Genomic DNA, 48,973 nt, shown 5'->3' on the forward strand with positions numbered 1-48,973 from the left:
AACACCCGGAATTATCAAAAAAAAATGACTAATGTCAGTTTTTACAAATTAATCTTTGGCGATGTATAATTGTTTCAACCAAAAGATCATGCGTTTTAGTGATAATCACTTTTTATTAAATGCCATCGCGAATAAACATAATTGGCTGTCATTATGGTTTTTCCCAGCATGCCTTTAGCCCGTCCTAAAAAGGAAATGCTTCCTAATTGCGTGATTATTATGTCGTTTAGTGCTATCTACGGGATTTGATCTAATACCATTTTTTTTTGCGTTAGGGACCGCGGCGGCATCCCCGCAGCGCAGCAAGGGATATAGCCAAGGGCCCGCCCGACGAAGGAGGGAACGCCCAAATAATTTTTAAACAAATTATACAATCTTAAAGTTATCCAACCTCTTATAATGACATTCTACCACTTTTAAACTAGAACTGACATGCTTTCTGAGAAGTACTCCGGAACTTATGAGAGAACCAAATTATTTTTGTGTCAAAAGAAAATAAGGTGAACCGCCAGGGTGTTGTTAATTTGATTCCCGAGCAAAACATTTATAAATTTTTATAAACGAGGAGCCGCTTTCATCTAAAAATGGGACAAGGCAATCTTTGAGAAAAATAATACGTATTTTTGCTGAACACTAAATTAATTGTCAATGTTTTCCAAGGCCTGCGAATACGGTATTAAAGCCACTATTTTTATTGCTGTTAAATCTTTACATGACCAACGCGTGAGTCTAAAGGAAATTGCCGAAGAAATAGATTCGCCAGTAGCTTTTACTGCCAAAATTCTACAATTATTGGCAAAAAGCGGCATTGTAGATTCTCATAAAGGCCCTACAGGTGGGTTTCAGATGGATAGGACCGGTATAGACAATGTAAAAGTATATGATATTGTTTGTGCCATTGATGGAGACAAGATCTTTAATGGCTGCGGGCTTGGATTAAAACAGTGCGATGCTGAACACCCCTGTCCCGTGCATGATAAATTTATAGGTATTAGGGAAAACCTCACTACTATGTTGCAAAAAACGAGTATGTTTGAACTGGCCACAGGGCTAGATATTGGTCTTACCCAATTAAAAAGGTAAACCTTGGCAAATATCTATCCAAGCATAAAAGCATAAAAAGGATACCATCTAAGCTATACCTCAAAAATACGAGTGGGTACTACGCTATTCTATTGGCGCTTTCTTGTATCTTGACCTATACAGGCTTACTATACTTGGGAGACTCTCCATTGGATGCGAAAAACCATGCCATTCCCCTTCTCTTCGAAATTGGTTTGACCAATGCCCTTATACCACCACAAGCTTCTCTTTGTACTGGAACAACTTTTAAATTTTTGAGTGCTTCAACAACCTGTTCGAAAAAGTTTAATACAAAATAGCTCAATTTACCCCTCTCCTTATTACTTAAAGCCAAAGGTATCCTTGACTATAAAAAATGTTGCTGCTTTTATTTCGGATATTTTTGTCTTAAATAAAAATAATGTATACTTTTGTCATAAGTAAATCATTTCAATGCATTTAAAGGCATCCAAACATTGTTCGGGAACCTTATAATAAGCCCCTAGACAATGTTCTTTTAAGGAACATTTTACCTAAGAAGTATAGGATGATGGAAATTTTTAGGGTATTATTTTTTAATGTATAGGGTTTTCATACAATCCAATAAAGGATATTTAGGTCTTTTTATCATTTAATAGCAATGAATAAAATACATATACCCTATAGATAAAAAACAAATTTAGGAAACAACCTTTAATCACAGGTATTATGGAAGTAATTAACAATCCCGAACTAACGCATTTGCATATAGGGAGTGCCTTAAAAGTTTTAAAAATAAACGCTACTGCCGGAATGGGAATGCCGCTTCATCACAGCACTAAGGAAGGCGTAATTATAGTTCAACAAGGTGAGGCACGGCTAAAGTCTAAGAATAACATTTTTTTCTTACAAAAGGGCAGCTCTTTTTTAATCCCTGCCGGCTTAGAGCATAGCCTTACAATACTAAAAGATTTTAAAGCGGTTGTCGTAATGGCGATTGATTCAAATATAAATTTTAAAAATTGAATAACATGGAGAATTTAATGACCAAAAACATTGGGGAAATAGTAGCTGAAAACTATAGAACCGCACAAATTTTCAAAAATCATAAAATAGATTTTTGTTGTAAGGGAAATAGAAGTATCCAAGAGGTTGCTGAATCCAACAAATTAGATGCTAACATCCTATTGCAGGAAATAGGAAGGGTAACACAAAAAAGCACGGACGATTCTATTGATTTTAAGGAATGGCCGTTAGATCTTTTAGCCGATTATATTGAGAAAAAACACCACCGGTATGTAGAGGCACAAATCCCGGTATTGAAGCAATACTTAAGTAAACTCTGTAGGGTTCATGGGGAGCGTCATCCTGAATTACTTAAAATCACTGAACATTTTAACAAATGTGCAGGAGAACTGACCATGCATATGAAGAAGGAAGAATTAATCATTTTTCCGGCCATAAGCAATTTACTAAAAGCTCAAAAAGCAAGAACCAAACTAACCCCTGATAAATTTGGAACGATAGACACTCCCATCCAAATAATGATGGAAGAACATGAGAATGAAGGAGGTCGATTTAGGTTAATCGATAGTTTGAGCAATCATTACACTCCTCCTGCCGATAGCTGTAACACCTATAGGGTAGTTTTTTCCTTGCTTCAAGAATTTGAAGAGGATTTGCATCGTCATATTCATTTAGAGAATAACATCTTATTCCCTAAGGCTCTTGCTTTGGAGAAGCTTATAAATGCTTAAGGCTTTCATTCAATCGATAGTAGTCAGATCTGGACAACTTTAGCTGCAGGAGGTCATTTAGAAGTACACTTTGAATAATCTCTTACTTGTCCCCTTACAGCTATTGCTCCTTTACACAATAATGAATGCCTATAAAATAGCGATCAATTGGCCTCAAAAAAATCAAAAAAGCAAATCAGTTCCATAACGAAAATAAGACCGATGAAAACAAAACCTATTAAAAGACATATTTCTTTGCAACCTATAAGCCACGATCATCATCACAGTTTATTATTATGCTGGAAAATTAGGACCGGAATATCTAAAGGTATGGACCCATTACGAATAAAACGATATGCCGATTGGTTTTTTGAACATCATATACAACCTCACTTTATATTGGAAGAAAACCTGATTTTTCCCATTCTGGGGGACCAACATGTCCTAATAAAAAAAGCGCTGCACGATCACAAAAGACTACGATCTCTATTTAAAAATACTGGTGATATGGGAACAACGATTCGTTCTATTGAAAAGGTGCTAACAAGCCATATAAGGTTTGAAGAACGCATTTTATTTTATGAAATACAAAACTTGGCTACGGAAGAACAACTACAATGGATATCTATGGCGCATACAGCAGAAAAATTTCGAGAAAACACGGCAGATACATTTTGGGAATAACTCTTAGGCCTAGGTAAGAGCTGCTATCCTAGAGTCCAGATTAAATGAAATAAGGCGAGCAGAAAAGACAAATTTTCAAAACAAAAATTAAAACAATAAAATGAGCATACGCGAAAAACTGGTCGCAAAGACAAATTCAGCTATGCGAATAAGATGCTTGTACTGGGCACAGCCGAAGTATGACCGTTAAAAAACAATAAATAAAACACCTATGAAACTATATCAAAATTTACTGAGTGAATTTAAACGAGAACAAACCGGATATGCTACTACCGGTATCATTGCGCAAAGCTGTATTGGATCTATTGCGGCAATGCTTCAACTGATGAGTGAAGTACCTGCCCTTTCAAAGTTTGTTCTTCTGTTTATTGTCACTATTTTATGCATGGCCTACAACGGGGCTGTTTTGGCGCAATTAAATTCAAAGACTACCTTTAATTTATTAATTGCAAGTATATTATTTAGCATTATGACCATAGTTATAAATCTGATATAAGCCAGCAGGCATATGGGGAAGCAGGAAAAATTTCAATTTACATATTACAAGGAATTTGCCGAAAGCCGTGTGGCCAAATTTAGCACTAATGAGTATCACAGTTTAATGGAACTCCTTTTTGATAAATATTTAGAGGAGTGGGGCGAATGTAAAGGTAGGGCCTGGTGTGGTACATGCCATATTCAGGTTATTGAAGGATGTCTACCTCTAAAAATGGATGACCAGGAAAGCCACACGCTCTCCAATGTGGATGGTACCACTGAAACAAGTCGCTTAGCGTGCCAAATCCCCTTAAATATTGAATTAAACAATATTGTTTTTAAAATTATTTCAGACAATACGTACTGATTAATTTTGTAAGTTTAAAGGTTTAGATCTTTCTTTAAAAGGTCCTTTATTTTAATAATAGCAGTAACAGAGGTACCCCAAATGATTACAAAAACGGAAATAAAAAATAGAAAAGATGTCAACTTATTAGTCATTACTTTTTATGGCAAGATCAGACAACACCCTATTTTAGGACCAATATTTAACAGTATTATCCCGGATTGGGAATCGCACTTAGAATTATTGACCGATTTTTGGGAAAGTCAACTCCTACTACAACGAAAATATGTTGGGAACCCCATAGTCGCCCACCAAGAGGTTGATGCAAAAATGAACCAAAGCATTACACCTGAGCACTTTGGTCTTTGGCTCAACGAATGGTATGCCACCATTGATGAGCTTTTTGAAGGTGACATTGCCCATATTGCTAAAAACAGGGCTCAAAAAATGTCGACAATGTTATACATGCACATGTATCAGCACAGACATAAAGACTAGTCCTCCGATAGAACCTTTAGTTTTTAAAAAAATATTAAAAGGAAGCCTTTAACGCGCCCTTAATTATTTGGTTGTCATATATTTATGTTCCCTATCATTCTTGGCCATAAAAATTTAGCTTTAAACTTCACCTATTGTACTGTAGGCAACGATTAAAGTTATATTGTTCCTTCCAAAGTTTTATAAGGTTACAGCCTCTTATTTTTCCATAATATAAGGATCAAGCTTAAGGGTATTAAAAAGCTTAATAAAGCCAATATTTCCATATACCCATCAAAAAGCGACCACTTTTGCCATATTACGAGTCCCTTGTAAAAAATAAGGGACTCCGTAGCTATAAACCCTAAAAAATAAAGTAAATACGCCCTCTTCGTTATATCTATCAACCTAAAAAAATCTATAAAAAACAAAATACCTATGGTGATCACCCCTAAGAAAGTCCAGTGCAAATATCCTATGTTAAAATCGATAATGGATGCGGCCAAATTGGCGAAATAAGGTATCGCCGTAAGCCATTGTAAACTCAACTTTACACCTAAAAGTAAGGCAAGAACAACTATAATACCTCCTTGAAACTTAGATAGAACAGTATGTAGACGCGGTTTATTTTCATACCAAAGAGACAGCAATGTACCAAAACCAAATACCTGTAGGCTTGCCCCTATTCCCCCTAATACGTAAAAAGAAACAGTCGGTTTTGTCCATAAGGTGGATAAAAAAAAGCTCAAAATCGTTCCAATGGACATACTCCAAAAAAACAGCCTAAACCTTTTTTGTGGAATTGATATTTGTACTTGTTCCAACATATAGAACAACAGCCCTAGTAAGGCAAACAACATCCAACCGTTGTATTGAAAATGGAGGTAAAAATAAATAGCCAGCCGGTACCATATAGATTCTGGCCCCAACACGGTCATTATACCTCCTAAGGCCCATGGCCCTATACTAGATAAGACCAAGAACCATAAAGCTATACGAATACACCGATAAGAACAGGTGCTTTTAAAAGCCTCAGGAATGTTTCTTATAAAGAAATAAGTAAACCAGTAGGATGCAAAAAGGAACAGGGTAGAAAAAATAATAGAAAGGACGGCATACCCTTGCCAAGGGAAACTTGCCAGCATTCCAAGCAGGGTACATTGCGTAAACCAAAAAATAAATCGATACTGTTTATGTCGACCCTGTTCTTTTAAAAAGAAATGGTACAAAACGCTAGTAAGTGCTACATAAACCCATCCTAAAAGAGCTATATGGGAATGGGTATGTACAATAAATCGATAGTTCACAGACAACGGAACCACCACAAAACTTCGCAACAACACTCCTAATAAAGCTGCCAACAAAAAATATGTCAAGGCAATTTTGAGATGTAGTTTTGTATTGATAGCGGTGGAACTGCCCATGTAGAAAACCCTAAATTAAAAATCTTTCCTTTTTGCCTTAAAACTCAAACGCAATATTGGAATCAAAGTCCAAAATCCCAGCATAACAAAAGAGATGACAACCCCTATATAGGTTCCAAAGAACTGCTTAAAAACAGCACCTGTATATCCTAAAAGTGCAGAAATATCTAATTTTAATAATATTAGGGTTCTAGAAAGGTCTATAGGATTAAACATTGTTGCCGCCAAGGAAAAACTATCCAAGGGATATTGTTCAAAAACAATCAAGGACATCAAGAACAAGCCATCATAAATTACTGCTAAAAACAGCCACATTAAAACGGCATACCCAAACCCTTTTATCTTATTTTCGTTAGATAAGGCAATATTGAATGACAGGGCGGTAAATATCAATGTCAAAAAAGCTCCTGTAATCAATAGCAAAGAGAAATCCCAAATGGCGTTACTTTCAAAAAGCCCGTAAATAACAAAAGGTATTCCAAGTCCCAGAACTAAGCTCATGCTCAGAGAACCAGCCACCCCAAGGTATTGTCCGATAAAAATTGATGATCTCTTTATAGGTTGTGCCAATAAAAGCTCTGTAAATTCTTTGGAATTATAAAAATACATTACTCCAAATATAGTACCTATAAGGGGTACCAAAACTATGATTACATTCATCAAAGTTATGACCGCCTTGGACAGATCGTTATTTAAAAACAATAACACAAACCCCAGTAGGAGATAAAATAAAAAGTATACATAGCTCCAACGGCTACGCATTAAATCGTAAAAACTATATTTTAGTATTTTTATCATGGCTTTAATTGGATGATATTGCCGCGATGGCATGTTCAAAATTTGTTTGTTCGGTTTTAGTTTTCAAGGCTTCTATACTCCCCTTAAAATATATTTTACCCTCCAACAAAAACACAATTTCATCGGCTACATCTTCTACAAACTGCATTATATGGGAAGTAATCAAAAAAGTTTTACCGTTTGCCTTTTCTTCTTTTATCAGGTTTTTCAACTTGATATGGGTTGCCGGATCTAATCCGTTGGTAGGTTCGTCCAAAATAATCAAAGGACTATTGAACATAAAAGTAAGGACCAGGTTTACCTTTTGTTTGGTTCCTCCGGAGAGAGTACTTAACTTTTTGTCCATAAAAGGCTCTAGACCAAATAAGGCAATCAGTTTGTCTTCCTCGGAAGGCTTTTGCCTTAGGTCCTTGATCATGGCTATAAGTTCCTTGACCTTTAAGTTTCCAGGGAAATTGGCAATTTGCGGCAAATAGTTAATCTTTTGTCGATACTTCCATCCGCTTTTAATAGGTTTATTTAAAACGGAAATACTCCCTTTGTTGGGCACTACCATTCCTAGAATACTCTTGATGAGGGTAGTCTTTCCTGAACCGTTAGGTCCTAGGACAGCAAATATACCCCCACCTTCAATTTTTAGGTCTAAGGCAGAAAGCACTTGGTTTTTGCCAAATTTCTTATGTAAGTTGTATACTTGTATCATCACTTTTTTACTATTTTAGTTTCTCTTACTACGGGTCTCATTAAGGGGTGTGAATCTACCAAATCGTCCGGAGTAAAAACAGGGGATACTTTTTCAGAAAAATCAATAATATCCATAAACAGGCTTCGCAATAGAATAATAGTTTCTGGCGTTCTATTGACGATATAGGAAAATAATTTCACAGGCCTATAGGGAATATCCCCAAATCCGTTTTTATCTAAATCGTAGCCTGTATAATTGCTCCAGTAATTCTCCTTAAATATATTATCGTTTAAATTACTATTATAGGCAATATCAAAGGAGTTGTACATAAAATTATTATGTATAAACGCATTGGTATAACATGCTCCACGAACTTTAATGGCCCATCCGTTTTTAATGAAATTATTGTCATTATAGTTAATACGGTTAGATCCTTCTATATTAATTCCAATAGTGTTTTCCTCAAAGGTATTCCCAGAAATATCGGCATCGTTTATCTCCTTTAACAATAACCCAAAAGAGGCGGTACCCCAATTTCTCTTAAAGGTATTGTTTCGCATTATTATTTTTTTTGAAAACATCACTGCTACACCAGCACCATTATTTTCAAAGGTATTGCCTTCATACAGATCATCATTAGAGAACATAAAATGAAGGCCATACCTAAGGTTATTGGAGCTTATGTTATTTATGATGCCAATGTTGTCCGAGAATTCTAGATAAATACCATCCCTTACTTGTTGTACGGTATTTTCTTCAACCACTATATTTTTAGAGTACCATAGTTGGATACCGTTTCCAGAATTGTATTCATCTACGGCATCGCCTACAATTTTATTGGCATATATTTTTCCGTTATTGGACTTTTCCAAGTAGATACCAAAAAAGAGCTTCTCCAACACCAAGTTCTGAATTAGGAAATCGGCACTTTTAACTACTCTTACCGCCGCATAATCTGCGGTATAGCTTGTCCCTACATTGACTATAACTAATCCGTCTAGGGTAACGTTATCTGAAACTATGGTTATAATTTCGCCTTTTTCCTGGCCATCTATTACCGGATTATTTTCTCCTAAAAGGGTTAGCGGCTTATCTATTCTGATATTATATTCCTTATAAGTACCTTTTTTGATCAGTAAGGTATCAAAATCTGAGGCAATTCTAACCCCCTCTTTTATGGAGGTGACCTCACAAGAAGCACATACTATAATAGTATTGGCTTTTAGGGAGTTTCCTAAAAAAGGTAGGGCACAAAAAAGTAACAATAGAGTTCGCATACTTACAGACTATCTTATGATCAAAAATTTAGAGTTTTCCTTGGCTTTTACCCAATGGGTGATTTCTTTTTGAAAATTGAAATGTTGGTGTTTTTTTAATTGATATGATTCTCCATTAATATGAAAAATAATATTGCCTTCCAGCATTATTAATTCTGAATTTTTAGGGGAAGTATGTTCGGGAAACGTGGCCCCTTTTTCTAAAGAAACGGACAAAATTTCCAATTGTTCTGTTTCACATATCTTTTTGATCTGCAATCCCTTATATTCCTGCACAAGGATACTATCGTCTATTTCGTACATATTTACATTGATTTAAAATACTGAAGTAATTCTTTCCAGCTGTACCATACCCCATCGTATGCTTTGATGTGATCTTTGGATTCTCCAGCTCGGCTAAAGGCCGATAAATTAGCGCCCATAGGACTAGATATTTCCTTACTGATTAAAAAATGCCCTATTCTGGCATCGATCAATTCTCCTGGCTTTCCATAATCATTCACCAAAAAAAGAGCCACTTCCTTTTGATCTATTTCTTTTAAATGATTGAGCATGCATTCTATGGCATCAAACTTAAAAGCTTTCCCTTTTTTCGTTACAATTTGGGCCGCATGTTGTCTGTCCACAATGGTCATACTACAAAAATAGCACCCGTCACTGCCGTAATCTATGGGTTGAGGAGCTATTTTACACGACGTAAGCATTAGTAAAACAGCACTTAAGATAAAATAACACGGTTTCATAGCCTGGGGTATTATTTATTATTTCCTTTATTCTTACTCACAACGCTTTCTTTTTTCCCTAAAAAAAAGGCTATCACTGTAAGAAGCATCCCAAAAAACATCATATATGCCCCAGTACTAGGCAGGGATGTCACATCAAAATTCAGCATTTTTTGAAATCCTAAAAGTGGTGGCTTATAGGTCATAGGCGTCCCATCGGGTAAAGTAATTTTCATGATCGCATGGGGGTCTAGATCATTTCCATAGGAAGTGAGCCATGCATTAAAATCGTACATCCCCATAATTCCTAAAACTGCCATTACGATAAACCAGCCCAAAAACCATTTGTAACTAATTTTACCCATAAATCTCAAAACTCCTAGAAGCAATCCGATAGCCGCCATTGCGCCTATAACCAAAGGGAACACTCGAAATTCCCACATTTCTTCGGGTTTTGGAATCGTTTTCATTCCTATATAGTGATTTAATCCATCTATATTCTGTATATCAAATTCTTCTACGCCCTGGATACCATCGATATAAATATTCATGCCCAACGGAATAGGATATTGCGGTGCACCCAACATGATATTCCAAAGCGGAAAAGCAAACAAGCCCAATAAAAGCAAAGAGCCGATACACATTATTATTCCTGACTTTTTCATCCCTATGATTTTATGTTAACACAACTACATGGTTGTTGTTTTGCTATTTGGTTTAGTAGTTATAAAAAAAGCGGGAAACCTTTTTGGTTTTACGTCCCGCCTTTTTTTATTTTAATGATCAATACACTATTCTCCCAAGGTTCCAGATAGTTCTATATCAGAATCTGCTGGGGACACCCTAACATAACCTTGCATTTCTTGGTGAAGGGCAGAGCAGAAATCTGGACAATAAAATGGCCATACACCCACTTGTTTTGGTTCCCATACAAAGGTTTCTGTTTGTCCAGGCATAATTAACAGCTCGGAGGTTTGGGCTCCAATCATACTAATACCATGGGGTACATCATAATCTTGCTCTAGATTGGTGACATGGAAGTACACCTTGTCTCCTACCTTAACCCCTTCAATATTATCGGGGTTAAAATGGCTTCGGATCATGGTCATATAAATATGGACTTCTTTTCCATTGCGTTCTATTCTAACCTCGCTATCGTTTAAGGTAGCGTGTGGATGTTTGTTTTCGCTTAGTTTAAAAATTTTCTTCGAATTCTTTTTAACGATATCTGCAGGGATTCCAGCTGCATAATGCGGTTCACCAATGGTTGGAAAATCTAACAGCAACTCCATTTTTTCACCAGATATATCGTATAACTGGGCAGATTGAGTTACCTCTGGTCCTGTTGGCAAATAACGGTCTTTGGTAATCTTATTCATGGCCATTACATATTTTCCGAATGGTTTTCTTGAGTTTCCTCCAGGGATCATCAAATGTCCAACTGAATAGTAACAAGGTTGTCTGTCTACCACTTCCCAAGTTTCCAATTTCCATTTTACAACTTCAGAAGATATAAAGAAAGTCGTATAGGCATTTCCCTTTCCATCAAACTCGGTATGCAAGGGTCCAAGACCACCACTATTTACGGTTCCTGCCAATACATCTTCGAATTTAAGAATAGGAATTCCATAGGCCTCCCCGTCAAATTTTTTCTTCTCGATAGCGTCTAACATTTTGGTAAAGGAATGCACCGTTAAATCGGCAGATAGTTTTCCATTTCCAATAATATACTCTCCCGAAGGATCGACATCACAACCATGAGGAGATTTTGGGGTTGGCAAGAAGTATACGGCTCCTGGGACTTTTAATGGATCTACGACCAAAACTTCTTTTTTCATAGTAGAAGTCGCACTATGAGTATGCTCATCATAAACATTGTGCGCATAATTGGCCGGCATTTTTGTTCCACCCCCATTATTCACATATTCTTCGATTACCTTCCAGTTAACGGCAGCAATAAAATCTTTGTCGTTTTGTGAGGCATTTACCTCTAACAGGGAATTTGCCTCCTCGGTATTATAGGTGGTAAAGAAAAACCAACCATGAGACTTCCCTCTTCCGGGGTGTGATAGGTCATAATCGAATCCGGGCATCATCAACTGGAATTTAATATCCATTCGTCCGTCTTCGGGGTCTACACTAAGAAAGGATAATGCCCCTTTAAAATTACCTTTATATTCATTGATCGGCATATCGCGTTGTGGTACAGGTACGGAAAAACGGGTTCCTGCCACCACATACTCGGTATTTTCCGTTACAAAGGAAGAACTGTGGTTCCCCGCACTATTGGGAATTTCAATAATTTCGGTTGTTTCAAAGGTAGTCAAATCTATTTTTGCTATTCTGGGGGTATTGTTCCCATTGATAAAAACAAATCGTCCGTCTAATTCTCCATTGGTCTGAGAAATGTCCGGATGGTGAGCATCATCCCAAGGAATAAAACCATGGGAAGTATTCAGCATCGGTTTTGTTTCCTCATTATACCCATACGCTTTTTCAGGGTCTTGGGAAAAAACAGGTATCACTTTAAAAAGTCTACCGGAAGGCAAGCCATATACCGACAACTGTCCACTAAAACCACCAGAAACAAAGGCATAAAAATCATCATGTGTCCCTGGTTTCACATACACCTTCTCGGCTGCGTTCGATGCCAGAGCACCGCTTGACGCGGATTTTTCTCCCTTTGCGCAACTGTTTAACAATGCGGCAAAGCCTAGGGCTGCGAGTGCTATAAAACTATATTTTCTCATGTATTTTAATTTATTATTTGGTTTACAATTATTCGTTTGGCGGTAATATTACTTTGTCTACCACATGTACAATTCCGTTTCCTCCTGGAATGCTGGCGATAATTTTTGCGCCACCTACATATACATTTTCACCCTTCACCTCTACCGATGTATTTTGGTTATTGGCCTGTCCCAGTTTTTTGAATTTCTTTAAAAATTCTTTGCTATAGTTCCCAGGCGTTACATGGTGTTTTAAGATATTGGCCAAGGTTTCTTTATTTTCTGGCTTGAGCAAATCTTCCACGGTACCTGAAGGTAATGCCGCAAAGGCTTCATTGGTCGGAGCAAACACCATTAAGGGTCCGGCATTAACAAGCACGTTTTCCAATTCAGCTGCTTGTACAGCCGCCACTAGAGTGGTATGGTCAGGAGAGCCAATGGCTATTTGCAAAACATTGGGCGTAGACCCATCGTCTTTAATAAAGGCCTGACCTTTTTGTGGGGACGGCGCTGTTTTGGTCGTTTCCGGAACAGCTGCCTTGGCTCCCGATCTGGCATCGGATTTACAACTTAGGACAAGTCCTAAGATGCAAAGCGAGCCAATTAATAATTTAAATTTGGAGGTTATTTTCATGATAGATTTTTAAAGGGTTCTAAAATATTCTACTACGGCCCTGGCCTGATCTTCTGTAAGCCCTTGATTAGCCATTGGCGAACCGTTAAACTCTTGTAACAATTCTTTGGCCAACGGATCTTCCTTAACCATACCATCAGGATTCAAGATCATGTTCATTACCCATTCTGGGGTACGACGCTCTAAAATTCCGTTCGGTGCAGGTCCGATGAATTTTTTACCAACTCTATGACAAGCCATACACATTTGTTTATAAACCTCTTCTCCTTGCTTGGCCAAATCAGTATCTATTTCTGCCCCAAGGGTTACCGATTTAATAGGACCAACACCTTTATTGGTTAGATCGATCGTTTCAGATGCCTTTACGGTACTCTTATTTTCCGTTTTTGCAACAGGTTGCTCGGTCTTGGATTTTGCCCTATCTAGGCTAAACCCATCCTTTTTCTTTTCTTCTTTGCCACCGCAACTCATTAATAAAACGGAGAAAAGAACTGCGCTACTTCTTAAAATTATTTTCATAGTATTGATTGTTTGTTGAATTATGGTCAAAATTATGGCCGCATTCGTAGAAAAAATATGACAAAAGTCATATTCAGGATAAATATGTCTTTTTTTTAACCAGTCTCTGATCCCCTATATAAAGGCGATGGAAAAAAACAGCAACGCGCTTTTTAAGAACATCTATGAGTCTTTTGGAAGTAACATTAGAATTAAACAAACTCCCTGAAATCGCTGTCATATCCCTAAGGACAGTACCCAATAACTTTCATTGAACCAATTAATGACTGCGGAAATAAATCCATAAGCGCAGGTATATTACCTTAGGCTTATTTTAGATTGTTAAGGATTCTGCATTATATAAGTTATTGGCCTTTTCTTTCGTAGAATTTAATTAACAACCAAAACCTCTCTACTTCCTTCATAAGCTTCCATCCAGTAATATTGATTTATGATAGCCTTTCCCTATTTCCAATACATGGAAAATACAATCTTCTCCAAGTTCTTGTTAAATCTTTTCTATATCTTAGAGGGTAAGGTTTCCTTTGATCAAAACACTTGTTTTAATCGATTAAAAAAAGCAGTATAACATGACCAACTATACCATTACTATTGACAACCAACAATTTTGCCTTTCCAAAAAAGATATTTCGGCATTAGATGTTATTCCAACCAAAACTTCGAAATACCATGTATTGCAGGAAGAGAGATCTTATGCAATCCAGGTTAAAGCGTTCGATTTTATGAATAGAACAATGTCTATTGAAGTTAATGGCAATACCTATGAATTGGTAGTAGAGGATGAATACGATTTAAAGGTGAAGCAAATGGGATTATTAACCCAAAAAGCTCATAAAATGGATAATATACAAGCTCCTATGCCCGGCTTAATTATAGATATCATGGTCAATGAAGGACAAGAAATAAGTAAAGGAACTCCACTCCTGGTTTTATCGGCCATGAAAATGGAAAACATCATCACTTCTACCGGGGAAGGTATCGTTAAAACCATATCGGTCCATAAAAATGAAACGGTAGAAAAGGGTCAGATTATTATTGAAATCGATTAGGGAAACGTTTGAAATCAAAACCATGAAAAAAATCTTAATTGCCAACCGAGGAGAAATAGCGTTACGCATTATGAAGACCGCCAAAAAAATGGGTGTTGGCACAGTAGCGGTTTATTCTGAAGCCGACAGAAACGCACCTCATGTTCGCTATGCCGATGAAGCGGTATTTTTAGGAAATTCAGTTTCTTCCGAATCGTACTTGGCCATGGATAAAATAATCAATGCGGCTTTAAAAACCAGTGCCGATGCCATACACCCTGGGTATGGATTTTTAAGTGAAAATGCCATTTTTGCTCAAATGGTATCCGATAACGGCATTACTTTTATAGGTCCACCTCCCCAAGCCATAAAGATTATGGGCGATAAATTGGCCGCAAAAGAAGCTGTAAAAAAGTATGATATCCCCATGGTTCCGGGTATAGAAACCGCGATTACCGATATTTCACTCGCTCAAGAAATATCCAAAGAAATTGGGTACCCTATTTTGATAAAGGCTTCTGCCGGAGGAGGAGGAAAGGGAATGCGGGTAGTACATGAATCAGAGGAACTGCCCAGTCAAATGAAACGTGCCATTAGCGAAGCCACGGCAGCTTTTGGAAACGGTGCGGTTTTTATTGAAAAATATATCGAAGCTCCACGGCATATCGAAATTCAAATTTTAGCCGATACCAAGGGAAATATAATACATCTATTTGAACGGGAATGCAGTATTCAACGTAGACATCAGAAGGTTATTGAAGAAGCTCCTTCTGTATTTATTACTCCAGAAATTAGAACAGCCATGGGCGCAGCGGCTGTAAAAGTTGCCAAGGCCTGTAACTACGTAGGTGCCGGAACGGTAGAGTTTTTAATGGATAAGGATAAGAATTTTTATTTCTTAGAAATGAACACCCGCTTACAAGTAGAGCACCCGGTTACAGAACTGATTACCCAAGTAGATCTTGTAGAACAACAGCTAAAAATAGCAAATAACGAAGGACTACAGCTGGCACAAGACGATTTAAGCATAAAAGGGCATGCCTTAGAACTCCGCGTATATGCCGAAGACCCTGTCAATAATTTTTCCCCTAGCATAGGCACCCTTGACACCTACGTTTGCCCCGTAGGGCCAGGCATCCGGGTTGATGATGGGTTTGAAGAAGGCATGACCATCCCTATTTATTACGATCCTATGTTGGCCAAACTGATCACTTATGGCAACACCCGGTCCGAAGCCATACAACTGATGTTGGAAGCCATAGAAGCCTATAAAATTAAGGGGGTTGCTACCACCCTTCCCTTCGGTAAATTTGTCTTCCTCCACCAAGCCTTTACATCGGGAAACTTCAACACTCATTTTGTAGCGAATCACTACACCCCTGAACTTTTGTTGGCCCAATACGACAAGGAACGCCACATAGCGGCGGCAATGGGATTAAAGTTATTCCTTGAATTTAAGGACAAATTAAAAGTCCCTGCCAACGAGCAATCTAACTGGCTGTTAAAAAGAACCATAAAGTAGGATTTAATGAAGGACAAAATAAAAATACTAGAAGACAAAATAGCCAAAGCCCATCTAGGAGGTGGTCTAAAACGTATAGATACTCAACATGGAAAAGGCAAACTAACGGCCCGTGAACGTCTCCATTTTTTATTAGATGATGGTTCTTTTGAAGAAATGGGAACCTTGATTACGCATAGGACGACCGATTTTGATATGGAGAAGCATGTTATTTATGGCGATGGGGTTGTTACTGGCTATGGCACCATTGCTGGGCGACAGGTATGTGTGTTTGCCCAAGATTTCACTGTTTTTGGGGGGTCACTATCCGAGACCCATGCCGAAAAGATCTGTAAAATAATGGATATGGCCATGAAAATCGGTGTTCCGATTATTGGCTTAAACGATAGTGGCGGCGCCAGAATACAAGAAGGAGTACGTTCCTTGGGGGGCTATGCCGATATCTTCCATAGGAATGTAGGGGCCTCTGGAGTTATTCCACAAATATCGGCAATTATGGGCCCCTGTGCCGGGGGGGCTGTTTATTCCCCTGCCATGACAGACTTTACCCTTATGGTAGAAAACTCTAGCTATATGTTCGTTACCGGCCCTAATGTCGTAAAAACCGTCACTAATGAAACCGTTACTTCCGAAGAACTAGGCGGAGCCCAAACCCATGCTACTAAATCTGGGGTTACCCATTTAACGGCAGAGAACGATATCGAATGTATACAGCAGCTCCGACAACTTATTAGCTATTTCCCCCAAAATTGTGAGGAAACTCCAAAACCATTAGACTATTCCCTAGAGGACGAAACTAGGGAGGCCTTGGAAAACATCATCCCTGAAAATGCCAATCAGCCCTATAATATGAGGCATGTAATCCATGAAATTATAGATAAGGAATCTTTTTTTGAAATCCATAAAGACTATGCAGAAAATATCGTCGTCGGTTTTGGCAGGTTAGCAGGTAGGAGTGTCGGTATTGTTGCTAATCAACCAATGCACTTAGCGGGAGTTTTGGATGTAAACAGCTCTAAAAAAGCGGCGCGTTTTACTCGTTTTTGCGATTGTTTCAATATTCCTTTGTTGGTATTGGTCGATGTCCCGGGTTTCCTTCCAGGTACCGATCAGGAATGGAACGGTATTATTACCAATGGAGCCAAGCTATTGTACGCCCTTAGCGAAGCCACGGTACCAAAGGTCACAGTAATTACCAGAAAGGCATATGGCGGAGCCTATGATGTCATGAATTCTAAGCATATAGGAGCCGATTTAAATTATGCTTGGCCAGGGGCCGAAATCGCGGTCATGGGTGCCAAGGGGGCCAGTGAGATTATCTTTAAAAAAGAAATTAATACGGCACAGGACCCCGAAGAAAAATTACGTGAAAAAGAACAAGAATACGCCGATAAATTTGCCAACCCCTATAGTGCTGCCGAAAGAGGGTTTATTGATGAAGTTATCTACCCAAAGGATACAAGGCGAAAACTTATAAAAGCCTATGCCTTGTTAACCAATAAAGTGGTAAACCTTCCTAAGAAAAAACATGGAAATATTCCCTTGTAATCCTAAAAATATAATCCTATAACCACCCTATGAATCAACTAGAAGACCTTATAGACTTACTTAGTTTAGAACGTATTAATGACCAAACCTTTATAGGACAAAACTACCAGGCTCCATGGGGACGCGTATTTGGAGGTCAGGTTTTAGGACAATCCTTGCATGCTGCATACCAAACCGTAGCCAAAGATAGAATCGCCCATTCCATGCACGGCTATTTTATTTTAGGTGGAGATTTGGATGTCCCTATCACTTATGAGGTCGATAACATTAGAGATGGAAATAGTTTTACCACTAGACGAGTGGTGGCCAAGCAAAATGGAAAGGCCATTTTTAATATGTCGGCTTCATTTCAAGTGGCTGAAGAAGGCCCCGATCATCAAATTAACATGCCGAATGTCATCAACCCTGAGCTATTAATGACAAGCATGGAGCAAATATTGGAAATGAAAAATACAGATCCGGAGACTTATGAGATTATTAAAAGTACCCATCCCAAGATATTTGAATTTAGGCCTACGGATCGTTTAACCTATAAACTCGCTAAAAACGGACCGCCTAGAAACCATATGTGGATGCGTACCACCCAGTCCATACAAGCTAGTTTACCGCTACAGCAACAAATATTGGCCTACGCCTCTGACTATAATATTTTGATGACCGCTTCCCTACCCCATCGCGAACAGCTAAGTCCGAAAAAGACCTTTTATGCCAGTTTGGACCACGCCATATGGTTTCATCGCGATTTTAACATTGACCATTGGCTATTGTACGCCATGGATAGTCCCAGTGCCTCCAACGCAAGAGGCTTTTCTAGGGGAAGTATCTTTGACAAAAACGGGGTTTTGGTTGCTTCCGTTGCCCAAGAAGGGTTGATGCGACAAATAAAAGGATAAAAATAATTCATACGAGTCCTCCTTACATTTATCGCTTACAGCCTATTTGTTGTAAGCAAACATTTTTGGTCCTAACCTTATAAAATGCAAATCTATCCGGAAAAGGGTAGATTTGCACAAGATCAATTTACAGGGTTTCAAATAAAAAATAGTGGTGAGCTGTCATTAATATTCATTTTCCTTAGCATTATTTTTCCCATTGCATTTATCACAAATTCCTTTGACCAATAAATTCATATCTTCTGCCAAATAACCTTTTGGCAAACTTACATTAGGAATTTTATAGTCGGTCAAACAAACGGTTTCATCACAATTGGTACAATGAAAATGTAGGTGAAGATCATTGTCTATCTCGCAATTACAACCTTGTTGGCACAGGGCATACTTAGGGGTTCCAGACCCATCATTGATCTGATGAACGATACCTTTTTTTTCAAAGGTCTTCATGGTCCTGTACAAGGTTGTCCTATCGGCTTTATCGAAAGCATTTTCTATATCCACTAGGGCACTGGCTATGTTTTGAGCAGCGAGATACTTATAAATAAGCATTCTCATAGCTGTGGGTCGTATTTCTTTTTGTTGTAAAAGTTCTTCTATTTCAGCCATGGTCTTAGTGGGTATGTTCTGCTTCTCCTTTTTTCATTTCAGCCATTAAATAGTAGGCATTGTTTTGGACAAATAACGTACTTGGTTGTACTGGTTGCATAAATTTTATGGCAATCCATTCCCCGTCATTTTCCCCTAAAGCTACTTCTATTGGCACAAAACTCCAATCCTCTCCTTCTTTTTCCGCGGAAAAAACAAAAAATTTACTTCCTTCCCTACTAATGGCCTTTTCTGGAAATGCGAGGGTTTTCACATTTCCGGTTTCAATACGACCTTTAATATACATTCCTGGAATTAAGAGCGTTTCTTTATTTTCAATATCGGCATGTACATGCAAGGCCTTTGGTTCTTTTTCGAATGTTTTGCTAATAGAAAATATGGTAGCGGTTAGTTCTTCTCTATCTGGTGATTGCACTTTAAATCGCACCCTTTGGCCTTCCATAACTTTATGTACATCCTTTTCAAAAACCATCAAATCGGCATGGACATGGTCGGTATTGACGACTTGAAACAAGGCCGTCTGTGGATCTACATACTGGCCTGTTTTCACGGCTACCTCCTGCACATATCCTTCAATAGGACTTCGTAGGCTAATGCGCTGATAAATCTTGCCTTTTTGAAGTCCGCCGACACTTATATTTAATTGAAACAATTGGGCTTCCAATCCATTAACCATAGCCTCGGCGACCTTGTATTCGGCCTCTGCTCTTTGAAAGTTCATTCCGGAAGCAACCCCACCATCGAACAGTTTTTTTTGTCTTTCAAACTCCGTTTTAAGAAATTTATGATTGTTATAAGCATTTAAGTAGTCGGTTTGTTTTTGGATTATTCCGGGGTGTGACAAATAGGCTACCACTTGTCCCTTTTTAACCTTATCCCCTTCTATCACTTCTATCGCAACCACATTGGCCCCCACCACAGAAGTTATTATGGCCTCGTTTTGTGGAGGCACTTCTAACTGACCATTGGCCGCTACAAAAGCGGACATATTTCGGCTATTTACAGTATCAATTTTTAATTGCAAAGCTTCAACCTGCGGATTGGTCAACACGACCTCCTCTTTTCCTTCCATATGGAGGTCATTTTTCGCTATTGGAGTCTCGCTCTTATCTCCCTCGTGTTTTATATCGGTTGCCCTACTATTTCCACAAGCGGTAAACGCCAAGGCCAGTACCGCTAGGATGACCATTTTATAGATAGTAATATTCTTTTTTTGCATCTCTGTATTTTTAATTTTTTTGTATTGAAACTTCCCTTGAAAAGAAGGTGTTACCTGGTATAATACTTTAGTTCGAAACGGGTGTTCAGATAATTGTTTAAAGCGTCCATAGCATCCATTTCTGTCTGGATGGCATCTTTAATAATTTGGGTAAAACCAAAATAATCTATTGCCCCTTCTTGGTATGCTAGGAGCCCACCTAGCCGATTTTCTTTTGCTAATGGTAGGGCTTCTTGATCATAAAATTGCCAAGACCTCAACCATTTTTGATAGTTATATAAGGCTTGTTGATAATCTGACTTAATTTTTCTTTCTGTAAAAAGGCCATTTTCTTTGGCCTGTTCGGCCGTAATCCTAGCTTCCTTAATTTTTCCCCTTTGCAATCCTGATAATAGTGGCATCGAAATTCCCGCTTGATAACTGAAATATTTTTTCATTTTACCTTCTTCTTGCCAACCTGCTTCCAGGTTAACCTTGGGCAACATACTGGCTTTTGATACTTTATAATTACCAACTGCTTCGGCGACACGTTTTTTCGATAGTATAATTTGAGGGTGATTCTCCAAAGAAGCAGTACCGTTGATAACCATTGTATCTGCCACCACCAAAACCTTAGGAACATCATAAAAGGTATCACTAACCAACCACAAATTAAGTCGTTCCAAGGCTATTTGGTAGTTTCTATAGGCCTCTTGCTTTTTATTTTTTATTTGTAAGGCTTGGTTTTTAGCCGATGAATACTCCAATTTGGAAATTGCCTTCACCTCAAATTTTAGGCGTACCGACTTTTCGAATTTGTTATAAATCGAATCCAATTCTCGGTACAGGCAATACTTCCGATTGGCCTGAAAGGCTGCTGACCATGATTTTTTCACCTCCTTAATCAGCTTTAATTCTGATAGATCATAGGCGGTCTCGGCCAACTGTATACGTGTTTTTTGTAAACGTTTATTGGGAGCAAGCCCAAACAAATCGATCCCAGATTGGCCTAAACCCACTATTGTATATATTCCCTCATTGCCCCTAATTTCCTCTCCTCCTGTAAACAATTTGGTGGTTCCTAAGTCCGTAACCGTATTTTTTAAAGCCTGCTGTTTTTCTGTTTCCAATTGAGTTGCCTTCAACAAGGGATAATTAGCGACAGCTAGTGCTACTGCTGTTTCCAGGGAGATTTCTGAAAAGGGCTTTGTAGCAGGACTTTGGACCTCTGATGTGATGCTGGGAACTGTTTGTTGTGCCATTGAAGTGATCGGTAGCAACATTAATACCGCTACTACTGCCGGTACCGTTTTTTTAGACGATGCCCCTTTTGCTGCTCTGATCTCTACCCATTGGTATAAGATGGGAAGAATGAATAGAGTTAGCAAGGTAGCAGTTAAAAGTCCTCCTATGACCACAGTCGCCAAGGGCCGTTGTACTTCTGCCCCTGCCGATGAGGACAGCGCCATAGGCAGGAATCCTAATACATCGGTCATTGCCGTGAGCATAATAGGCCTGATCCTTCGTTTTGTCCCTTCAAAGATCCGTTCTTTTAATGAGGTACTTGTTTCTTTCTTTAGTTCGTTTAAACCACTTACCATGACCAACCCATTTAGAACCGCCACCCCAAATAGCACAATAAAACCTACTCCTGCCGAAATGCTAAAGGGCATATCTCGAATCCACAAGGCAAACACCCCTCCAATTGTCGCCATAGGAATGGCCACGTAAATCATTAAGGTTTGGGAAAACGACTTCAGGGCCAAATAAATCAGGACAAAAATAAGCAGCAAGGCAATGGGAACCACCATTAGCAGCTTATCACTGGCACGTTCCATATTTTCGAATGCCCCGCCATAACGGATAAAATATCCTGGTGGCAAGTCTAATTCACGATCTAAAATAGCTTGGATATCGGTCACTACAGATTTTACATCCCTATTCCTGATATTAATCCCCACATAGGTTCTACGGTTGGTATTATCCCTACTAATTTGCATGGGTCCCGGTTCGTAGCTTACTGTTGCTATTTCATTTAAAGGAATTTGTGAACCGTTGGAAAGGTTTATATAAAGGTTTTGTATATCGGTTATATTACTTCGATTTTCTTCATTTAGCCGGAGTACTAGGTCGAAACGTTTCTCTCCTTCAAAGATAACTCCGGCTTTAACTCCTGCAAAGGCAGCCTGGACCAGACCATTTACTGCGGTAATATGAAGGCCGTATTGCGCAAGTTTACCACGATCGTAATTGATGGTTATTTGAGGCAGGCCATCGATTGCTTCTACTTTCATATCGGCTACTCCTGGTACCGTTGCAATTAGCTTTCCTATTTCTTGGGCTTTTACTGCCAATATTTCCAAGTCCTCGCCAAATAGTTTTATGGCCACATCTTCCCGTACTCCGGTCAACAACTCGTTAAACCGCATTTCCATGGGCTGGGTAAATTCAAAATTCACGCCAGGAAGAATGCTCACCGCATTTTTAATCAACCTTACCATCTCATCCTTGGAGGTGGCACTTGACCATTCCTTAATAGGTTTCATGATCACAAACACATCGGCTATATCCATAGGCATCGGATCGGTAGGGACATCGGCTACGCCAACACGGCTGACCACTGTTTCTATTTCAGGAAATTGTGCCTTCAGAATTTGCTCAATTTTTGTGGTCGTTGCTACAGTTTCGGTCAGGGAACTCCCAGGTTTTAAAAGGGCATGAAACGCGATATCGCCTTCATCGAGTTGCGGAATAAATTCGCCTCCCATCCGTGTAAACATAAATACTGCTAAGGCAAAAAGAACCAGTGAGCTTCCTATAATCAGTTTCCCCTTTGTTAGGGCCTTGGCCAATACAGGTTCGTATTTCTGTTGCACCCATTGCACAAATTTATCTCCATAAGACTCCTTTGTGCGCTTAGGAGCCCTTAAAAACAGGGCAGACACCATAGGGACATAGGTTAAACAGAGGATCATTGCCCCAATCATGGCAAAAATAAAGGTCAATGCCATAGGTCTAAACATTTTTCCTTCCACACCTTCTAAGGCCAAAATCGGCAAGAAAACAATAAGAATAATCAGCTGTCCAAAAAAGGCTGCATTCATCATTTTTTTTGAGGCCCTCCCTGCGATTTCATTTTGGGTATCCTTGGTTATTGTTTTCTTTTTTACCACATAACTATACATAAGAAAAACTGTACCTTCCACGATAATCACCGCCCCATCGACAATAATACCAAAATCTATAGCCCCTAGACTCATCAGGTTTACCCATACATCAAATACATTCATGAATACAAAGGCAAACAACAAAGACAGCGGTATAGTTGAGGCTACTATAAGTCCACCCCGCCAATTTCCCAGCAATAGAACCAACACAAAAATAACGATGAGTCCACCTTCCAGCAAGTTACCGGTAACCGTCCCCGTAGTCTCGGCAATCAGGGTACTACGATCTAGAAAAGGTGTAATAGTAACGCCTTGCGGCATAGATTTTTGAATCTGCTTTATTCTATTTTTCACCTTGGCCACCACTTGGTTAGAATTTGCTCCTTTCAGCATCAAAATCATCCCGCCCACGGCTTCTCCCTTACCGTCCTTGGTCAAGGCCCCATAACGTACGGAACTGCCCAAGGATACTTCCCCAACATCTCTAATTTTTATGGGAATACCGTTCTGGGTCTTTACCACGATATTTTCAATATCGTCAATACTTTGCGCTAGGCCTTCTCCACGGATAAAATTGGCCTGGTGATTCCTTTCAATATAAGCACCACCCGTATTTTCGTTATTATTTTCCAAGGCGGTAAAGATCTCTGTAATAGTGACTCCTATCGCATTAAGTTCATTTGGATCTACGGCTACCTCATATACCTTTTGGGTGCCACCAAAAGCATTTACTTCTACGACCCCTGGCACCATGGCCATTTGGCGGCGTATAATCCAATCTTGCATGGTCCTTAATTCGGTGAGAGTGTATAGATGCTTATAATCCTCTGATACTTCAAGGGTATATTGATAAATCTCGCCTAGTCCGGTCGATATTGGTCCCATTTCTGGTTTTCCGAAGCCTGAAGGAATTTGTTCTTGCACTTCCTTTAGTTTTTCTGCTACCAACTGCCGCGGCAGGTAGGTGCCCATATCGTCCTCAAAAACAATGGTTACCACAGAAAGTCCAAATCTGGAAATAGATCTTATTTCATGAACCTCAGGCAAATTACTCATGGCCACCTCCACGGGGTAGGTGACAAACTGTTCTATATCTTCTGTTCCCAAATTGGGAGATTGGGTAATTACCTGGACCTGATTATTGGTAATATCGGGTACGGCATCTATAGGTACTTGGGTCATACTCCAAATCCCGCCCCCTATTAGGGCAAGGGTGAGCAGACCGATAATAAATTTGTTATCGATTGAATAATCGATGATTCTATTGATCATATTAAGTCGTTAATTCAGTTAATAATAGTGCTACAGTTTTTTTAAAAAATATAGCTGAGCCCAAGAAAATCTTCACAGACTCCTTCTACACAGGACATAAGAATCCTAAAACTGAATTAAACTTTTGGTGGCTGTAGGATAGAGTGTATCACTTCTTCACCAAGACTATCGAAATGAATATAAATTTTAGAAGGTATGACAGCAGATATGGGTTCAAAGGAAGTAATCCCAAAATCAATGGAATTTACATGACAACAATGACAATGACAAAATGGGGAGCAAACATCGGCTATCTCATTGTGTTCATGATTGTGGGTAGCATCCACAATATTTTCAACGACACTATCACTTGCAGCTTGAAATTCATCGGCACATGGCATGAAATTCAAGGCTAAAAAATAAAAAGATAGTATAATTGTTATCCATTTCACCCCACAAATATAAGAATACTAAAATGCAGCAGTGTTGCAAAGTCAGTATTTTACGAACAACAAATGTAAACCGTAGCAAAAATATGTTGGTACAGCTGTTTGCTACGGTATATAATTATTTTAGTCCATTTAAAAAGTCCTGGAATTCCTGAGTACTATAATCGGCCATTCCTTTATGGGTCAATGCCAATTTACCTTTGGCATCGATTACAAAAGTAGTGGGTATACTTGGAGTGTTATACATTTTAGGAAGGTATCCATCAACTTGGTACACCTCAAAATCATATCCCTTATTCTCCTTAAACTTTTTTGCTTTTTCAAAATTATTGTCCAAGGAAAGCATAATAAACTGTACATCTTCCTTATCCATTTTGTTGTACAAATCATTAATGGAGGGCATTTCTGCAATACAAGGAGGACACCATGTAGCCCATAAATTCATAAAAATAACCTTTCCCTTTAGGTCTTTCAAATGCAGCTTTTCTCCTTTAGAATTGATAAGGCTAAGGTTATAATCTGCTGGTGTATAATTCGTTTCCTCGGCAGTAATCTCCAGCTTAGGGTTCATAAGACCGGTCATTAATATGCCTTGCTGAAAAAAGCCTATTACTTGTGCGTGCAATCCAGTGGTATAAAGTACAAGAACTAAGGCTAATAGTGCCGAATATTTTATAATCGATTTTTTATCTTTTGTATTCATCGTTTATTTTTTTGTTGGGTTGCCGTTTCTTTTTTAGCTTCCCTAGTTTTATTAATTTATTGTTTATCCCGGGGTTTCTATAAAATATCGCCTATCACATTACAATAGGCGATACTCTTCATATTTAGACCTATATGGAAATAATTGTGCAATTCCTTTTCCTGGACTTCATAAAGGGGTTTATATTGACCAAAAGGCATAGATTGCCTTTTGGACCGTTAAACCCTATATCATCTAAATCCTTATATATTATTTCGGTCTACAACAACACTCCTATTTGTAGGTTCTCTATTGCTACAACCCTTATAAACTTAAGGTCAAATAGCCTTTTTTCTGTAACTGTAAATAGTACAGGAAGGCATCAGGGACCACCTTAAATTCTTTAGGCAAATCCTTCTCTTTTACCTCAAATAAATCCAAAGCCATCTTACAAACTACTAAAGAGATATTGGCTTGTTTTGCATTTTTAAGATAAGGCTTCATAAGCCTTTTATCTGTCAAGGCAACCACCTCTTTTCCGTAGATAATGGTTTCAAAAGCACCAAACAATGCTCCGTCTTCCTTTTGCAATTCCTCGGCTGCATGGGTAATTGGTTTTAATTGTTGAATTTTTGAGGTCATAACCGCATAGTTTACCTTTTCTTCTTCTTGGGCCTTCATGGTATTGCTAAATATTAGCGTTAGGAATACTATGGATATTTTAAAAAATATTGATTTCATCTGATGTAATTTTTTTTTGTTATTCATCCTATTACAATTGACCTAAAAAGCCACACCTTTTGGACAATTGTTGTTAAGGAAATTCTATGGTTAAATACTGTTTCGTTTTTAAAGGTCCAGACTTAGATAGCCCTTTTTTAATAATTGAAATTGGTGTAGGATACCGTTATCTACCACCACCACTTCCTTGGGTACAAATTTGGGATCGACCTTAAATTTATTTAAGGAGAACCCACAGGCTATTATAGTAATAGGCTTCCCCTTTATTTTTTTTAAAATAGGGTTCATCATAGCAACATCTGTCAGCTGATGAATGTTCTTTCCACAAAAGACGATTTGTATTTCCCCGAAATTTTTGGTCTCGGAAGCAATAAGATCATCCGTTGTTTCAATGACTGCAGCCAAGAAACCGGCATTTTTAACCTTGGAGGTATAATTCGTTGGCTGAACTGTATTTTGCGCCATTCCCAGCAGAGGTAAAAACAGCAAACCACATGCTACCAGCATTAAAGATTTTATTTTCATGAGGATAAATTTTTCTTAGGTATATCGTTTAAGATAAAAAATAGGAGTCCACCTAAAATGGCTATATTTTTAAATAATGGCCCTAGGGTTGTCACCTGCCCCATTTGAATGGTTACGGTAATAGGAATTAAGACCGCTACGAGCACAATGGCAGACCATCGGGTCTTATAACCAACGCAAAAACTGATTCCTGCAATAAGCATTACAATCCCTGAAGCAACCACCAATATGGTAGGATTTCCCATGAAAAGGGCCAAATACCCTAATTTGGCCGACTCTAAACGAGTTACCGTTTTTTCGACATTAAACAAATGGCTTATACTCGCTATTATAAAGATACTGCTAACCAATACTCTTAATAGCTGTATGGAACGAAAGCTCACCATAACTTTTGAAGTCATACTAACTATATTATATAATTTACACTTAAAATATTTTCATCTCATCATGGGAAACCTATTTGGGACTACCCATAACTATACTGCAAAAAAGCAGTTTTCGAATGTGTAATTATATCTTAGGGGGAGGATACAGTTTATCTGGATGGGTGTTGAGTTTTAGCCCTGAAGCATAGCAGTATCCCTTAAAATTATCTAGAAGATTAAAGGAAGGAATCTCTGCGAAGCTAAAACAAATCTGATGAGTGCAAAACAACTCTAGGGTATACTGATCTATTGTTGTGACCTTTTCAAGCGTTGGTAACTCCTGACTTTCCTTATAAGCCCTTTTTTCGCAAAATGGTTTGGATATAGTTACCTCTGAACTCCCACTGATATAGGTAAATAAACCTGCATCAATAATAAAAAGCCTCGTTAAAAACACAAGGATAATGAAGGGTGCTATGAGAGTTTTTATATTCATTTAATCTTCAAATATAAATCTATAATAAGAATCACCTTGTAACAATTGTTACAAAGTTATCTTAATAATTCCTTGGCTAAGGAACCATCACTTTAATCATTTGATAAACAACGAATGCTTAAGTTCTATTAAACTTTAAAAATCCACATATAAGGATTGTATCCCACTTAAAATAATGCTCTAGAGATGATAAAATCCAATGGCGGGCTTTAAAGCCAAGTTCTTTTTTTTATCCTTTAACCCCCGTAACAAACTCGTTACCAATCTTAAGCGATCATCCTAAATTCTTTGGTCAAAAAAATATTTAAAACTTCTTGCCAACCTTATTGTTGGCCCATATATTTGCGCTTCTATTTTTAATAAATCTAAATAAGGATAAAATGAAGCAAATTGCATTGCTATTCACCCTGTTCATTTCTACGCACCTATTTTCGCAATCAGCGTTAAAAGGTGTTATCACAGATGCCAACAACGCCCCCATCGCCGGAGCATTCATATCTATCCAAGAGCTACAAAGGGGGGTTATGACCAATTTTGACGGAGCTTATACTTTACAAAACATTCCCTCGGGAACTTATACCGTTTCCTTTAGGATGTTGGGCTACCAACCACAAAACAAGACGATTACTTTTAGCGATAAAGCTGTAACTACATACAATACTGTTTTAATAGAAGATTATAGCAGTTTAGACGAAGTGGTAGTTTCTGCCAGTAGAAATTCCGAATATCTCTCTGAAATCCCTGCCTCTATCACTGTGGTCAATGAGGTACAACTTCAGGAGTTTTCCAAGGCGACCTCTAATATCAACGAAATTCTGGAATTCACGGTTCCTGGTCTTGCTGTATCAACGGGGACTTATTCTAATTGGGGACAAACTTTAAGAGGGCGTTCGTTATTGGTTATGGTAGACGGTATCCCACAATCTACGCCCATCAGAAACGGCCAATTAGGCATCAAATCTATAAACCCCAATGATATTAGTCGTGTAGAGGTCATTAAAGGAGCTACTTCAATCTTTGGTAATGGCGGTAACGGTGGTTTTATAAACTATATCACCAAAAAACCAACGTCCAACAAAAAAATAGAAGGCAGTACGAACATTTGGGGAACTTCGAACCTCGCTAGTACAGAGGATGCTCTAGGATGGGGAGTTTATCAGTCCCTCAAAGGAAAATTGAACAAGTTTAATTACTACATCAGTGGTAGTGTAGAACAAACTGGCAATAAATACGATGCCAAAGGAAATGTAATGTTGCCGACATACGGACTAGACAACTCTAACATATACAGCTCTTTAGGAAAATTAAGTTATAGTATTAGTGATAATCAAAAAATAAGCTTAAATGCCAACCTTTATAAATCTGTGCACGACACCCCCTTTATCCCTGTATATGCCGATGTGGAGGTTTTTAATGAACAAGGCGACCACAATATAGTACCGGCCTATGGTGTCAAGGGTTCCGTTCCGGGTGAAAAAGCTACAGGAGCTACCTTGATCAATGGACAGCTGCAATATAATTTAAACAATATTTTTTCTGGAACCACCGATTTTGAAACGGACATCTACTACCAAAATACCGAAAACATTTTTTTCTATTCCGATAAATTTGAGAACGGCGGGCAGTCTGTAATCAATGCCGAAAAATGGGGTATTAGACCTAATTTCAGCACTAGTATCAACCAATTTGGCGACATAGACATGTCTTTCACCTACGGACTGGATGTATTAAAAGACAAAACCAATCAAGGATTGTTAGATGGCAGACTTTGGGTACCAAATGTTAATCTTATCAGTTGGGCTCCCTACCTTCAATCGACCGTAAAATTCAATAAGGAATGGGTATTGAAAGCCGGTTTAAGGTACGATGATATGAATATGGAAATTGCCGACTACCAAACCCTTCCGTACTCGGCCAAGGGAGACGGAAATTATAATACTTCTGTAGCCGTAAAAGGAGGAGACCTTAAATTTAGCAATGTAGCGTACAATCTAGGACTTCGCTATATAGCGCATCAAGAGTTTATACCATACGTTAGTTTTTCCCAAGGGTTTTCTATTGCCGATTTGGGTGCTGTTTTAAAGTCGGCCGTGGCAGAAAATGTCAATGACATACAATTGGAACCAGCTGTAACCGAAAATTATGAATTTGGTTTTATTTCTAAATTCAATTCTTTGCGCTTAGAAGCCGTGGGATATTACAGTACCTCTAATTTGGGAACTGGTGTTACTTTTAATGAGGACCTAAACGCCTTCCTACCCTCTATACAGCCACAAAAGATATTTGGCGGAGAAGTTGCCATAGATTATACCACTTGGAACAACAAATTACAATTGGGTACCTCCTACTCTTATGTCGAGGGGATGAAGGAAAGTTTGGACAACAAAAATGAATTGACTTATTTAGGGGGTGACGTTATTTCGGCGCCAAAATTAACCGCCTACGTCAATTGGAACGCTACCGAAAAACTAAGTACCTCTGTTAGAATGACCCATTTGGGTGACCGCAAAAGATTTGATCCGTTTTTGGACAACAATCAAAATTGGGCTTACCGCCATACAGAATTCCCTGTTAACGGTTATACCTTGGTAAATTTGAGCGCCTCCTACAAGGTACAATCCAATATGACCGCCTCTTTGGCCGTCAATAATTTATTCAACGAATATTACTTACCGGCAAGAGCACAATGGGCGGCCCCCCTAAAATCTTTTTCAGGAACCGGGGAAGGTGCTAACTTAAAACTAAGTTTACTTTACAACTTTTAACCCTTACTCCCAAGGTATGCCCACGAGGGCATACCTTGTATTGTTTAAGAACTCCCCTATTTTATGAAAAAAAGCTTGCGATATATCAAGAAGGTTCATTTGTGGTTAGGCTTAAGTTGTGGACTTTTGGCTTCTATTTCCGGACTAACAGGAGCGCTGTATGTTTGGCAGCCAGAAATAGTTAGTACTTTAAACCCACATTTATTACAGGTTCCCTTATTTGAAAACATCTCGGAAACCAGCTTGCATAGTACGACTGCCTTTTTAATAGAAAAACATAGGGACAGTATCGTTAGGGTAAACCTACCTTATAGGGAACAACAAAGTATTTCGATACTTTTCAACAACGGTGACACACATTATTACCACCCACAAAACGCCACCTATTTAGGAGAAAAGTCTACCTCTATTCTATTTTTTGAAGATGTAATAAAGATCCATCGTACCTTGGGCATTCCCGATATCGGAAAATATATCGTTGGCGGGAGTACCCTTGTTTTTTTCGTCCTCCTCTTGCTTTCTGGTTTTTTCATGTGGTATAAGGCTTATGGCAACAACCTAAAACAAGGGTTTAAAATTAAATGGAAACCCAAGAAAAAACTATTTAACTATAACCTACACAAGGTATTAGGAATATGTTTCTTTATCCCGCTTTTGCTTATGGCTTTCTCGGGCAGTTATTTTACCTATCACAGTTATTATAAAAAAACCTTGGAAGTTTTCAACACTGAAAAATCGCTTCCCCAGGATAAACCAACCAAAACAGTGGCGGTATCTACAAGTTACCGGCAATATATCGATCGTCCTGATCCGGACTATGCACTAAGGGCTATTTATTTTCCCAAGAACAGTACGTCCCCCTATCATTTCAGATACATCAAAAATAGGGCTATTGGTATGGGACTCAGAAAAACAAAAGAGTTAAAGGTCGATAGCGCCGGCCATATCCAAAGTCTAACTGCTTATGACAGCGATATGGCAAACCAGAAAATAGCAGCGCAATTTTATCCTTTTCACATAGGGGAGATTGCAGGTTACTTTGGAAGGTCTATAGTGTTCTTAGCCGGATTTGTTCCCGCTATCCTATACGTTAGTGGTATTAAAATATATTGTTCCAAAAATAAGAAATAACTATTTAGGCATAAAAAATGCCGGTAATAGTTTTTAATCCATTACCGGCATTCTCTTTTATGAATATAGCTACGAATTAGTTATTCGAGTGTTCTTTTAATAACTCTTCTGCGCTATAAAATCCTTCTTTATCTTTAATCTGTGCCCGTATTTCCTTCACTTTTTCCGGAGCGATTGCCGAAGCTTTGTTGCCAAAGGTATTTCTGACATAGGTTAATACCGATGCCATTTCCTCATCGTTCAACATGCCTCCAAATGGTGTCATGGGTACCTGTCCAGGATAATTTTTGCCTTTTACTTCTATAGGTCCCATCATCCCTTTTAGGGTTAATTTAATGAGTCGTTCCTGGCTACCCGTTACCCACTCCGAACCGTCCAAAGGAGGAAAGCCCGAAGATTCCAGTCCTTTCCCATTGGGTTGATGACAGGTAATACAAAATCCTTCCCTCGCGTAAATAGCGGCTCCCTTTACATACAAGTCCTTATCTTTTCCTTTTAAATCGGTTTGCACCTTAACAGCATCTGGATCTTCCCCTAAATTATGTCCATTTAAATGAGCAATCGCCGCTTCGTACGGTTTTTGCATCCAATCGTCTAAAGGCATTTTTCCGGCGGCCTCTACAATAGGCAGTCCTATCTCTTTTGGCAACCATGAACTGGCAACCAGGGCCTCTAACCGAACCCGTGGATGCTCATCAGTTGCTGCTTCCATCAGTAATTGAGGCTGATCGGCAATCTGATGTCCGGCATATCTCAACACCTTAACAGCGGCAGCACGTGCTCTAAAATCATCTGCTTTTAAGACTTGGTTCAAAAGAGCGTCGTCTATTTTGTTAAGCCCCCAACTTACCCAAAGGCCCTCTAATAATTGATGTTCGTATCTAGGGTCGTTTTTATCCAAGTTTTTTACCCATTCCTTTAATTGAGCTAATACCTCATCCTGATTTCGAGCACGTAATTCTCTTTTGGTACGGTATCTTGTCCGGTATTCTGGCAGCTTTAAATTATCCAACAATTCACCAATACTGGCATCTACAATTTTAGCTGGTTCTACTAATGGTCTAGATGGGTAGGTAATTCGATACACCCTACCGTGTACATGATCGCGTAAGGGATCACGGGCATTGTGTTGCATATGACCGATTAAAACATTGTGCCAATCTAAAAAATATAAAGACCCATCTGGGGCAAACTCCATATCAACAGGTCGGAAATTAGTATCCGTAGATCTCATTAAATCTAACCTATGGGTACTAATATAGCCTGCAGACTCAGGATCATCTACCATAGTATGCTGTTTTGTACCTAAAAAACCAATAGTATTATTGATGATAATATCCCCTTGAACTTCTTCAGGAAAATGCCTACTGGAAATAAATTCCAATCCTGAGGTTGGTCTCACTCTGTGTTCTGCCTGAATCAGGTTTCTTGGCAATGGAGACGCCTTCCCATATCGTGGTTTAATCGTACCTGGCATCATCCATGTCATATCTGGCCCAGAGGTATGTGCAAAGAAATTCTGTCCCCAATCATCAAAGGCGATTCCCCAAGGATTAGGAATAGATAACTGAGCAGTGCGTTCCAAATGGTGCCGCTGTGGACTATATCGGTAAAATCCGCCATTGGTTCCCCTTACCGGTCCGTAGGCAGTCTCTACATTGGTATGTAAAAACACACCTTCGCCCATATAAATCGCTCCTGAGGGATCTGTAGTAAACGCACTGATGGCGTGATGCGTATCATGATCATCGAAGCCACTTAAAATAACCTCGGTAACATCGGCCTTATCGTCTCCATCGGTATCTTTTAACAACACTAGATCTGTCCCTTGGGAAACATATACTCCTTCTGGGGCAAATTCAAAACCGATTGTAAGATGCAAGCCATCGGCAAAAACGGTTTGTTTATCGGCCTTTCCATCATTATCGGTATCTTCCAAAATCAATAGCTTGTCATTTGGCTTGCTATCCCCAGCTTTATAATGTGGATAACTTGGCATGACCCCTACCCATAACCGTCCTTTGTTGTCAAAGGATAGCTGGACCGGGTTAGCCAGATCGGTAAATTCCTTTTCAGAGGCAAAAAGTTCAATTTTATAGCCTTCGGCCACTTCTATTGTTTCTTCGGCTTCTTTACCGTATAGGTATTCTGGTCCTCCATTAGTCCCTTTATGCCTATAATTGGTTTCTATCACTGGAAGCTCTCTAGTGTTGGCATCTGCAGCGGCCAAATCTTTCGTTCCCCCTTTAACAGCCTCCCATATGGCAGTATCCCTTATTGCCGTCATTTGTCGTATTTTCTCAATCTCGGCCGGATAGTTATCCGGGCCAAAAGGATCATAACGCCTTCCATAGGCATGTACCCCATTAGGGATTTTATAATCATTGTGCCAAAACCAATTTTTCTCTTTTACCGCATCAAGAACCAAAGAGCGATTTTCTTCAGCCTTGACTTTTCTATTTCCAAATATCTGATCTGCCAAAAGTTTCGAAAATTTCTGATAACCAAAATCGTTGAGTTGAAACCCGTCGGCCGTCAAATCTTGCTTTTCGTTGTCATACCATTCTTGAGTAGGCTCAAAGGCATCTACAAATAATACATTATTTGCAGCTGCAACTTCCTTCATAGCCGCTGTATAAAGCGCTAAATTTTTATTTTCATTTACACCATTGGGCAAATCCATTTTTGCAGAAAGGTCTTCAAAGGCTATGGGCGATACCAGGGCCAATTGTGGGGCAGCCGTACCGTTGTATTTTTGGTTAAGGGTATGCTGTATAAATGCCTGAAGTTCTGCCTTATAATTTTCTAATCCGGCCGGACCTTCAAAGGATTCATTATAACCAAAAAAGGCTATGATGATATCGGCCTTAAGCTTGGTCAACCATCCATCCGGAGAGTCAAAATGCCCCGTGTTTCCAGATTTCTGGGCAAGTTCTGTCTGAAACACCTCTGCCCCCGGAAAAGCCCAAGGCGAATTACGGGAGGGGTGCGGCCTAAACCCTGGTGTGTTTCCGCCGTCGGCCATATTCCTGATAAAAAGGAGGCTATCGGGATAACGCAATTGCATTTCAGTCTCAAAATGGCCAAAATGGATCATCCTAGACCCTAAATTATTACCTAAAATCACAATATGGGAATTCTTGCCTATATGCAAAGTTGGTCCTTGTTTACTACAGCTGCTTACAGCTAGTAGCACCCCAAGGAAGAGCAGGCTGTTTTTTATCCTGGAAATAGTTATTTTTATTCTCATAGTTTTATTTGGCTCACAGTTATTTATTGAATTTAACATGGACCTCATCTGCAACAGACAGTTCGCAGGCCTCTATTATTTTTTGACAGTTGATAGCATCTTCCAAACTTGATAAGGGTTGTCCTCCTTCTCGGATCACCTTGTTTATAAAATGGGTGGTGGTATTTTTAATAGACTCTGGATAGGCATAATAAGTTTGGGAGTGTGCCCCATTTCTGTCGTTGATTACCCAGTCTCGATAACTATACCGGGTACTTCCTTTGGTACCTATTACTTTGATGATACAGCTCCACGGATCCCCAGCATGGTCGTCATTGGCAAAGCTTGCACTAAGGTGACTTAATGCGCCATTTTCCATTTTTATATTGACCATGGCTACATTTTCTTGAGGAGCGATCGTGGCATTTACCGTGTGTTTTATGCAAGATATAGTCTTTGGAAGACCGGCTAGAAACAACATGGTATAACTATGATGCGTCAATATTTGACGGATTACGCCGGGGTAGCGGGCCCTGATATCATCGGAATGGTGAATGTTGTACATCATATAAAACTGGGTTATATCGCCCAGTTTACCGCTATCTATCATAGATTTGGCACGTTCTATGCCGCTTTCATAGATATAATTATGTACAGGCATGCAGTGTACGGAGGCCTCTTTGACGGCCCTTTGCATTTTTTCCAGTTCCCCAATACTCGATGCCGCGGGTTTTTCGACCAAAATATGTTTCCCCGCCTTTGCGGCCCTGAGGGTATATTCGCAATGGGTTTCCATATTGGTCAGGATAAACACGGCATCTATAGTGGGGTCATTTAACAAATCGTCTTCGGTATTATAGGTCTTGCAACCGTATTTCAGAGCTTTCACCTTCCCTTTCTCTGCCGTTCTATTCCACAGTCCCACTAGGGTGGCCCCTTCTAAACTGTTGATGGCTTCGGCATGTAGATCCGCAATGTCCCCAGCACCAAGAAATCCAATCCCTATTGTTTTCATACACTTTTTAATGAATAATTTAAACTTCCATTTTTAGCCATCTCCAAAAATTCTTCTAGGGATTTCTTCACTCCATCGGCAATGCTAGTCAAAGGTAAATCCTTAAAGGTAGCCGTAATTTTATCATGACTTAAATCTGACACGAATAAATTTGGAACGGCTCCTTCTGCTATGGAGAGTTGTGCAAATTCACCTATCCCCATTTCGGCGGCCTGTTGTTTTACGATGGCTAAAAATTCGGTTATCGCTATGGTTTCTCCCTTAATATTGAAGGCTCCAAAACCCTTGTAGGGCTGCAAGGCACACGCTGCAAAATGCGCCCCTACATCTTCCACAAAGTGGTAATTTTCACGTCCCTGATACGGCATTTCAAAAGGTATTGGTGTTCCGGTTATTGCAGCGGCAGCTATGGCTTTTAAAGCGTTGGTAGGTGCCGACGTTTTACCCTGGTCCCTACCTTTTCCGTAAGTGGTGTTTATTCTTAAACAAACGGTAGGCACTTTAGTATTGTCATAAAACAATCGGGCCAAATGCTCGCCTGCCAATTTCCAAATTCCGTAATGATTGGGTGGTGCCAAGGGAGCGTCTTCTGTAATTCCGGGTTCCGGATACATGGCTCTCATACCATAAACAGCTGCGGAACTAGCAAATACAAACCGTTCTAGATTGGGTAATTTTTCTGCAGCATCAAATAATGCCATAGTACCCCCCGTATTAATTTCCATACCATGGACATGGTATTTAGAACAATCAGGACTTTGATATGCACCTAGGTGAATGATATGCGTAGGGTTTACCGATAAAACAACTTCTTCGATTGCCTTATAATCTGCTACATCCAACGCTATGAATTCTAATCTAGGATCTAAATCCTCTCCCAACCATACCTTAAGGGGGGCTGTATTATTAGACCTTGAAGCGACAACAATTTTCCCTACTTCTTTGGATTGTAATAATTTATAAATGGTAACTGACCCAATACAACCTGTACCGCCAGTTATAAATATTGTATGCATGTTTGTTTATTTAAAATGGGTGCCCCATGGTTCAATTCATTTTTATGACCGCCTTGACGTTGTTGGCCAAAATAGAATCTTCAAAGGCTTGGCGAATGTCCTTAAAGTCATATATATTGGTATAGTGTTCTGCCGGAAACACCCTGGTTACCATAAGTTTTTGAGCCACCATATAATCTTCCCTACACGATCCCATAGAGCCTCTCATATTTAAAGAAGTTCGGGTAAGATGGGTAGCATTGATGGCAACATCCTGTCCATAGGTCGCTATGACACAAATATCGCCTTCTGGTCTTATTACAGATATGGCCTCGGACAGTACCTGGGGCACTCCGGAGCATTCTATCAGTAAGTCTACCTTTCCAAGCACTCCAAAAGGAATACCATTGGCATCGGTAATCCCAGCTGACAATTGCGTTGATAAGCTATTCTCTGGGGATACTTCTATAGTGATAAAGCCGCGTTCTTTGGCTGCTTTTAGGCGAATTTCCTTGTCGCTGGCCAAACCAGTAATCGCTACCCTTGCACCTGCCGCCTTTGCTAATTCTGCCGCCATGAGCCCTATAATCCCACATCCGGTGACAATTACATCTTGTCCGGGTTTGATATGACATTTGTTATGTAAGGCGTTAACCACCACCGACAAGGGTTCTACTAATGCCCCTTGTGCCGGTGTCAACCCCTTCATTAAAGGAACGACCCTGTCTGACTCTAAAACCACTTGTTGGCCAAAACCACCGTTTCTATGAAAACCGATAATTTCTTTGTTCGGACATAAATTCCACTTAGACACGCTACATGCCGGGCACGCTTCTTCTCTACATCCCAGCATGGCCAAAGGGGTAAATACATCTCCCACTTTTAAATCTCCATGCTCGCCAGGTCCCAATTCCAAAATCTCTGCACTAAATTCGTGTCCAATCACTCTAGGGCGCGCTACCCAGTCAAAATTGGCCTTCCCCAAGGAAGCGCTATTATCAGAACCACAAATACCGGTATACAATGTCTTTGCCAATATTTCCCCTTGCTTCAAGGCAGGGATTTCTAGGTCTACGACTTTGGTATTGCTCATGATCGGAATTCCCGAACTAGGACTTATTTTCTGCTTGCCATGTAGGCAAAACCCTTTTAATGGTATACTCATTTAATGTTCAGCATTTATTAATCGACTGGCATCCCAGTTTACTCCTGTGTCTTTCCAGCTTCTTGTGGCGGCGGACTCCAATACGGCCTCACATACCTTTTGGGTTTCCTGTGCCTCTCTAAAGGTAGGGGAACAGATGGTTTGTTCTTCTATACTTTTTAAAAAGTCGGCTACTTGATGAACAAAAGTGTGCTCGTAACCGATAGATAAACCAGGTACCCACCATTTATCCATATAGGGATGATCGCCATCGGTGACATGAATAGTTCTCCAGCCTCTAATCATAGGGTCGTCCCTATGGTCAAAATATTCCAGGCGATTCAGGTCGTGCAGATCCCATCGAATGGAGGCGTGTTCCCCATTAATTTCAAAGGTATTAAGGGCCTTATGGCCACGGGCATAACGTGTAGATTCGAAAACTCCCAAGGAACCATTCTCAAAATGGCAGTGAAAAATACAAGCGTCATCTATCCCTACCTTGGTTAGCTCTCCGGTTCCCGAGTGCAGTCGTTCTTTGACAAAAGTTTCAGTGACTGCCGACACATCTTTTATTCCTCCATTCAACCACATGGCCGTATCGATACAATGTGCGAGAAGATCTCCGGTAACCCCGGATCCTGCTGCATCGTTATCTAAACGCCATAAGCCTTCTCCTCCTTGTGGTAGTTCTGGGCTAATGGTCCAGTCTTGCAAGAAATTGGCACGATAATGGAATATTTTCCCCAATTTCCCGGCATCTATCAATTTTTTGGCCAAGGTAACTGCCGGTATCCTGCGGTAATTGTACCAGACCGTATTCCTAACACCTGCTTTCTCCACGGCATCTACCATGGGCTGGGCCTCGGCCACGGTTCTGGCCAAAGGTTTTTCACAAAGCACCATTTTTCCTGCCGCTGCTGCAGCAATGGCAATCTCCGCATGCATATTATTGGGCGTACATATATCTATGGCATCAATATCTTCACGGGCAATCAATGCTCTCCAATCTGTTTCCACGGATTCGTACCCCCATTGCTCGGCAAATGCCTGTACTCTTTCTTGGTTACGGGCACATACTGCCTTTAATACAGGGCGGTACTTTAATTCAGGAAAAAAATCCCCTACCCTTTTATAAGCGTTGCTATGGGTTCTTCCCATAAATCCGTACCCGATCAATCCTATTCGTAAAGTTTTTTTTGCTGACATATTTTAAATGTTCTTTTTAAATGATCGTCTTTATTTTTTTCTACTTTTCCTTAAAGCTATTAGCATTATTCTGCCTCATACCAACCATGTTTTTGACGGACATTTATCATAGCTTTTAGAATATCGTTCCATGTTTTTGGCTGCATCATAACCTCATTGGGAAACATACAACCGTCCCAACATATATGTTTAAACTTTTTGGTCAATTCCCCCTGATCATCCCTTAACCAAAATCCGGCATCCTCGGTAATATTGAGCTTGCCATTAGGGTCCGAAGCCAAACAGTGTCTCCCTGTTTTATCGTGCGAACCGGCGCCAAACACCGTACCGTCGTTTTGAGCGACATGGAAATCGATTGTCCATGGGCGTAATGCTGCCGTTAGGGTTTTTAAGCCTTCGGTTAAAGTGGCCCTATCTTCCCACTGAAAGTCTTTAGGCAATATTCTTTCGTCTGGCTTGTTGTATCCCAACAGATATAATAAGGTATGGGCCATATCTGCTTGAAATCCTATATTGGGTCTGTTTACTGCCTCAAGGGTATCAACCATTGCTTTCCACCCATGCATGCCACCCCAACAAATCTCGCCTTCGGCTGCCAAGGATTCCCCATAGTCGGCGGCAATATCGCAGGCTTCTCTGAAAGTCTGGGCTATTAGTTTGGTATTCCCTACCGGATCTTTAGCCCAACTGGCCGGGTCCGCCGAAGAATCGATTCTGATAACACCATGAGGCCTCACCCCCAATTCGCGTAGTTTATACCCTATTTTACTCGATTTTTTTATTTGTTCCAAAAACTTATCTCGTTCTGCTTTTGATCCCATCGCAGAACCGCCGCCAACCGGAGCCCAAACAGGAGCGACAAGACTCCCTATTTCCAGATTTTTGGCCCTGGCTTTGTCAGCTATTATTTTTATGCCATCATCGGATGCATTGATATCTAAATGCGGTTCGAATAAAAAAAGATCAAATCCATCAAACTTCACACCCTCTACGGCTGCATTAGCAGTAAGATCTATCATAGTATCTATAGAAATTGTAGGCTCCGAATCTGGTCCTTTCCCCACTACGCCCGGCCAAGAAGCGTTATGGAGTTTAGGGAAATTATTTTCTTGCATAACTATACTTTTTATTCATTTTATCTTTTTTGGTCACGGAGCATAGATTTTTACTTAGGTACTCTTTCAACATTAAAATGACGGCGCCTTCAAAAGCTGTTTTTGCAGGCTCTGGTCACCACCTTCTCTTTAGAATCAATAAAAATCTACAGTATCAATCCTTTAAATAAGCCTATGAATAATTACGTTATTCATAAAAATCACAGCCCTATATTTTAACAGATGTAATGACACCTTACAAATCTAGAACAGATTTAAACTTGATATTTCCTTTTTTTTACTAAAAAGTGACACTTTTTTATCCTAAATTAGCTCGAACCAGAAAAAAATCAGAAAAATTATGCGCACGGCCAACATAGAAAAAACGCTCACCCCTAAAGAGACTTTTATCTACAAGGACATCACCGGACCATACTTTAACCCCAAATGGCACTTTCATCCAGAGTTTCAAATTTCCTTTATTGTAAAAGGATATGGAACTCGATTTATAGGTGACCATGTTCAGAATTTCAACGAAGGAGACTTAGTCTTAACCGGACCCAATCTTCCTCATTTATGGCGGAGTGATGAAGCTTTTTTTGAAAAAGACAGTGAATTAACCACCAGGGGCTTGGTGATTTATTTTGACCACGAACTACTCAACGAATCCCTTTTAAGCAAGGAAGAATTCTATAAAATCAACAAATTGGTAGAAAACTCTTATAGAGGTATGGAGTTTTATGGGGAGACCCAAAAAAAAGTCAATAAATCACTCCTTAAAATAGCCAATGAAACTGGCTTTAAACGCATCATCAAACTCTTTAAAATCATAAATCTTTTAGCCAATAGCGAGGAGTACCATTTGCTTTCGAGTCCAGGATACACCAACTTGTTTAAAGGAGACGATGCCGAAAAAATGCATCTGGTATACGAATATGTGATGACTCATTTTAAATCTCAAATCTCCTTGGAGGAGATTTCTGAATTATTAAATATGACCACTACCTCCTTTTGTCGCTACTTTAAGCCAAGGGCAAATAAAACATTTACCCGATTTGTAAATGATATTCGAATTGGCCATGCCCGTAAACTTCTTCTAGAAGACAACTTCAATGTTTCTCAAATTTGCTACGAATGTGGATTTAATACTCTCTCCAATTTTAACCGTCAATTCAAGGCCATTACCAATATGAGTCCGATAGAATACCGTAAACTATTTTTAGATATTAAAACTAGTATCTCCTAATAAGCTGCTAAAAAGTAAGTGGAAAGAACTGTTCAAAAGATTATCAAAAGGTAGTTGTCCCCTACCTATAAGCCTCCCTATTTAGTTTTTGTGCTTTTAAGGACCTTGCATATTATTTCCCAAAATGCAAAGGAAAAGACAAAATAGTGTCATCTTTTAGTAAGAAAAAGGGATTTTGAAATCGCTAATAGTTTTAGATTTGTTACTTAACATTTGCCCAATAAGATAGGATATATATTTCGGTTGTTATCATATTTTTAATCAAATTGCTATAATATTAGCTTAAAACAAATTGCATTTACAACTGTTTTTTTTGATATAAATACATCACCAACAATATAATAAACCAAAAACTTAATACATTTTAAAACTATGGAAAACGCAAATAACAAGAAACTCTTTTACGCAAGTTGTTTTGCTTTAATAACAACGGCCCTCTCTTTTAGTATAAGGGCTGGAATTTTACCCCAACTAGGACAAGAATTGAACCTGTCTGGAGAACAGTTGGGCTTTATAAATTCTATGTGGTTTTTGGGCTTTCCAATATCGATGGTCATAGGGGGGCTTATTTATAATACGGTAGGGGGTAAAGTAATTATGCAGTTTGCCTTTTTCGCCCATGCCATTGGTATTATAATGACCATTTATTCGGGCAGTTATATTGGCTTACTTGTTTCTACCCTGCTCATAGGATTGGGTAATGGTTGTACCGAAGCTGCTTGCAACCCCATGATTGCCGATGCTTTTCAAGGGAACACCATGAGTAAAATGATGAATCGTTTTCATATGTGGTTTCCAGGGGGTATTGTAATAGGGAGTTTAGTATCAGAATTTATGACCAGTGCCGGATTTGGGTGGCAAACACAGATTTGGCTCATATTAATTCCAACCTTAATTTATGCCTATTTGTTCTTTGGACAATCATGGCCGCCGGCGAAGGTAGAGGAAGCTGCTTCCTTAAAAGGCAATTTAAAAGCAATGGTGTCGCCCCTGTTTATTTTTATGATGGTCTGTATGGCCTTGACCGCCATTTCTGAGTTTGGGCCCCAACAATGGGTCGGACTTATTTTAGCAAAAAGTGGTGCCAAGCCTATGTTGGTATTAGCGTTGGTAACAGGACTAATGGCCTTTGCCCGTTATTTTGGAGGAGAAGTGGTTCAAAAATTCGATCAAACTGGAGTACTTTTGGGCTCTGCTGTTTTGGCAACTATTGGCGTATATCTTTTTAGCACACAAACAGGGGGAATGGCCTATGTTGCTGCCATATTTTTTGCTCTTGGCATTGCCTATTTCTGGCCAAATATGATTGGTTTTATCGCCGACAAAATCCCCCAAAGTGGCGCCTTAGGAATGTCTATTATAGGGGCCGTGGGGATGTTTTCTTCTTCTATATTCCAACCTATTATTGGAAGCTGGATTGATGCAGACAAGGCCGCCGCTGCGTCTCAGGGACTAACCGGTGATCAGCTAGAATTAGTCTCGGGACAAGCAACCTTGGGAACGATGGTATTTTTTCCCGCCATATTAATTGTCCTCTTTACCATACTATTATTTTGGGTCAAGAAAAGAAAAGCCCAATTTGCCATGGCATAAATACCTGGCCCGTCCCTAGTTGCTTATAGTTTTAGATATACTAAAAATTTCCAACCAAACGACTGCCAGGGATGGGCCTAATTCTTTTTGTCCGGACCGGACCCATAAAACCATATATAGCCAAATGCACATTCAGCATTACAAAGACCTAGAAGGAGGAATCTTGCCCAAAGAGGATCTCTATATTAACACCAATAACGAAACAAATGAAGATTGGAATGAATATGTTGCTCTGGACCAATCATGTGACAGAAGCACATTACAACATCATAGAAAAAATTAAAAACACCGGCTACGATGGCATTGAGCTGTTTTTAGGCGAAGGTAATTTAGAGCACTATTCTAAGCTGGGCACTCATTTTAAGAATATTAACATGGGGGTTACCTGTGTTGCTTCCTTAGCTCCGGAGGAGAATATAGCAAGTCCGGACGCCAAAACAAGAGCTGCCGGCTTGGAGAAATTAAAATGGTCCATAGATATGGGAGCAGCCACAAATGCCGAGGTCATTTGTGGTCCTTTCCATTCGAGTTTTGCCTATTTCACCCGTCAGCCTCCTACTGAAAGTGAACGTCAGTGGAGTATAGAAATGCTACAAAAAGCGTCTGAATACGCCGCTTCTGCAGGCATTGTTCTCGCACCCGAAGCCTTAAATAGGTTTGAATGCTATTTGTACAACACCATGGCAGACTTAAGCTCCTTGGCGAGCCAAGTAAACCACCCCAACTTGGGCGCTATGTACGACACCCATCACGCCCATATTGAAGAAAAAAGTCAGGCCCAAGCCATAAAGACTATTGCACCACACCTTAAACATGTACACATTAGTGAAAACGACCGGGGTACTCCTGGCAGTGGGCAAATACATTGGAAAGAGGTTTTTAGCACCCTAAAAGAGGTAGGCTACAACGGCTGGCTTACTATAGAGGCCTTTAGCACTATTATCCCCGAGTTTGCCAATGCCATTAATGTTTGGAGGGATTATTCCCCTACCGAAGAGGTATATACCAAAGGATTAAAATTTATTAAAAAAGGTATAGATCATTCTTAAAGAAAACCTTTCCAAGGCGTTCTATTTATGAACTCTAAGGAAAAACAAATAATAACTATTTAAAAATAATTTATTCTATTTTCATGAAAAACCTAGTATATGTACTTCTATGTGCCGTATTAATGGCCTGTAGCGGACAAAAAGCAATGACTTCCAATGCTGACCAAGTTACTCAAAACACTACACAATGGCTGACCTTTGATGGGAAAAACAAAAAGTCTAAACATATTGTATTCATTACGGGCGATGAAGAGTACCGTTCCGAAGAAGCCATGGCGCAAATGGCCAAAATCTTATCGAAAAGACATGGTTTTAAATGTACGGTATTATTTGCTCAAGATCCAGAGAAGCCCGGAATCATCAATGCCAATTACAGCTACAATATCCCAGGGCTGGAAACTTTAGCCGATGCAGATATGATGGTCATTTTCACTAGGTTTAGAGCGCTACCGGACGAACAGATGCAACATATAGATAAGTACCTTAGGAAAGGAAAACCTGTTATGGGCATCCGAACAGCGACCCATGCCTTTAATTTTGACAAGGATTCTGACTCTCAATTTATTCATTACAGCAATGGATACCAAGGAGAAAATACAGCTTGGAAAGATGGTTTTGGTCGTTTAGTATTGGGAGAAAAATGGATATCCCATCACGGTTCACACAAACACCAAAGCACCCGTGGAATTATTGCAACCAATGCTAAAAACCATGATATTACCAATGGTATTTCCGATGGCGATGTTTGGGGGCCTACCGATGTGTATGGCGTTCGGCTTCCTCTTCCGGGAGATTCTCAACCTATTCTTTTAGGGCAAGTGGTGAACAGAAAAGGGAAATTTGACCCAGCGGACATTTTTTACGGAATGAAACCAACAGATAGTGAACTTCCGGCCACCAATGATCAGGGGGTCGATGTCAACAACCCTATGATGCCCATTGCCTGGACCAAAAGCTACCAGTTGCCAGGAGGCAAAAAAGGAAGAGTCTTTACTTCTACCATAGGAGCAGCCAATGATTTACTAATTGAAGGTACCCGTAGACTTTTGGTCAATGGTGTGTATTGGGCGCTAGCGTTACCGGTTCCTTCTAAGGCCAACGTAACTCTTGTAGGCGATTACCAACCTACCACTTACGAGTTTAGAAGCGAAGCCTACTGGCAGAACAAGCAATTAAAAGTAGAAGATTTTAAATAGGATATACAAGCAAAGAATCATTTTAAAGAAAAAAAGGCCTGTAGCGAAATTCGCTACAGGCCTTTTTTAGTAAATAAGCATTATACTATTGTTTTGGCAATCTTTTTTCGGCCATCAGCTTTTTTACCACCTTTTGAAGCTTTTTAGGATTATCGGCATACTTTTCCAAATTGATGATCTCAACTTTTCTAAAATCGACCGGGTGACTTTCGCTTTGAAGGGAAATGGTACCTCCTTTTAACAACGCTCCCTGTTCGGCTCCGTTAACTGGGTCTAATTGTGGTTTTTCATAACGCATTACTTCTTCTCCGTTCACATAGTGTACGATCAAAGAATCGCCCAAGGCCAATATTTCTGCACGTACCCATTGCTCACCATGGTAGGTTTTAGAATTAGAATTAAAACAATGTTGCTTCATTATTTTTCCGTCTTTTTCATATTGTGTTCCAGGTGTACAAAGGTTAGCAGTAGATCGCTCATCTTTGCCGTTACCTCCTAAAAGCTGTACTTCTATAGAGTTAGGAAAATCCTGATCTACGGTCATCTCTGCCGGGTCTTGCCCGTGAATCATGACACCACTGTTGCGGTACGCCCAACCTGGCCCGCCTTTTACTTGGTCTCCAACAAACCTGTATTCTACAGCGAATAAATACGTTGAAAATGGCTTTTCATAAAAAAGATGGCCAAATTGCTCGTCAAAGGTATCGTATTCATCATACCGTACCTGAATATTTCCGTCTTCGACCTTAAAGGTATTAGCAAAGTTTTCGTTTAACTCGTGACCTGTAATTTTAATCTGCCAATTTTTTAGGTCCTTTCCATTAAATAACTGTACCCATTCGGTATGTTTTTTAAAAGAGCTTCCCAAATAAAATACGACCGAACCAATTACCACGGATAAGGCCAAAAGTTTTAATTTAGAATTGTTTTTCATTAAGAGGTGTGTTTATATAATTATACTGAATTCTGATTTTCTATGTTAATTAAGCTCGAAATATACCATATTATCTCCAAAATTATTAGGATAGCGCTAATTAAAATTTCCGTCAAAACACCTATTCCCTCCGTAAAACTCTGGGACCAATCGTAACATAGTTCGGAGAAACCATCCCTACAAAGCGCAAAACAACACCTCTTGCGCTCAGGATCTAACGAATTTAAAAGGAATCTCCCTGTCTAGGTCTCTCTAAAACAAGTGCTTTATTTCTATGGGCGTTCCCCTATCGGGTCGCTCTTTCCGCTGTATCTTTTTTAAGGGTTCCATGGCCCCTTAAAAAAGGATGCCGCTGCAATAGCTAACGCGGGATATCAGTGAACAATAATCATTTAACAATAAAACAAGGTGAACACTGATCAGGGAAGTTCCCATTAGCTCATTGGTCCATGTACATTGAATGCCGCGTTAGGGACCGCGGCGGCATCCCCGCAGCGGAGCAAGGGATATAGACAAGGGCCCGCCCGACGAAGGAGGGAACGCCCAAATAAATACATAGAACGATATAAGTTTAATGATTAATTATCATGATCCGACTTGGGTTTGCTTAGCGATTTACTGAGTTCTTCCAAGGACCTACCTTTGGTTTCGGGCATTATAAAAGCCACAAAAAGCAACTGTAGCACCATCATAAAGGCAAAGAAAGCGAAAACGGTTCCGGCGCCTATGGCCGTGAACAATACGGGGATCATAGATGGTATGATGGCGGCGAGGATCCAGTGAACGGAACTGCCAAAAGATTGGCCCGAACCCCGTAAATGATTGGGGAATATTTCTGAAATAAATACCCAAATAACCGTTCCCTGACCGATGGCGTGCGCGGCAATGAACAAAAAGAGAAATATGGCTACGGCCATGCCTTCCCAATGGAAGAAAAAGGCGCATGACACCAGCGACAAGGACACGATATACCCAAAAGAACCTAGGTACATTAATTGCTTTCTACCAAATCTGTCGATCAGAAAAATGCCTAAGAGTGTAAAAAGTAAATTGGTAACGCCTATGCCTATACTGCTCAGTAAAGCGGTGCTTTCCCCAAGGCCGGATTCCTCTAAAATTCTGGGCGCATAATACAGAAAGGCATTGATGCCCGAGGCCTGATTAAAAAAAGCAATACAAAAGGCAAGGATCAGCGGGAATCGATATTTCTTCATAAAAATACCCTCTCCGGAAGATTTGTTTTCATTTTCCATATTTATTTCCGACATCAATTTAGCCACATCCTGCCCAGGATTAATCAGTTGTAGTACCTGTTTGGCTTCTTCATGCCGCTGCTTGGTCAACAGCCATCTAGGACTCCTAGGAACACCAAAAACAAAGATGGTGTAAATGACAGCTGGTACGGCCTCTACCCCTAGCATCCAGCGCCATGCATTTTCGCCTATGCCGCTAAGCAAATAATTAGACAGAAAAGCGACCAAGATACCAAAGACAATATTAAATTGGTACAGGCCCACCAATTTTCCCCTATCCTTGGCCGGGGCAATTTCGGAAATATACGCAGGTGCTGCAATCGTAGATGCCCCTACCCCCAAACCACCTATAAACCTAAAAGTGGCAAAGGTAATAGGGTCGTTGGAAAAGGCCGAACCTAAGGCAGATACCGAATACAACACCCCGATCCAGATCAACGTTTTTTTCCTTCCCAACCTATTGGCAGGCAGCCCCCCGAACAACGCCCCGACGACGGTCCCCCACAGGGCCATGGCCATGACTACGGTGCCATGGAACACATCTGAAGACCCCCATAACATTTGAAGCTTTTTGTCGGCTCCAGAAATTACTACCGTGTCAAAACCAAAAAGAAAGCCTGCCAAAGCTGCCGTAATAGACCAAACCCATATTTTCTTCATAGAACCTTTAGTATTTATAACCATTTGATAGTCGAAAGCTATGGTAAAAATATTTTAACCATATTACAATATACTATGAAATAGTTAACAATCAGCAGTTTATTAAAAGTTCTCTAAATTTCGTTTGAAAGCCCAGATACTATAAAGAATATTCTAAACTACTTTGACAACAGAAGTACCAACGCCTCGGCAGAATCATTCAATGCCAAGATAAAAGTATTTAGGGCACAGTTCAGAGGTGTTAGAAATATAGGATTCTTCCTTTTTAGGCTCTCCAATATTTTTTCTTAACAACAAAATCCCACAAGTTTTTGACTTGATCCGTTTTAATTCGTTCAATACCATTGTAAGGTTTATCCAAATCCATTACAAACCGATTTTGTACTATTTTAACAACAGAAGCACAAACGCCTCGGCAGAATCATTCAATGCCAAGATAAAAG

Annotated in this window: 46 protein-coding genes; 19 read left to right on the forward strand and 27 right to left on the reverse strand. The window is 39.6% G+C overall.

Annotated elements, in window-relative coordinates:
* Positions 1-648: 648 nt before the first annotated feature.
* The 7 genes from BUA16_RS09145 (at position 649) to BUA16_RS09180 (ending at position 4,782) form a co-directional block, all read left to right on the forward strand.
* Positions 649-1,083, forward strand: a complete 435-nt coding sequence (locus BUA16_RS09145) for an RrF2 family transcriptional regulator (RefSeq protein ID WP_072764445.1) — start codon at positions 649-651, stop codon at positions 1,081-1,083.
* Positions 1,084-1,770: 687 nt separating this feature from the next.
* Positions 1,771-2,067, forward strand: coding sequence for a cupin domain-containing protein (locus tag BUA16_RS09155; protein WP_072764447.1), 297 nt, complete (start codon positions 1,771-1,773; stop codon positions 2,065-2,067).
* A gap of 5 nt (positions 2,068-2,072) precedes the next feature.
* A complete protein-coding gene (ric, locus tag BUA16_RS09160) occupies positions 2,073-2,798 on the forward strand; it encodes an iron-sulfur cluster repair di-iron protein (RefSeq protein ID WP_072764448.1) in 726 nt (241 codons plus the stop codon).
* 201 nt (positions 2,799-2,999) lie between these two features.
* Entirely contained in the window at positions 3,000-3,461 is a 462-nt protein-coding gene (locus BUA16_RS09165; protein ID WP_072764490.1) for a hemerythrin domain-containing protein, read from the forward strand.
* Between the two features lie 211 nt (positions 3,462-3,672).
* Complete coding sequence (locus tag BUA16_RS09170) at positions 3,673-3,957, forward strand: hypothetical protein (protein WP_072764449.1); 285 nt, start codon at positions 3,673-3,675, stop codon at positions 3,955-3,957.
* A gap of 12 nt (positions 3,958-3,969) precedes the next feature.
* Positions 3,970-4,305, forward strand: a complete 336-nt coding sequence (locus tag BUA16_RS09175) for a 2Fe-2S iron-sulfur cluster-binding protein (RefSeq protein ID WP_072764450.1) — start codon at positions 3,970-3,972, stop codon at positions 4,303-4,305.
* Between the two features lie 81 nt (positions 4,306-4,386).
* Positions 4,387-4,782, forward strand: coding sequence for a group III truncated hemoglobin (locus BUA16_RS09180; RefSeq protein WP_072764451.1), 396 nt, complete (start codon positions 4,387-4,389; stop codon positions 4,780-4,782).
* A 188-nt stretch (positions 4,783-4,970) separates the two neighbouring features.
* Here BUA16_RS09180 and BUA16_RS09185 read toward each other — a convergent pair whose 3' ends face one another.
* The 10 genes from BUA16_RS09185 to BUA16_RS09230 form a co-directional block, all read right to left on the reverse strand.
* Entirely contained in the window at positions 4,971-6,185 is a 1,215-nt protein-coding gene (locus BUA16_RS09185) for a hypothetical protein (RefSeq protein WP_072764452.1), read from the reverse strand.
* A 15-nt stretch (positions 6,186-6,200) separates the two neighbouring features.
* Positions 6,201-6,983, reverse strand: coding sequence for an ABC transporter permease (locus BUA16_RS09190; RefSeq protein ID WP_072764491.1), 783 nt, complete (start codon positions 6,981-6,983; stop codon positions 6,201-6,203).
* Between the two features lie 4 nt (positions 6,984-6,987).
* Positions 6,988-7,686 carry an ABC transporter ATP-binding protein gene (locus tag BUA16_RS09195; protein WP_072764453.1) on the reverse strand — a complete coding sequence of 233 codons (699 nt, stop codon included), beginning with the start codon at positions 7,684-7,686 and terminating at the stop codon, positions 6,988-6,990.
* Positions 7,686-8,945, reverse strand: a complete 1,260-nt coding sequence (locus BUA16_RS09200; protein ID WP_072764454.1) for a nitrous oxide reductase family maturation protein NosD — start codon at positions 8,943-8,945, stop codon at positions 7,686-7,688. The genes BUA16_RS09195 and BUA16_RS09200 overlap by 1 nt, the downstream gene beginning before the upstream one ends.
* A 9-nt stretch (positions 8,946-8,954) precedes the next feature.
* The gene (locus BUA16_RS09205) at positions 8,955-9,248 is read right to left on the reverse strand and encodes a cupin domain-containing protein (protein WP_072764455.1); all 294 of its coding nucleotides are present in this window, start codon (positions 9,246-9,248) and stop codon (positions 8,955-8,957) included.
* 2 nt (positions 9,249-9,250) lie between these two features.
* Positions 9,251-9,688 carry a nitrous oxide reductase accessory protein NosL gene (locus tag BUA16_RS09210; RefSeq protein ID WP_072764456.1) on the reverse strand — a complete coding sequence of 146 codons (438 nt, stop codon included), beginning with the start codon at positions 9,686-9,688 and terminating at the stop codon, positions 9,251-9,253.
* A gap of 11 nt (positions 9,689-9,699) precedes the next feature.
* Positions 9,700-10,332 carry a hypothetical protein gene (locus BUA16_RS09215; RefSeq protein WP_072764457.1) on the reverse strand — a complete coding sequence of 211 codons (633 nt, stop codon included), beginning with the start codon at positions 10,330-10,332 and terminating at the stop codon, positions 9,700-9,702.
* 126 nt (positions 10,333-10,458) lie between these two features.
* Positions 10,459-12,417 (reverse strand): Sec-dependent nitrous-oxide reductase, encoded by a 1,959-nt coding sequence (gene nosZ, locus BUA16_RS09220; RefSeq protein ID WP_072764458.1) that lies wholly within the window; start codon positions 12,415-12,417, stop codon positions 10,459-10,461.
* Positions 12,418-12,445: 28 nt separating this feature from the next.
* A complete protein-coding gene (locus BUA16_RS09225; protein ID WP_072764459.1) occupies positions 12,446-13,030 on the reverse strand; it encodes a fasciclin domain-containing protein in 585 nt (194 codons plus the stop codon).
* Positions 13,031-13,039: 9 nt separating this feature from the next.
* Positions 13,040-13,549 carry a c-type cytochrome gene (locus BUA16_RS09230; protein WP_072764460.1) on the reverse strand — a complete coding sequence of 170 codons (510 nt, stop codon included), beginning with the start codon at positions 13,547-13,549 and terminating at the stop codon, positions 13,040-13,042.
* A gap of 569 nt (positions 13,550-14,118) precedes the next feature.
* On the opposite strand from BUA16_RS09230, the gene BUA16_RS09235 reads away from it, so the two are divergent.
* Genes BUA16_RS09235 through BUA16_RS09250 form a run of 4 tightly spaced genes read left to right on the forward strand, consistent with a single transcriptional unit; the run spans position 14,119 to position 18,540 of the window.
* On the forward strand, positions 14,119-14,598 hold the full coding sequence (locus BUA16_RS09235) for a biotin/lipoyl-containing protein (protein ID WP_072764461.1): 480 nt from the start codon (positions 14,119-14,121) through the stop codon (positions 14,596-14,598).
* A 22-nt stretch (positions 14,599-14,620) separates the two neighbouring features.
* On the forward strand, positions 14,621-16,099 hold the full coding sequence (locus BUA16_RS09240; RefSeq protein WP_072764462.1) for an acetyl-CoA carboxylase biotin carboxylase subunit: 1,479 nt from the start codon (positions 14,621-14,623) through the stop codon (positions 16,097-16,099).
* Positions 16,100-16,105: 6 nt separating this feature from the next.
* Entirely contained in the window at positions 16,106-17,647 is a 1,542-nt protein-coding gene (locus BUA16_RS09245) for an acyl-CoA carboxylase subunit beta (RefSeq protein WP_072764463.1), read from the forward strand.
* Positions 17,648-17,676: 29 nt separating this feature from the next.
* Entirely contained in the window at positions 17,677-18,540 is an 864-nt protein-coding gene (locus BUA16_RS09250; protein ID WP_072764464.1) for an acyl-CoA thioesterase, read from the forward strand.
* A gap of 165 nt (positions 18,541-18,705) precedes the next feature.
* Here BUA16_RS09250 and BUA16_RS09255 read toward each other — a convergent pair whose 3' ends face one another.
* The 9 genes from BUA16_RS09255 to BUA16_RS18840 form a co-directional block, all read right to left on the reverse strand.
* Positions 18,706-19,146, reverse strand: coding sequence for a Fur family transcriptional regulator (locus BUA16_RS09255; RefSeq protein WP_072764465.1), 441 nt, complete (start codon positions 19,144-19,146; stop codon positions 18,706-18,708).
* Between the two features lie 4 nt (positions 19,147-19,150).
* Positions 19,151-20,365 (reverse strand): efflux RND transporter periplasmic adaptor subunit, encoded by a 1,215-nt coding sequence (locus tag BUA16_RS09260; RefSeq protein ID WP_072764466.1) that lies wholly within the window; start codon positions 20,363-20,365, stop codon positions 19,151-19,153.
* A gap of 50 nt (positions 20,366-20,415) precedes the next feature.
* A complete protein-coding gene (locus BUA16_RS09265; protein ID WP_072764467.1) occupies positions 20,416-24,783 on the reverse strand; it encodes a CusA/CzcA family heavy metal efflux RND transporter in 4,368 nt (1,455 codons plus the stop codon).
* A 116-nt stretch (positions 24,784-24,899) separates the two neighbouring features.
* Positions 24,900-25,214 carry a DUF6660 family protein gene (locus BUA16_RS09270; protein ID WP_072764468.1) on the reverse strand — a complete coding sequence of 105 codons (315 nt, stop codon included), beginning with the start codon at positions 25,212-25,214 and terminating at the stop codon, positions 24,900-24,902.
* A gap of 115 nt (positions 25,215-25,329) precedes the next feature.
* Positions 25,330-25,914 carry a TlpA family protein disulfide reductase gene (locus BUA16_RS09275; RefSeq protein WP_072764469.1) on the reverse strand — a complete coding sequence of 195 codons (585 nt, stop codon included), beginning with the start codon at positions 25,912-25,914 and terminating at the stop codon, positions 25,330-25,332.
* A gap of 303 nt (positions 25,915-26,217) precedes the next feature.
* Positions 26,218-26,634 (reverse strand): DsrE/DsrF/DrsH-like family protein, encoded by a 417-nt coding sequence (locus tag BUA16_RS09280; protein ID WP_072764492.1) that lies wholly within the window; start codon positions 26,632-26,634, stop codon positions 26,218-26,220.
* A gap of 108 nt (positions 26,635-26,742) precedes the next feature.
* On the reverse strand, positions 26,743-27,159 hold the full coding sequence (locus BUA16_RS09285) for a hypothetical protein (protein WP_072764470.1): 417 nt from the start codon (positions 27,157-27,159) through the stop codon (positions 26,743-26,745).
* Positions 27,156-27,560, reverse strand: a complete 405-nt coding sequence (locus BUA16_RS09290) for a DoxX family protein (RefSeq protein WP_072764471.1) — start codon at positions 27,558-27,560, stop codon at positions 27,156-27,158. The genes BUA16_RS09285 and BUA16_RS09290 overlap by 4 nt, the downstream gene beginning before the upstream one ends.
* Before the next feature lie 109 nt (positions 27,561-27,669).
* Positions 27,670-28,020 (reverse strand): hypothetical protein, encoded by a 351-nt coding sequence (locus BUA16_RS18840; RefSeq protein WP_072764472.1) that lies wholly within the window; start codon positions 28,018-28,020, stop codon positions 27,670-27,672.
* A 380-nt stretch (positions 28,021-28,400) separates the two neighbouring features.
* Here BUA16_RS18840 and BUA16_RS09300 point away from each other — a divergent pair, with 380 nt between their 5' ends.
* Together BUA16_RS09300 and BUA16_RS09305 are read left to right on the forward strand one after the other, a co-directional pair.
* Positions 28,401-30,785 carry a TonB-dependent receptor gene (locus tag BUA16_RS09300; RefSeq protein ID WP_072764493.1) on the forward strand — a complete coding sequence of 795 codons (2,385 nt, stop codon included), beginning with the start codon at positions 28,401-28,403 and terminating at the stop codon, positions 30,783-30,785.
* A 63-nt stretch (positions 30,786-30,848) separates the two neighbouring features.
* Complete coding sequence (locus tag BUA16_RS09305; RefSeq protein ID WP_072764473.1) at positions 30,849-31,916, forward strand: PepSY-associated TM helix domain-containing protein; 1,068 nt, start codon at positions 30,849-30,851, stop codon at positions 31,914-31,916.
* A 76-nt stretch (positions 31,917-31,992) separates the two neighbouring features.
* Here BUA16_RS09305 and BUA16_RS09310 read toward each other — a convergent pair whose 3' ends face one another.
* The 6 genes from BUA16_RS09310 to BUA16_RS09335 all read right to left on the reverse strand — a co-directional run bounded on the left by BUA16_RS09310 (position 31,993) and on the right by BUA16_RS09335 (position 40,620).
* The gene (locus BUA16_RS09310; protein ID WP_072764494.1) at positions 31,993-35,166 is read right to left on the reverse strand and encodes a PVC-type heme-binding CxxCH protein; all 3,174 of its coding nucleotides are present in this window, start codon (positions 35,164-35,166) and stop codon (positions 31,993-31,995) included.
* A gap of 19 nt (positions 35,167-35,185) precedes the next feature.
* Entirely contained in the window at positions 35,186-36,160 is a 975-nt protein-coding gene (locus BUA16_RS09315; RefSeq protein WP_072764474.1) for a Gfo/Idh/MocA family protein, read from the reverse strand.
* Complete coding sequence (locus BUA16_RS09320; protein WP_072764475.1) at positions 36,157-37,176, reverse strand: NAD-dependent epimerase/dehydratase family protein; 1,020 nt, start codon at positions 37,174-37,176, stop codon at positions 36,157-36,159. The genes BUA16_RS09315 and BUA16_RS09320 overlap by 4 nt, the downstream gene beginning before the upstream one ends.
* A gap of 31 nt (positions 37,177-37,207) precedes the next feature.
* Positions 37,208-38,320 (reverse strand): zinc-dependent alcohol dehydrogenase, encoded by a 1,113-nt coding sequence (locus BUA16_RS09325; protein WP_072764476.1) that lies wholly within the window; start codon positions 38,318-38,320, stop codon positions 37,208-37,210.
* On the reverse strand, positions 38,321-39,505 hold the full coding sequence (locus tag BUA16_RS09330; RefSeq protein WP_072764477.1) for a Gfo/Idh/MocA family protein: 1,185 nt from the start codon (positions 39,503-39,505) through the stop codon (positions 38,321-38,323).
* Between the two features lie 65 nt (positions 39,506-39,570).
* Positions 39,571-40,620 carry a sugar phosphate isomerase/epimerase family protein gene (locus BUA16_RS09335; RefSeq protein WP_072764478.1) on the reverse strand — a complete coding sequence of 350 codons (1,050 nt, stop codon included), beginning with the start codon at positions 40,618-40,620 and terminating at the stop codon, positions 39,571-39,573.
* Positions 40,621-40,960: 340 nt separating this feature from the next.
* Here BUA16_RS09335 and BUA16_RS09340 point away from each other — a divergent pair, with 340 nt between their 5' ends.
* The 4 genes from BUA16_RS09340 (at position 40,961) to BUA16_RS09355 (ending at position 45,683) form a co-directional block, all read left to right on the forward strand.
* Positions 40,961-41,845, forward strand: a complete 885-nt coding sequence (locus tag BUA16_RS09340) for an AraC family transcriptional regulator (RefSeq protein ID WP_072764479.1) — start codon at positions 40,961-40,963, stop codon at positions 41,843-41,845.
* A 372-nt stretch (positions 41,846-42,217) separates the two neighbouring features.
* Positions 42,218-43,438 carry an MFS transporter gene (locus tag BUA16_RS09345; RefSeq protein WP_072764480.1) on the forward strand — a complete coding sequence of 407 codons (1,221 nt, stop codon included), beginning with the start codon at positions 42,218-42,220 and terminating at the stop codon, positions 43,436-43,438.
* Between the two features lie 206 nt (positions 43,439-43,644).
* The gene (locus tag BUA16_RS09350) at positions 43,645-44,487 is read left to right on the forward strand and encodes a sugar phosphate isomerase/epimerase family protein (RefSeq protein ID WP_072764481.1); all 843 of its coding nucleotides are present in this window, start codon (positions 43,645-43,647) and stop codon (positions 44,485-44,487) included.
* Between the two features lie 83 nt (positions 44,488-44,570).
* Positions 44,571-45,683 (forward strand): ThuA domain-containing protein, encoded by a 1,113-nt coding sequence (locus BUA16_RS09355; RefSeq protein WP_072764482.1) that lies wholly within the window; start codon positions 44,571-44,573, stop codon positions 45,681-45,683.
* A gap of 85 nt (positions 45,684-45,768) precedes the next feature.
* Here the strand turns inward: BUA16_RS09355 and BUA16_RS09360 are convergent, their stop codons facing one another.
* Both BUA16_RS09360 and BUA16_RS09365 read right to left on the reverse strand, forming a co-directional pair.
* On the reverse strand, positions 45,769-46,617 hold the full coding sequence (locus BUA16_RS09360) for a 3-keto-disaccharide hydrolase (protein WP_072764483.1): 849 nt from the start codon (positions 46,615-46,617) through the stop codon (positions 45,769-45,771).
* 578 nt (positions 46,618-47,195) lie between these two features.
* Positions 47,196-48,530: a sugar porter family MFS transporter gene (locus BUA16_RS09365; RefSeq protein WP_072764495.1), complete on the reverse strand. Its 1,335-nt coding sequence runs from the start codon at positions 48,528-48,530 to the stop codon at positions 47,196-47,198.
* Between the two features lie 150 nt (positions 48,531-48,680).
* Between BUA16_RS09365 and BUA16_RS09370 the strand changes: the two genes are divergently transcribed.
* On the forward strand, positions 48,681-48,821 hold the full coding sequence (locus BUA16_RS09370) for a transposase (RefSeq protein WP_245795541.1): 141 nt from the start codon (positions 48,681-48,683) through the stop codon (positions 48,819-48,821).
* Positions 48,822-48,846: 25 nt separating this feature from the next.
* Positions 48,847-48,973 (forward strand): transposase (locus tag BUA16_RS09375; protein WP_245795542.1); only part of this gene is annotated, 127 nt, incomplete at its 3' end.

Origin of the sequence: Arenibacter nanhaiticus (genome assembly GCF_900141935.1) — a bacterium.
GTDB classification, from domain to species: domain Bacteria; phylum Bacteroidota; class Bacteroidia; order Flavobacteriales; family Flavobacteriaceae; genus Arenibacter; species Arenibacter nanhaiticus.

Excerpts from the sequence above, each read along its gene's own strand:
- BUA16_RS09145 (WP_072764445.1), top strand. The coding sequence starts at position 649 with ATGTTTTCCAAGGCCTGCGAATACGGTATTAAAGCCACTATTTTTATT.
- BUA16_RS09155 (WP_072764447.1), top strand. The coding sequence starts at position 1,771 with ATGGAAGTAATTAACAATCCCGAACTAACGCATTTGCATATAGGGAGT.
- ric (WP_072764448.1), top strand. The coding sequence starts at position 2,073 with ATGGAGAATTTAATGACCAAAAACATTGGGGAAATAGTAGCTGAAAAC.
- BUA16_RS09165 (WP_072764490.1), top strand. The coding sequence starts at position 3,000 with ATGAAAACAAAACCTATTAAAAGACATATTTCTTTGCAACCTATAAGC.
- BUA16_RS09170 (WP_072764449.1), top strand. The coding sequence starts at position 3,673 with ATGAAACTATATCAAAATTTACTGAGTGAATTTAAACGAGAACAAACC.
- BUA16_RS09175 (WP_072764450.1), top strand. The coding sequence starts at position 3,970 with ATGGGGAAGCAGGAAAAATTTCAATTTACATATTACAAGGAATTTGCC.
- BUA16_RS09180 (WP_072764451.1), top strand. The coding sequence starts at position 4,387 with ATGATTACAAAAACGGAAATAAAAAATAGAAAAGATGTCAACTTATTA.
- BUA16_RS09185 (WP_072764452.1), bottom strand. The coding sequence starts at position 6,185 with ATGGGCAGTTCCACCGCTATCAATACAAAACTACATCTCAAAATTGCC.
- BUA16_RS09190 (WP_072764491.1), bottom strand. The coding sequence starts at position 6,983 with ATGATAAAAATACTAAAATATAGTTTTTACGATTTAATGCGTAGCCGT.
- BUA16_RS09195 (WP_072764453.1), bottom strand. The coding sequence starts at position 7,686 with ATGATACAAGTATACAACTTACATAAGAAATTTGGCAAAAACCAAGTG.
- BUA16_RS09200 (WP_072764454.1), bottom strand. The coding sequence starts at position 8,945 with ATGCGAACTCTATTGTTACTTTTTTGTGCCCTACCTTTTTTAGGAAAC.
- BUA16_RS09205 (WP_072764455.1), bottom strand. The coding sequence starts at position 9,248 with ATGTACGAAATAGACGATAGTATCCTTGTGCAGGAATATAAGGGATTG.
- BUA16_RS09210 (WP_072764456.1), bottom strand. The coding sequence starts at position 9,688 with ATGAAACCGTGTTATTTTATCTTAAGTGCTGTTTTACTAATGCTTACG.
- BUA16_RS09215 (WP_072764457.1), bottom strand. The coding sequence starts at position 10,332 with ATGAAAAAGTCAGGAATAATAATGTGTATCGGCTCTTTGCTTTTATTG.
- nosZ (WP_072764458.1), bottom strand. The coding sequence starts at position 12,417 with ATGAGAAAATATAGTTTTATAGCACTCGCAGCCCTAGGCTTTGCCGCA.
- BUA16_RS09225 (WP_072764459.1), bottom strand. The coding sequence starts at position 13,030 with ATGAAAATAACCTCCAAATTTAAATTATTAATTGGCTCGCTTTGCATC.
- BUA16_RS09230 (WP_072764460.1), bottom strand. The coding sequence starts at position 13,549 with ATGAAAATAATTTTAAGAAGTAGCGCAGTTCTTTTCTCCGTTTTATTA.
- BUA16_RS09235 (WP_072764461.1), top strand. The coding sequence starts at position 14,119 with ATGACCAACTATACCATTACTATTGACAACCAACAATTTTGCCTTTCC.
- BUA16_RS09240 (WP_072764462.1), top strand. The coding sequence starts at position 14,621 with ATGAAAAAAATCTTAATTGCCAACCGAGGAGAAATAGCGTTACGCATT.
- BUA16_RS09245 (WP_072764463.1), top strand. The coding sequence starts at position 16,106 with ATGAAGGACAAAATAAAAATACTAGAAGACAAAATAGCCAAAGCCCAT.
- BUA16_RS09250 (WP_072764464.1), top strand. The coding sequence starts at position 17,677 with ATGAATCAACTAGAAGACCTTATAGACTTACTTAGTTTAGAACGTATT.
- BUA16_RS09255 (WP_072764465.1), bottom strand. The coding sequence starts at position 19,146 with ATGGCTGAAATAGAAGAACTTTTACAACAAAAAGAAATACGACCCACA.
- BUA16_RS09260 (WP_072764466.1), bottom strand. The coding sequence starts at position 20,365 with ATGCAAAAAAAGAATATTACTATCTATAAAATGGTCATCCTAGCGGTA.
- BUA16_RS09265 (WP_072764467.1), bottom strand. The coding sequence starts at position 24,783 with ATGATCAATAGAATCATCGATTATTCAATCGATAACAAATTTATTATC.
- BUA16_RS09275 (WP_072764469.1), bottom strand. The coding sequence starts at position 25,914 with ATGAATACAAAAGATAAAAAATCGATTATAAAATATTCGGCACTATTA.
- BUA16_RS09280 (WP_072764492.1), bottom strand. The coding sequence starts at position 26,634 with ATGAAATCAATATTTTTTAAAATATCCATAGTATTCCTAACGCTAATA.
- BUA16_RS09285 (WP_072764470.1), bottom strand. The coding sequence starts at position 27,159 with ATGAAAATAAAATCTTTAATGCTGGTAGCATGTGGTTTGCTGTTTTTA.
- BUA16_RS09290 (WP_072764471.1), bottom strand. The coding sequence starts at position 27,560 with ATGACTTCAAAAGTTATGGTGAGCTTTCGTTCCATACAGCTATTAAGA.
- BUA16_RS18840 (WP_072764472.1), bottom strand. The coding sequence starts at position 28,020 with ATGAATATAAAAACTCTCATAGCACCCTTCATTATCCTTGTGTTTTTA.
- BUA16_RS09300 (WP_072764493.1), top strand. The coding sequence starts at position 28,401 with ATGAAGCAAATTGCATTGCTATTCACCCTGTTCATTTCTACGCACCTA.
- BUA16_RS09305 (WP_072764473.1), top strand. The coding sequence starts at position 30,849 with ATGAAAAAAAGCTTGCGATATATCAAGAAGGTTCATTTGTGGTTAGGC.
- BUA16_RS09310 (WP_072764494.1), bottom strand. The coding sequence starts at position 35,166 with ATGAGAATAAAAATAACTATTTCCAGGATAAAAAACAGCCTGCTCTTC.
- BUA16_RS09315 (WP_072764474.1), bottom strand. The coding sequence starts at position 36,160 with ATGAAAACAATAGGGATTGGATTTCTTGGTGCTGGGGACATTGCGGAT.
- BUA16_RS09320 (WP_072764475.1), bottom strand. The coding sequence starts at position 37,176 with ATGCATACAATATTTATAACTGGCGGTACAGGTTGTATTGGGTCAGTT.
- BUA16_RS09325 (WP_072764476.1), bottom strand. The coding sequence starts at position 38,320 with ATGAGTATACCATTAAAAGGGTTTTGCCTACATGGCAAGCAGAAAATA.
- BUA16_RS09330 (WP_072764477.1), bottom strand. The coding sequence starts at position 39,505 with ATGTCAGCAAAAAAAACTTTACGAATAGGATTGATCGGGTACGGATTT.
- BUA16_RS09335 (WP_072764478.1), bottom strand. The coding sequence starts at position 40,620 with ATGCAAGAAAATAATTTCCCTAAACTCCATAACGCTTCTTGGCCGGGC.
- BUA16_RS09340 (WP_072764479.1), top strand. The coding sequence starts at position 40,961 with ATGCGCACGGCCAACATAGAAAAAACGCTCACCCCTAAAGAGACTTTT.
- BUA16_RS09345 (WP_072764480.1), top strand. The coding sequence starts at position 42,218 with ATGGAAAACGCAAATAACAAGAAACTCTTTTACGCAAGTTGTTTTGCT.
- BUA16_RS09350 (WP_072764481.1), top strand. The coding sequence starts at position 43,645 with ATGAAGATTGGAATGAATATGTTGCTCTGGACCAATCATGTGACAGAA.
- BUA16_RS09355 (WP_072764482.1), top strand. The coding sequence starts at position 44,571 with ATGAAAAACCTAGTATATGTACTTCTATGTGCCGTATTAATGGCCTGT.
- BUA16_RS09360 (WP_072764483.1), bottom strand. The coding sequence starts at position 46,617 with ATGAAAAACAATTCTAAATTAAAACTTTTGGCCTTATCCGTGGTAATT.
- BUA16_RS09365 (WP_072764495.1), bottom strand. The coding sequence starts at position 48,530 with ATGAAGAAAATATGGGTTTGGTCTATTACGGCAGCTTTGGCAGGCTTT.